Origin of the sequence: Pelagerythrobacter marinus, assembly GCF_034375205.1 — a bacterium.
In the GTDB taxonomy this organism is placed as follows: Bacteria; Pseudomonadota; Alphaproteobacteria; order Sphingomonadales; family Sphingomonadaceae; genus Pelagerythrobacter; species Pelagerythrobacter marinus.
In genome coordinates this window covers 1,960,876-2,017,171 of the sequence record NZ_CP139719.1, presented here as the reverse complement: position 1 = coordinate 2,017,171, position 56,296 = coordinate 1,960,876, and the positions used below count along the sequence as shown (strand labels likewise).

At 70.1% G+C, this 56,296-nt stretch carries 50 protein-coding genes and 1 tRNA gene (2 of these 51 running past the window's edge); 24 read left to right on the top strand and 27 right to left on the bottom strand.

All coding sequences use genetic code 11. The features are described 5' to 3' along the window. Positions 1-1,934: the 5' portion of an RNA degradosome polyphosphate kinase gene (locus T8T98_RS09920; RefSeq protein ID WP_322295660.1), read on the bottom strand. The gene continues 250 nt to the left of window position 1, outside the view; 1,934 of the gene's 2,184 nt are visible here — the first part of the coding sequence; it begins with the start codon at positions 1,932-1,934; its stop codon lies beyond the left edge, outside the window. 105 nt (positions 1,935-2,039) lie between these two features. Between T8T98_RS09920 and T8T98_RS09915 the strand changes: the two genes are divergently transcribed. Further along, positions 2,040-2,864: a LysR substrate-binding domain-containing protein gene (locus tag T8T98_RS09915; RefSeq protein ID WP_160733161.1), complete on the top strand. Its 825-nt coding sequence runs from the start codon at positions 2,040-2,042 to the stop codon at positions 2,862-2,864. On the opposite strand, the gene T8T98_RS09910 is transcribed toward T8T98_RS09915, so the two are convergent. After that, complete coding sequence (locus T8T98_RS09910) at positions 2,861-3,166, bottom strand: hypothetical protein (RefSeq protein ID WP_251105299.1); 306 nt, start codon at positions 3,164-3,166, stop codon at positions 2,861-2,863. The two genes, T8T98_RS09915 and T8T98_RS09910, sit on opposite strands and share 4 nt — an antisense overlap. Before the next feature lie 4 nt (positions 3,167-3,170). Continuing rightward, complete coding sequence (locus tag T8T98_RS09905) at positions 3,171-3,332, bottom strand: peptide ABC transporter permease (RefSeq protein WP_160733159.1); 162 nt, start codon at positions 3,330-3,332, stop codon at positions 3,171-3,173. Between the two features lie 109 nt (positions 3,333-3,441). Here T8T98_RS09905 and smpB point away from each other — a divergent pair, with 109 nt between their 5' ends. The 8 genes from smpB (at position 3,442) to alaS (ending at position 15,525) form a co-directional block, all read left to right on the top strand. Further along, positions 3,442-3,924 (top strand): SsrA-binding protein SmpB, encoded by a 483-nt coding sequence (gene smpB / locus T8T98_RS09900; protein WP_160733158.1) that lies wholly within the window; start codon positions 3,442-3,444, stop codon positions 3,922-3,924. Between the two features lie 133 nt (positions 3,925-4,057). Next, the gene (locus T8T98_RS09895) at positions 4,058-4,648 is read left to right on the top strand and encodes a DUF2062 domain-containing protein (protein WP_160733157.1); all 591 of its coding nucleotides are present in this window, start codon (positions 4,058-4,060) and stop codon (positions 4,646-4,648) included. A 32-nt stretch (positions 4,649-4,680) separates the two neighbouring features. After that, positions 4,681-7,110, top strand: a complete 2,430-nt coding sequence (locus T8T98_RS09890; RefSeq protein WP_251105966.1) for a hybrid sensor histidine kinase/response regulator — start codon at positions 4,681-4,683, stop codon at positions 7,108-7,110. Positions 7,111-7,192: 82 nt separating this feature from the next. Next, the gene (locus tag T8T98_RS09885) at positions 7,193-8,674 is read left to right on the top strand and encodes a DUF4139 domain-containing protein (protein ID WP_251105300.1); all 1,482 of its coding nucleotides are present in this window, start codon (positions 7,193-7,195) and stop codon (positions 8,672-8,674) included. A gap of 14 nt (positions 8,675-8,688) precedes the next feature. After that, positions 8,689-10,272 carry a DUF4139 domain-containing protein gene (locus T8T98_RS09880; RefSeq protein WP_251105301.1) on the top strand — a complete coding sequence of 528 codons (1,584 nt, stop codon included), beginning with the start codon at positions 8,689-8,691 and terminating at the stop codon, positions 10,270-10,272. Between the two features lie 146 nt (positions 10,273-10,418). Further along, complete coding sequence (gene recA, locus T8T98_RS09875) at positions 10,419-11,477, top strand: recombinase RecA (protein ID WP_160733154.1); 1,059 nt, start codon at positions 10,419-10,421, stop codon at positions 11,475-11,477. Positions 11,478-11,856: 379 nt separating this feature from the next. Next, positions 11,857-12,696, top strand: a complete 840-nt coding sequence (locus tag T8T98_RS09870; protein WP_251105302.1) for a class I SAM-dependent methyltransferase — start codon at positions 11,857-11,859, stop codon at positions 12,694-12,696. Between the two features lie 141 nt (positions 12,697-12,837). Then, entirely contained in the window at positions 12,838-15,525 is a 2,688-nt protein-coding gene (alaS, locus tag T8T98_RS09865) for an alanine--tRNA ligase (RefSeq protein ID WP_251105303.1), read from the top strand. A gap of 27 nt (positions 15,526-15,552) precedes the next feature. Here alaS and T8T98_RS09860 read toward each other — a convergent pair whose 3' ends face one another. From T8T98_RS09860 to cpdR, 6 genes are all read right to left on the bottom strand, one after another. After that, positions 15,553-15,735, bottom strand: coding sequence for a hypothetical protein (locus tag T8T98_RS09860; RefSeq protein WP_160733151.1), 183 nt, complete (start codon positions 15,733-15,735; stop codon positions 15,553-15,555). A gap of 66 nt (positions 15,736-15,801) precedes the next feature. Then, a complete protein-coding gene (locus T8T98_RS09855) occupies positions 15,802-17,565 on the bottom strand; it encodes a cation:proton antiporter domain-containing protein (RefSeq protein ID WP_251105304.1) in 1,764 nt (587 codons plus the stop codon). A gap of 77 nt (positions 17,566-17,642) precedes the next feature. Next, positions 17,643-19,298 carry a GNAT family N-acetyltransferase gene (locus T8T98_RS09850; protein ID WP_160733149.1) on the bottom strand — a complete coding sequence of 552 codons (1,656 nt, stop codon included), beginning with the start codon at positions 19,296-19,298 and terminating at the stop codon, positions 17,643-17,645. Positions 19,299-19,355: 57 nt separating this feature from the next. After that, a complete protein-coding gene (locus tag T8T98_RS09845; RefSeq protein ID WP_160733148.1) occupies positions 19,356-20,576 on the bottom strand; it encodes an NADP-dependent isocitrate dehydrogenase in 1,221 nt (406 codons plus the stop codon). Positions 20,577-20,792: 216 nt separating this feature from the next. Then, positions 20,793-20,867, bottom strand: a tRNA-Val gene (locus T8T98_RS09840). Positions 20,868-20,949: 82 nt separating this feature from the next. Continuing rightward, on the bottom strand, positions 20,950-21,339 hold the full coding sequence (cpdR, locus tag T8T98_RS09835) for a cell cycle two-component system response regulator CpdR (protein WP_160733147.1): 390 nt from the start codon (positions 21,337-21,339) through the stop codon (positions 20,950-20,952). 95 nt (positions 21,340-21,434) lie between these two features. On the opposite strand from cpdR, the gene T8T98_RS09830 reads away from it, so the two are divergent. Then, the gene (locus T8T98_RS09830) at positions 21,435-22,382 is read left to right on the top strand and encodes an N-formylglutamate amidohydrolase (RefSeq protein ID WP_251105306.1); all 948 of its coding nucleotides are present in this window, start codon (positions 21,435-21,437) and stop codon (positions 22,380-22,382) included. 252 nt (positions 22,383-22,634) lie between these two features. Here T8T98_RS09830 and T8T98_RS09825 read toward each other — a convergent pair whose 3' ends face one another. Continuing rightward, the gene (locus tag T8T98_RS09825; protein ID WP_251105307.1) at positions 22,635-23,420 is read right to left on the bottom strand and encodes a SapC family protein; all 786 of its coding nucleotides are present in this window, start codon (positions 23,418-23,420) and stop codon (positions 22,635-22,637) included. A gap of 64 nt (positions 23,421-23,484) precedes the next feature. Beyond that, a complete protein-coding gene (locus T8T98_RS09820; RefSeq protein ID WP_251105308.1) occupies positions 23,485-24,933 on the bottom strand; it encodes an FAD-binding oxidoreductase in 1,449 nt (482 codons plus the stop codon). A 195-nt stretch (positions 24,934-25,128) separates the two neighbouring features. Between T8T98_RS09820 and T8T98_RS09815 the strand changes: the two genes are divergently transcribed. The 3 genes from T8T98_RS09815 to T8T98_RS09805 all read left to right on the top strand — a co-directional run bounded on the left by T8T98_RS09815 (position 25,129) and on the right by T8T98_RS09805 (position 28,733). Beyond that, positions 25,129-25,692 (top strand): hypothetical protein, encoded by a 564-nt coding sequence (locus tag T8T98_RS09815; protein WP_251105309.1) that lies wholly within the window; start codon positions 25,129-25,131, stop codon positions 25,690-25,692. Positions 25,693-25,864: 172 nt separating this feature from the next. After that, positions 25,865-27,319, top strand: a complete 1,455-nt coding sequence (locus tag T8T98_RS09810) for a DEAD/DEAH box helicase (RefSeq protein ID WP_251105310.1) — start codon at positions 25,865-25,867, stop codon at positions 27,317-27,319. A gap of 169 nt (positions 27,320-27,488) precedes the next feature. Further along, positions 27,489-28,733, top strand: coding sequence for an aspartyl protease family protein (locus tag T8T98_RS09805; RefSeq protein ID WP_251105311.1), 1,245 nt, complete (start codon positions 27,489-27,491; stop codon positions 28,731-28,733). A gap of 3 nt (positions 28,734-28,736) precedes the next feature. Here the strand turns inward: T8T98_RS09805 and T8T98_RS09800 are convergent, their stop codons facing one another. Continuing rightward, the gene (locus tag T8T98_RS09800; protein WP_251105312.1) at positions 28,737-30,599 is read right to left on the bottom strand and encodes a DUF885 domain-containing protein; all 1,863 of its coding nucleotides are present in this window, start codon (positions 30,597-30,599) and stop codon (positions 28,737-28,739) included. Positions 30,600-30,682: 83 nt separating this feature from the next. Between T8T98_RS09800 and T8T98_RS09795 the strand changes: the two genes are divergently transcribed. Then, the gene (locus tag T8T98_RS09795; protein ID WP_237486829.1) at positions 30,683-30,910 is read left to right on the top strand and encodes a hypothetical protein; all 228 of its coding nucleotides are present in this window, start codon (positions 30,683-30,685) and stop codon (positions 30,908-30,910) included. Positions 30,911-30,917: 7 nt separating this feature from the next. On the opposite strand, the gene T8T98_RS09790 is transcribed toward T8T98_RS09795, so the two are convergent. Both T8T98_RS09790 and T8T98_RS09785 read right to left on the bottom strand, forming a co-directional pair. Further along, entirely contained in the window at positions 30,918-31,595 is a 678-nt protein-coding gene (locus T8T98_RS09790; protein WP_251105313.1) for an energy transducer TonB, read from the bottom strand. A 186-nt stretch (positions 31,596-31,781) separates the two neighbouring features. Continuing rightward, entirely contained in the window at positions 31,782-32,438 is a 657-nt protein-coding gene (locus tag T8T98_RS09785; protein ID WP_160733139.1) for an alpha/beta hydrolase, read from the bottom strand. Between the two features lie 188 nt (positions 32,439-32,626). Between T8T98_RS09785 and T8T98_RS09780 the strand changes: the two genes are divergently transcribed. From T8T98_RS09780 to T8T98_RS09760, 5 genes are all read left to right on the top strand, one after another. After that, positions 32,627-33,595: a cysteine desulfurase family protein gene (locus T8T98_RS09780; protein WP_251105314.1), complete on the top strand. Its 969-nt coding sequence runs from the start codon at positions 32,627-32,629 to the stop codon at positions 33,593-33,595. A gap of 91 nt (positions 33,596-33,686) precedes the next feature. Next, entirely contained in the window at positions 33,687-34,766 is a 1,080-nt protein-coding gene (locus T8T98_RS09775; protein WP_251105315.1) for a cysteine desulfurase family protein, read from the top strand. Beyond that, a complete protein-coding gene (locus T8T98_RS09770; protein WP_160733137.1) occupies positions 34,763-35,098 on the top strand; it encodes a 2Fe-2S iron-sulfur cluster-binding protein in 336 nt (111 codons plus the stop codon). The genes T8T98_RS09775 and T8T98_RS09770 overlap by 4 nt, the downstream gene beginning before the upstream one ends. Before the next feature lie 67 nt (positions 35,099-35,165). Then, on the top strand, positions 35,166-35,963 hold the full coding sequence (locus tag T8T98_RS09765) for an alpha/beta fold hydrolase (protein WP_160733136.1): 798 nt from the start codon (positions 35,166-35,168) through the stop codon (positions 35,961-35,963). Then, positions 35,956-37,119 carry a PAS domain-containing sensor histidine kinase gene (locus T8T98_RS09760; protein ID WP_251105316.1) on the top strand — a complete coding sequence of 388 codons (1,164 nt, stop codon included), beginning with the start codon at positions 35,956-35,958 and terminating at the stop codon, positions 37,117-37,119. The genes T8T98_RS09765 and T8T98_RS09760 overlap by 8 nt, the downstream gene beginning before the upstream one ends. Positions 37,120-37,237: 118 nt before the next feature. On the opposite strand, the gene T8T98_RS09755 is transcribed toward T8T98_RS09760, so the two are convergent. Then, positions 37,238-37,777, bottom strand: a complete 540-nt coding sequence (locus T8T98_RS09755; RefSeq protein ID WP_160733134.1) for a type 1 glutamine amidotransferase domain-containing protein — start codon at positions 37,775-37,777, stop codon at positions 37,238-37,240. Positions 37,778-37,876: 99 nt separating this feature from the next. Here T8T98_RS09755 and parC point away from each other — a divergent pair, with 99 nt between their 5' ends. Further along, entirely contained in the window at positions 37,877-40,174 is a 2,298-nt protein-coding gene (gene parC / locus T8T98_RS09750) for a DNA topoisomerase IV subunit A (RefSeq protein WP_251105317.1), read from the top strand. A gap of 195 nt (positions 40,175-40,369) precedes the next feature. On the opposite strand, the gene T8T98_RS09745 is transcribed toward parC, so the two are convergent. The 6 genes from T8T98_RS09745 to T8T98_RS09720 form a co-directional block, all read right to left on the bottom strand. Further along, positions 40,370-40,903 carry a hypothetical protein gene (locus T8T98_RS09745; RefSeq protein WP_251105318.1) on the bottom strand — a complete coding sequence of 178 codons (534 nt, stop codon included), beginning with the start codon at positions 40,901-40,903 and terminating at the stop codon, positions 40,370-40,372. A gap of 245 nt (positions 40,904-41,148) precedes the next feature. Beyond that, positions 41,149-42,339 carry a CCA tRNA nucleotidyltransferase gene (locus T8T98_RS09740; RefSeq protein ID WP_322295659.1) on the bottom strand — a complete coding sequence of 397 codons (1,191 nt, stop codon included), beginning with the start codon at positions 42,337-42,339 and terminating at the stop codon, positions 41,149-41,151. Beyond that, positions 42,332-42,937, bottom strand: a complete 606-nt coding sequence (locus tag T8T98_RS09735; protein WP_251105320.1) for a CoA pyrophosphatase — start codon at positions 42,935-42,937, stop codon at positions 42,332-42,334. Before T8T98_RS09735 ends, T8T98_RS09740 begins: the two co-directional genes overlap by 8 nt. Beyond that, positions 42,934-43,482 carry a DUF1285 domain-containing protein gene (locus T8T98_RS09730; RefSeq protein WP_251105321.1) on the bottom strand — a complete coding sequence of 183 codons (549 nt, stop codon included), beginning with the start codon at positions 43,480-43,482 and terminating at the stop codon, positions 42,934-42,936. The genes T8T98_RS09735 and T8T98_RS09730 overlap by 4 nt, the downstream gene beginning before the upstream one ends. Positions 43,483-43,514: 32 nt before the next feature. Beyond that, a complete protein-coding gene (locus tag T8T98_RS09725) occupies positions 43,515-44,045 on the bottom strand; it encodes a GNAT family N-acetyltransferase (RefSeq protein ID WP_251105322.1) in 531 nt (176 codons plus the stop codon). Positions 44,046-44,214: 169 nt separating this feature from the next. Further along, complete coding sequence (locus tag T8T98_RS09720) at positions 44,215-45,363, bottom strand: PQQ-dependent sugar dehydrogenase (protein WP_237486825.1); 1,149 nt, start codon at positions 45,361-45,363, stop codon at positions 44,215-44,217. Positions 45,364-45,403: 40 nt separating this feature from the next. Between T8T98_RS09720 and T8T98_RS09715 the strand changes: the two genes are divergently transcribed. The 3 genes from T8T98_RS09715 (at position 45,404) to folP (ending at position 48,719) form a co-directional block, all read left to right on the top strand. Then, positions 45,404-46,039 (top strand): ribonuclease HII, encoded by a 636-nt coding sequence (locus T8T98_RS09715; RefSeq protein WP_251105323.1) that lies wholly within the window; start codon positions 45,404-45,406, stop codon positions 46,037-46,039. A gap of 231 nt (positions 46,040-46,270) precedes the next feature. Continuing rightward, a complete protein-coding gene (locus tag T8T98_RS09710) occupies positions 46,271-47,419 on the top strand; it encodes a site-specific DNA-methyltransferase (RefSeq protein ID WP_322295658.1) in 1,149 nt (382 codons plus the stop codon). A 178-nt stretch (positions 47,420-47,597) separates the two neighbouring features. Continuing rightward, positions 47,598-48,719 (top strand): dihydropteroate synthase, encoded by a 1,122-nt coding sequence (gene folP, locus T8T98_RS09705; protein WP_251105324.1) that lies wholly within the window; start codon positions 47,598-47,600, stop codon positions 48,717-48,719. Between the two features lie 4 nt (positions 48,720-48,723). On the opposite strand, the gene trpD is transcribed toward folP, so the two are convergent. From trpD to T8T98_RS09675, 6 genes are all read right to left on the bottom strand, one after another. Next, entirely contained in the window at positions 48,724-49,716 is a 993-nt protein-coding gene (trpD, locus tag T8T98_RS09700; RefSeq protein ID WP_251105325.1) for an anthranilate phosphoribosyltransferase, read from the bottom strand. Further along, positions 49,713-50,324: an anthranilate synthase component II gene (locus T8T98_RS09695; RefSeq protein ID WP_251105326.1), complete on the bottom strand. Its 612-nt coding sequence runs from the start codon at positions 50,322-50,324 to the stop codon at positions 49,713-49,715. The genes trpD and T8T98_RS09695 overlap by 4 nt, the downstream gene beginning before the upstream one ends. A 50-nt stretch (positions 50,325-50,374) precedes the next feature. Continuing rightward, on the bottom strand, positions 50,375-51,334 hold the full coding sequence (gene pip, locus T8T98_RS09690) for a prolyl aminopeptidase (protein WP_251105327.1): 960 nt from the start codon (positions 51,332-51,334) through the stop codon (positions 50,375-50,377). Positions 51,335-51,340: 6 nt separating this feature from the next. Next, a complete protein-coding gene (locus T8T98_RS09685; RefSeq protein ID WP_322295657.1) occupies positions 51,341-52,114 on the bottom strand; it encodes a phosphodiester glycosidase family protein in 774 nt (257 codons plus the stop codon). Between the two features lie 80 nt (positions 52,115-52,194). After that, entirely contained in the window at positions 52,195-53,730 is a 1,536-nt protein-coding gene (locus tag T8T98_RS09680) for an anthranilate synthase component I family protein (RefSeq protein ID WP_322295656.1), read from the bottom strand. A gap of 4 nt (positions 53,731-53,734) precedes the next feature. Beyond that, positions 53,735-55,669 (bottom strand): peptidylprolyl isomerase, encoded by a 1,935-nt coding sequence (locus T8T98_RS09675; protein WP_251105329.1) that lies wholly within the window; start codon positions 55,667-55,669, stop codon positions 53,735-53,737. Between the two features lie 201 nt (positions 55,670-55,870). On the opposite strand from T8T98_RS09675, the gene tpiA reads away from it, so the two are divergent. Beyond that, on the top strand, positions 55,871-56,296 hold the 5' portion of the coding sequence (gene tpiA / locus T8T98_RS09670) for a triose-phosphate isomerase (RefSeq protein WP_160733118.1). 339 nt of this gene lie beyond the right edge of the window; only the first 426 of its 765 coding nucleotides appear in the window; it begins with the start codon at positions 55,871-55,873; its stop codon lies beyond the right edge, outside the window.

Below are 56,296 nucleotides of genomic sequence, written 5' to 3'. Positions count from 1 at the left end.
TTCACCATCGGCACCATGACTTCCACCCGCCGGTCGAGGTTGCGGCTCATCGCGTCGGCCGAGGTCAGGTAGACCTGTGCGTGCTTGCTGGGCAGGCGGTGCCCGTTGGCGAAGGCCCAGATGCGGCTGTGTTCGAGGAAGCGGCCGATGATCGACTTGACCTGGATGTTCTCCGACAGGCCGGGCACGCCGGCACGCAGCGAGCAGATGCCGCGCACGACGAGCTGGATCTCGACCCCGGCGGCGCTCGCCTCGTAGAGCTTGTCGATCACCTCGCGGTGGGTGATCGCGTTCAGCTTGGCGCAGATCCCGGCCGGCTTGCCCGCGCGGGCATTGGCGATCTCGCGGTCGATCAGTTCGAACAGGCGCTGCTTCAGGCCCAGGGGCGAAATCGCGATCCGCTCGGTCCCGCGCGGCTCGACATAGCCGGTGACGAAGTTGAACAGCTTGGCCGCGTCGCGCCCCAGCGCGGGGTCGGCGGTGAAATAGCTGAGATCAGTGTAAATTCGCGCATTGGTGGGGTGATAGTTGCCCGTGCCGAAATGGCAGTAGGTGCGGTAGCCGTCCTCCTCGCGGCGGACCACGAGGCTGACCTTGGCGTGGGTCTTCCACTCCATGAAACCGTAAATCACCTGCACGCCGGCCCGTTCCAGCTCGGTCGCCCAGCGAATATTGCGTTCCTCGTCGAAGCGGGCCTTCAGTTCGACCACCGCGGTCACCGCCTTGCCCGCCTGCGCGGCGTCGATCAGCGCCGCGATCACCGGCGACTGGTCGCCCGCGCGGTAGAGCGTCTGCTTGATCGAGACGACCGCCGGGTCGGTCGCCGCCTGGTGCAGGAAATCGACCACCACCTCGAAGCTCTCGTAAGGGTGGTGGATCACGATGTCCTTCTCGCGGATCGCGGAAAAGCAGTCGCCGTCGTGCGCCAGAATCCGTTCGGGGTAGCGGGGGGAAAAGGGCGCGAACTTCAGATCCGGGCGCGGTTCGGCGCAGATCGCGTCGAGATGGCGCAGCCCCAGCATCCCTTCGGACTTGATGGTCATGGCCGCGTCGACGTCGAACTGTTCGCGCAGCAGCGTCTCGGCCGCGGGGTCGCATTCGCGGTCCAGCTCCAGCAGGACAGCGCGGCCGCGGCGGCGGCGCTGGATCGCGGTGCGGAAGAACCGGACGAGGTCCTCCGCCTCTTCCTCCACCTCGATGTCGCTGTCGCGCAGGACGCGGAACAGCCCGTCGCCCAGGATCTTGAAGCCGGGGAAAAGCTGCGCGGCATAGCGCACGATCAGCTTCTCGATCGCGACGTAGACCGCTTGCTTGCCCGGCAGCCGGACGAAGCGCGGGGCGCCGCTGGGAATCAGGACCATTTCGACCAGGTCCGCCTGCCGACGGCCGCGCTTGAGCCGGAACAGCACCCCCATCCCGAGGTTCGCGACGAAGGGGAAGGGGTGCGACGGGTCGATCGCCTGCGGGGTGATCAGCGGCAGGATGTCGGTGGTGAAATAGTCTTCCAGCCAGGCCTGCTGCCGATCGTCGAGCTGGTCGATCTCGGCAATCAGGATCCCTTCGTCGGCCAGCAGGCCGCGCAGCGTGCCCAGCGCGCGCTGCTGGCGCGCCTCGACCGCCAGGACCTGTTCGCGGATCGCGGCCAGTTGCTGGCGGGGATCGAGCCCGTCGATCGCGGTCGTTTCGATCCCGCGGTTGGCCTGGCCTTCCAGCCCGGCGACGCGAATCATCGTGAATTCGTCGAGGTTGCTGGCCGAAATCGACAGGAACCGCAGCCGCTCGAGCAGCGGATAGCGTTCGTTTTCCGACTCGGCCAGGACGCGGCGATTGAACGAGAGCCACGACAATTCGCGGTTCACGTAGCGTTCGCCCGCCGCCGCCGCGGCGCTGCCCCCTTCGGCCGGTTCGGCCGCGCCTTGCGTGAATGCGTTCATGCGACGTGCCAAGCTCCGCCGCCCCCTTGGTGGCTGCGTGTTACCGATCTGTTACACCCGGCGAGATTGCGGCGCCAGCGCCTTGGCGCTATCCGCATCGGCACGATGAAGCGTACGCACCTGCCCTTGAACGCGCTGCGCGTCTACGACGCGGCTGCCCGCCACCTGAGCTTTACCCGCGCCGCGGACGAGCTTGCCGTGACCCCGGCCGCGGTCGGCCAGCAGATTCGCGCGCTGGAAGATCACCTCGGCACCGTCCTGTTCCGCCGCACGTCCAAGGGGCTGGAACTGACCGAAGAGGGGATGGCCGGGCTCGATTCGCTGCGCGAAGGGTTCCTGAAGTTCGAGGAATCGGTCCAGTCGATGCAGGCCGGCCAGGCCAGCGACCGCTACACGATCGCGGCCCCGCGCGAGTTCTACGCCCAGTGGCTGGCCCCGCGCCTGGCCGCCTTCCGCGAGGATAACCCGGGCATCCGGTTCCGCTTCGTAGCCGACGAGAACGCCGATTTCACCGAGACGAACCTCGATTTCGCGGTTCGCCTGGTCGATGGGCCGGGCGAGCTGGAAGGGGTCGAGCTGGCGCCCGCGCGCCGCGTGGTGGTCGCGGCCAGCGGCGCCTCTGCCGAAGTGCTCGACAACTGGATCGACTGGCCGGGCGCCCCGCTGCCCGAAGGCGCGGAAGCGAGCGTGGAAGTCGGCAATGCCGGGCAGGCGCTGTCGAGCGCGGTCGCCGGGCTGGGCAAGGCGGTCCTGCCGTACCTGCTGGTCGAGGACGCGCTGGCCGACGGCCGGCTGGAGGCGCTGGAGGGCCCGGACGAGGGGCGCCGCGCGTACTGGCTCGTCGCGCCGATGCCGCAGTGGCGGCAGAAGAAAGTGAAGGCGCTGGTCGCCTTCCTCACCGCGCAGGACGACCAGGGCCGCTTCGCCTAGCCCGCTTCGCCCGCGCGCAGCCAGGCGAGCGCGCCGGGGGCGAGCCCCTTGAACTTGGGCCAGCCGTCGCGCCGGTCGGCGAGCGGCGCGAGCAGCAGCGCGGCCCCTTCGGGCAATTGCCACTTGATCCGGTGATAGAGGCCGGACCTGTCCAGCGCGCTGCGGACCAGCCACAGGCCGTCGGCCAGCGGGTGCCCGTCGCCGTTGAGGTCGATCGCCTCGCCCTGCGCCGTCGGGTCGATCCACAGCAGGTAAAGGCGCGCGGGCCCGTCCGCCGCTTCTTCCGCGCTTTCCCCCGGCATCGCCTCAGCCGAACAGGCGCAGCGCGATCGCCAGGACGGCGAAGGCGACCAGCCCGGCGATGAAGATCGTGCGGTTGCGGCGCCGGCGCAGGATCACTTCGCCGCCGCGGGCATCGCGCGCGTCGATCCGCACGCGGTCTTCCGAGTTGTGGTCGGGTTCGTGCATCTTCGGGTCTCCTTGTCCTGCCAACGGACGGGGGAGGGGGGGCGGTTCCCGCGCGCAGTGCCGATGGGGCTTTTCCATCGGCCCGCGAACCCCTACATGCCGCGGCCTTATGGCCCGTCCCAAGCCCGCCACGTTCGACAAGCAAAAGACCGTCGCCGAGAACCGGCGCGCGCGGTTCGATTATCATATCGAGGACAAGTTCGAGGCGGGGATCGCGCTCCAGGGGACCGAGGTGAAATCGCTGCGCGCGGGCGAGGCCTCGATCGCCGAAAGCTATGCCGAGGTGCGCGAGGGCGAAGTCTGGCTGGTCAACGCCAATATCCCCGAGTTCAGCCACGGCAACCGGTTCAACCACGAGCCGCGCCGCCCGCGCAAGCTGCTGCTCCACGCGCGCGAGATCGAACGCCTGTTCGGCGCGGTCGAGCGCAAGGGCATGACGCTGGTGCCGCTGTCGGTCTATTTCAACGCGACCGGGCGGGCGAAAGTGGAACTGGCCCTGGCCAAGGGCAAGCAGGCGCACGACAAGCGCCAGACGATCAAGGAGCGCGACTGGAAGCGCGACAAGGCGCGCCTCCTTCGCGAAAACCGCTGACCGCGCGCGCCGGCGTTCACGCGGTGGCCATCCGCGCGTTCGTACCCATATCGCGCGTGATGACCGGTTCGCCAGATTTCGCCGTGCCGCCCTTGCCCTCGCGCGGTGCCGCGCCCATTGCGATTGCAGGACGATGACCGGCAAGCCTTCCAAGACCTTCCTCGCCGACTGGCTGCGCAAGCACATGCCCACGCGCGAGACGATGGCGCGCAACAAGTACCTGGCGCCGATCGCCCACCGGTTCCTGACGCCCGAACTGTGGCGCTTCACCCGCCGCTCCGTCCCGCGCGGCGTCGCGCTGGGGCTGTTCGCCGCCTTCATCGTGCCGGTGGGCCAGATCTTCCTCGCCGCCTTCCTCGCCCTGCCCGCGCGGGCCAACGTGCCGGTTTCCGCGCTGGTGACATTCGTCACCAATCCCTTCACCCTGCCGTTCTGGCTGCTGGTGGCGAACAAGGTCGGGCGCTTCGTGCTGAAAGTGGACGCGGTGACGGTGGGCTTTGCCAACGACGAACTGGCCAGCGGCCGCTGGGCCTTCGCCATCGATGCCTTCCAGGTCGCGGGCGTGACGGCCTTCGGCTTCGTCGTCCTGTCGGTCGTCTCGGCGGCGCTGGGATACTTGTTGTCGAGCGTGATCTGGCGTCTGATCGTGGCGCGCAAGCGGGCGCGGCGGCTGCGCCAGATGGAGGCGCGGCTCGACCGGCGCCTGGAGGCGGGCGAGAGGTGAAGCCGGGGCAGGTGACCCGATCGCTCGGCGAAATGCCGCTGATCGCGGCGATCGCCGCCGCGCTGGTGGCCAGCGCGGGGCTGATCTGGCTGATCACGCGCGACGGTTCGCTCGCGCTCGGCTATGCCGTCGGTCTGGCCGCGCTGATGGCCGCCGGCTACGCGATCGCGCGCATCCGGCCGAACACCCGGGAAGAGGCCTTCGCCGCGCCCGACTGGTCGGTGACGGTCGCCGCGATCGAACAGCCAGGCACCGCGATCGCCGTGACCGACCGGGCCAACCGGCTGGTCTGCGCCAATTCCGCCTATACCGACTGGTTCGGCATTGCCCAGGCACCGCCGAACCTCGCGCTCGACCGCGAATCGATGGAACGCCTGGTCCGCGCCGCGCGCGAGGCCTGGCGCGACGGGCGCGGCCTGGCCGAGCCGCTGGGCCGCGAAGGCGGCCCGGCCGGCTGGCGGGGGGAGGCCGAACGGGTCGGCCGCGGCAGCGATTACCTGGTCTGGCGCTTCACCCCGCTGACGCTGGAAGACCCGGTGGCGCGCATCGGCGAGTGGATCGCCGGCCCGCTGGGCGCGTTCCTGTCGCATTCGGGAATAGAGGCGGCGGTCGTCGGCACCGACGGCGCGATCCGCGCGGTCAGCACCGGTTTCGCCGAACGCGCGACCGGCGATCCCTCGGCCACGCTGGCGGGACAGGATTTCGTCGCCCAGCTGCGGTCCGACGATCGCGAGCGGATCTATTTCGCGCGCGAGGGGCGCCGCGGCACGCCGCAGATGCTGGTCCAGGTGGCGCTGGGCGATCCCGACGATGCCCGGCCCGCGCGCGCGGACGAGGCGCCTTCGCTGATGCTGCTGGTCGATAGCGGGGTGGGCATAGGCGGCGGCTGGGAAGGCGGCGGCAGCGTGGCCGCCACCCCGCAGCTGGAGGCGCTGCTCGGCGCCCTGCCGCTGGGCCTGGCGATGACCGACCGCGACGGCCGCTTCCTGTTCGCCAACGACGCCTTCCTGCGCGCCGTCGCGCGGGAAGAGGAAGGGCTGCCCCCGTTCCCGTCCGACCTCGTCGTGCGCGAAGACAAGAGCGCGCTGATCGACGCGGTCCGCCGGTTCGCCCGCGGGCCCGCGACCAGCGGAGACATGGCCGTGCGGCTGGTCCACCAGGCGGACGAGCCGGTTTCGCTGGGCCTCGCCGGGGTGCGCGGGCTGGGCGAGGCGGCGGTCCTGCTGAGCCTGGTCGACACGACCGAGGAAACCCGGCTGAAGCGCCAGGTCGCGCAGGCCACGAAGATGCAGGCCGTGGGCCAGCTGGCAGGCGGCGTGGCGCACGATTTCAACAACGTGCTGACCGCGATCATCGGTTACTGCGATCTCATGCTGCTGCGCCATACGCCGGGCGACAGCGACTACGACGATATCCAGCAGATCCGGGCCAATTCCAACCGCGCCGCCAGCCTGACGCGCCAGTTGCTCGCCTTCAGCCGCCAGCAGACCCTGCGGCCCGAGGTCCTGCAACTGCCCGACGTGGTGAGCGAGGTCAGCCAGCTGCTGAAACGGCTGCTGGGCGAAAAGATCGTGTTCCGCGTCCACCACGACCGCGACCTGGGCCCTGTGCGCGCCGACCCGCAGCAGCTCGAACAGGTGATCGTCAACCTCGCCGTCAACGCGCGCGACGCGATCCACGCGCGCGGCGACGGGACGGGCAAGCTCACGCTCGCCACGCGCCGCGTCTCCGCAGCGGACGTGCGCAAGATGGGGTCCGACATCATCCCGGTGGCCGATTACACCGTGCTGGTGGTGCAGGATAACGGCGGCGGCATTCCGCAAAGCCTGCTGGGCAAGATCTTCGAACCGTTCTTCACCACCAAGGAACAGGGCAAGGGGACGGGCCTGGGCCTTTCGACGGTCTATGGCATCGTCAAGCAGTCGGGCGGGTTCATCTTCGCCGACAACGTCGCGGGGCCGGGCGGCGAGCCCGAAGGGGCGCGGTTCACGATCTACCTGCCGGTCCACCGCGGCGCCGAACGGCGCGAGGCGCGCGAGGATGCCGCCGCGCGCGCCAGCGGCTGGTCGTCGGGCGGGCGCGTCCTGCTGGTGGAGGACGAGGACATGGTCCGCGCCGTCGCCGAACGCGCGCTCTCGCGCGCCGGGTACGAGGTGACGACGGCCTGCGACGGCGAGGAAGGGCTGGCCGCGATCGCCAACGGCGGGGCCTTCGACCTGATCGTGTCCGACGTCGTCATGCCGGGCATGGACGGCCCGGCGATGGTCCGCGCGGTCCGCAAGGTGCGGCCCGACCTGCCGGTCCTGTTCATGTCGGGCTACGCCGAAGAGCAGCTTCGCAGCGAGATCGACGTGGACGACATGCATTTCATCGCCAAGCCGTTCAGCGTCCAGCAGATCAGCGACGAGGTGGCGCGCGTCCTGGCCGAGAGCCGGGGCCGGGCGGGCGCAGATTCCACCTGACAGGGCGGGCGGGGGGCGTTAGCTTCCCTTCCCGGAGCCCTCCGGCACGATCGCCGGGGCCGGCCAGGGAGGGACTGCACCGATGCTTCGCACTTTCGCCGCCTGCAGCGCACTGTCTTTCACGCTCCTCACGCCCGCCGCGGTGGGCCAGGATGCCGCCGGGCAGACGGCGCAGGGCGATGTCTCGGTCACCATCTACAGCGATGGCCAGGCGCTGGTGCAGGACGTGCGCCAGCTGCCGATCGCGCGCGGGCGCAGCCGGATCGAGTTTCCCGACGTCTCGGGCGACATCCGGCCCGAAACGCTGAGCTTCAACGCCCCGGGCGCGGCGATCGTCGAGCAGAACTTCGACTTCGACCTGCTGACGCCGGGCAAGCTGATGGAAAAGGCGATCGGGCAGACCATCACGCTCGTGCGCACCAACCCGGCCACCGGCGCCGAGACCCGCGAACGCGCGACCGTGCTGTCCACCGCGGGCGGCGTCGTGGTGCGGATCGGCGACCGGATAGAGATCCTGCGCGACGACGGGTTGCCGGTGCGCGCGGTGTTCGACCGGGTGCCGCCAAACTTGCGCGCGCGGCCGACGCTGTCGGTCACGGTCGACAGTTCGCAGGCGGGCACGCGGCCGGCCGCGATCCGCTATCTCACCAGCGGGCTCGACTGGTCGGCCGATTACGTCGCGCTCTACGACGAAGGGGCCGGGACGATCGACATGCAGGGCTGGGTCACCCTGACGAACGAGACCGGCACGACCTTCCACGCCGCCGACACCCTGCTGGTCGCCGGCGACCCGGGCGGCGGCAGCTATCGCCGGGCGGGCCGCGGCGGCATGGTGCGGCCGGGGACCGAGAGCGCGGGGCGCGAGCGGGTCGGCGACTTCTACCTCTACCCGATCGGCGCGCGCACGACGATCGCGAACAACCAGACCAAGCAGGTCAGCTTCCTCGACGTACAGGGCGTGCCCGCGCGCAAGGTCTATGCCCGCACGGTCGGCTGGCTGGCGAGCGACAGCGATCCGGTCAACGTGGCGAGCGAGATCGCCTTCTCCTCCTCGCGCGAAGGCGGGCTCGGCGATGCCCTGCCGGAAGGGGCGGTCCGCTTCTACCAGCGCGACAGCCGCGGGAACGCCCAGTTCATCGGCGAGAACTTCATCGATCACACGCCGATGGGCAGCGAGCTGAGCCTGCGCACCGGCGAGGCCTTCGACATCTTCGTGCAGGCCGAAGTCGAAAGCCGCGAGACGATCAGCGCCGCCGAATGGCAGCGCAGCGCGCGCTATCGCGTGATCCGCGAAGGCGAGACGGTGGAGGAAGTCGAGGTCGAACGGCCGACGAATTTCTACCGCACGACGATGCGCTACACCTTCACCAACGCCAAGGCCGCGCCGGTCGAGGTCGATCTCGTCCAGGCCGGGCTCGACCGTGGCTGGTGGGGCAACGACTATCGCATCGTCAGCGAGGACCTGCCCGGACAGCAACTGAACATCGACCGGCGCAAGTGGACGGTCCCCGTCCCGGCCGAAGGCGAGCGCGTCGTCCGCGTCACTTACGAAACCCGGTTCTGAGCGGGTCGGCTGCGATGCGGCGCGGCGCCATCCTGCTGGCCCTGGCCCTCCTGCCCGGCGCCGCGGGCGCGCGGACCGCGGTGGACGCTTCCGCGCCCGAAGGGCTGGCGGTCACCGTCTATCGCGACCCCGCGCGCGGCGCGGACGAGGCGATGGATCGCGACTGGCCGCGCGGATTCGCGATGATCAGCGAGACGCGCACCGTCACCCTGCCGCCGGGGGAAAGCACGGTGCGGTTCGACGGCGTGGCCGAAGGCATGGTCGCCGTCAGCGCGATCGTGACCGGGCTGCCGGGCGGCACGATCGAGAAGAACCGCAATGCGGAGCTGCTGTCCCCGGCCGCGCTGGTCAACGGCGCGCTGGGCAACAGGGTCACGATCACCCGCACCAACCCCGCCACCGGGCAGACGCAGAGCGAGCAAGCGGTCGTGCGGACCCGGGCCGACGGCGGGCTGGTCCTGCAAACGCGCGAGGGGTTCGAGGCGGTGCGCTGCGCCGGCCTGCCGGAGAAGCTGACGTTCGACCGCGTGCCGGAAGGGCTTTCGGCGCAGCCGGTGTTCTCGTTCGACACGCACGATCCCGGCGGCGGGACCTATCGCGTGGTGCTGACTTATCTCGCCTGGGGGTTCGACTGGCAGGCGAACTATGTCGCGACGCTGGGGGCGGGGGACGGGCTCGGGGGCGTGGACCTGGCGCTCACCTCGTGGCTCACCCTGCTCAACGACAATGCCCAGGGCTTTCCCGATGCCGAGCTGATGGCCGTGGCGGGCACGCTCAACGTCGAAAGCGATTTCCAGGCGCTGGCCGATCCCCCGCAGGCGGAGCGGCTGCGCCTGACCTGCTATCCGCTGGGCAGCACGGCCGCCGGCTCGCCGATACCCCGCCGGATGCCGCCACCGGCCCCGCCGCCTGTGATGGCGCCGCAGGCGGACATGGCGATCGAGGTAACTGCGGCGCGCCGCACCGAAGGCGCGGGCGCCGCGGTCATGGCCGGGGAGGAAGCGCTCGGCGATCTCAAGCTCTACCGCGTGCCCGAACCGGTCACCGTGGCGGCCAAGGGGCTGAAGCAGGTCGCCTTCCTGCGCAAGGACAGGGTCGAAGGGCGCTTCCTGTACGAGGTTGCCTGCCTGCCCGGCGCCGGGCGCGCCGATTTCCAGCCGGCGGCGCGGGTTCTCGAAACGGTGAACGACGCGGATCACGGCCTCGGCCTCGCCCTGCCTTCGGGCGGGGTGACGATCTTCGAGCCGTCGTCGCGCGGGCCGCTGCTCGTCGGGGAGGAACGGCTGCGCGACCACGCGGAGGGGCAGGATGTCGAGATTGCGCTCGGCACCAGCGCGCAAGTGCAGGTCGCGTGCCGCCGCACGAGCGAACACGATCCGGGGGAGGCGCCCCGCAAGTGGACGCGGATGGAGGCGGAGCTGGCCAATGCCCTGCCGATCCCGGTCACCGTGCGGGTTGCGCTCGGCCCCAGCGCGGCGTGGGAAGTGCGGGGCCGGGGCACCGGGCAGGTCCGCGACGGGATGCACGAGATCGAGACGAAAATTCCCGCCAATTCGGATCGGAAAATTCGCTGGCGCGTGCGGCGCGCGGGCGAATAATGGCGCGCAAACCCCTGTTTAAACGCAATTAACTGGCCTTCGCGAAGAATGTTTGTTCCGCTCTTGTTCTTTTAGAACAAATCGGATACAACGGGCTCCGGTCGATAACGGGATCGAGGCCCTAGGCAAGCGAAGGAGGCCATGCGATGGCGGCGGAACTGAAGCTGGTTGAGAAGGAAAGCAACGTGGACCGTCAAAAGGCACTCGATGCCGCGCTGGCGCAGATTGATCGCGCGTTCGGCAAGGGCTCGGCGATGAAACTGGGCCAGAAAGAGGCGATGCAGGTGGAGGCGATCTCCACCGGGTCGCTCGGGCTCGACATCGCGCTCGGCGTCGGCGGCCTGCCGAAAGGCCGCGTGATCGAGGTGTACGGGCCGGAAAGCTCGGGCAAGACGACGCTGGCGCTGCACGTGATCGCCGAAGCGCAGAAGAACGGCGGCACCGCCGCCTTCGTCGATGCCGAACACGCGCTGGACCCGGTCTATGCCAAGAAGCTGGGCGTCGATATCGACGAACTGGTCGTCTCGCAGCCCGATACCGGCGAACAGGCGCTGGAAATCACCGACACGCTGGTGCGTTCGAACGCGATCGACGTGCTGGTGGTCGATTCGGTTGCCGCGCTGGTCCCCCGGGCGGAGATCGAGGGCGAGATGGGCGACAGCCACGTGGGCCTCCAGGCGCGGCTGATGTCGCAGTCGCTGCGCAAGCTGACCGGGTCGATCAGCCGGTCGAAGACCATGGTGATCTTCATCAACCAGCTGCGGATGAAGATCGGCGTGATGTACGGCAACCCGGAGACGACGACCGGCGGCAACGCGCTGAAGTTCTACGCCAGCGTCCGCCTCGACATTCGCCGCACGGGCCAGATCAAGGACCGTGACGAGATCATCGGTAACTCGACCCGGGTGAAAGTGGTCAAGAACAAGGTCGCCCCGCCGTTCAAGCAGGTCGAGTTCGACATCATGTACGGCCAGGGCATTTCCAAGATCGGCGAGATCCTCGACCTGGGGGTCAAGGCCGGGCTGGTCGAGAAATCGGGCAGCTGGTTCAGCTACGATTCGATCCGCATCGGCCAGGGCCGCGAGAACGCGAAGAAGTACCTGACCGAGAACCCCGAAGTTTGCGACAGGTTGGAAGCCGCGATCCGCGGCCGGACCGACGAAGTCGCCGAGGAGATGATGACGGGTCCGGACGCGGACGACTGACATCCATCGCCTCAAGCGGGTGCGCCTCAGCACCCGGGAAAATGGAAAGCCGGCGCGCGCACCCCATGGTGCCGCGCCGGTTTTTCGTCGGGCAGGGGCGCGGGGTTCCCCTCCCGAAATGGCCGCGACGCTGGCCCGCGCGCCGGGATCGCGCCGCTGGGCGCGATGTCGCCTGCCATGCTGCCCGCCGCGCTGCCCCCCCCCCCCCGCGCTGCCCCTGCCACTCGCGCACGACGCAGCCGGGCGTTCCCGCGCTGCCCCGGCCACCGGTGCGCGCACAGCGCCCCCGCGCGGCGATATTTCGATTGGCCAGCCGCGTCGCCCGCCCTAGCAAGGGCGGACGCCCGGACAACGCGGCGGGAAAGGGCCGGCACGACGCATGACCGAGAAACTCGAATGGGAAGGGCGCGTCGGGCGCAGCTGGGCCGGCGAATGGCGCCGGACCGATCGCAGCTTCGCCGCGCTCACTCGGCGCCTGGTCGCGGCGGCCGCGGCCGAACCGTTCGCCCGCGCGCTCGATATCGGCTGCGGGGCCGGCGAGGTCTCGCTGGCGCTGGCAGAGCGCAGGCCCGATGGGCAGGTCGTCGGGGTCGATGTCAGCGAAGACCTGCTTTCCGTGGCGCGAGACCGCGCCCAGGGTCGCGCCCCGGACCGGGGCAGCGTCTGGTTCGAATGCGCCGATGCCGCCGCCTGGTCGCGGCCCGGCTTCGCGCCGGACCTGCTCGTATCACGGCACGGGGTCATGTTCTTTGCCGACCCGATGGCGGCCTTCGCCCACCTGGCCGCGATCGCCGCCCCGGGCGCCCGGCTCGCCTTCACCTGTTTCCGCGCGGCGGCCGAGAACGAATGGGCGCGCGGTCTTGCCTCGCTCCTCCCGGATGGTGCGGGCGCGCCGCCCCCGCCGGGCCAGCCGGGGCCCTTCGCCTTCGCCAATCCGGACCATGTCGGGCAGGTCCTGGGTCGTGCGGGCTGGCGCGACGCCACGTTCGAGCCGGTCGATTTCTCCTACCTCGCCGGCGAGGGGGCGGAAGCGGTCGAGGATGCCCTGTCGTACTTCCTCGTCATCGGGCCCGCCGCGCGCGCCGCCGCGCAGCTGGAGGGGCCGGCGCGGGCGGACTTCATCACCCGCCTGCGCGCCTTGCTCGCCGGGTGGGAGAATGGCGGGCGCATCGCGCCGCAGGCCGCGGCCTGGCTGGTGGAGGCCCGCGCCCCGGGATGACGTCGTGGCAATCGCGCCGCGCCCGGTGCAGCCTTCGGCCCCTGCCGTGCACCCTTGGCGACCCCGGCGCCCGTGCAGTGCCGGGGATCGCGGGGCTTAATCCGCTTGTCGCGCGGTGCGCCAGCAACTAACTGCGCTGGCATGACCTCGACCAACGACATACGCCGGTCCTTCATCGACTATTTCGCCGGCCACGGCCACGCCGCGGTGCCCAGCGCCCCGCTGGTGCCGTACAACGATCCCACGCTGATGTTCGTCAACGCCGGGATGGTGCCGTTCAAGAACGTCTTCACCGGGCTCGAAACCCCGCCCGGGCCGACCGCGGTCAGCAGCCAGAAGTGCGTCCGCGCCGGGGGCAAGCACAACGATCTCGACAATGTCGGCTATACCGCGCGGCACCACACGTTCTTCGAGATGCTCGGCAATTTCTCGTTCGGCGATTATTTCAAGGAACAGGCGATCGAACATGCCTGGACCCTGCTGACGAAGGAATGGGGCCTGCCGGCGGAGCGGCTGACGGCGACCGTCTATCACACCGACGACGAGGCTTACGACCTCTGGCGCAGGATCTCGGGCCTGCCCGAAGACCGTATCATCCGCATCGCCACCAGCGACAATTTCTGGTCGATGGGCGAAACCGGCCCGTGCGGCCCGTGCAGCGAGGTGTTCTACGACCACGGCGACCATATCCCCGGCGGCCCCCCGGGATCGCCCGACGAGGACGGCGACCGGTTCATCGAGATCTGGAACCTCGTCTTCATGCAGTTCGAGCAGTCGGCCGACGGCACGCGGGCCGACCTGCCGAAGCCCAGCATCGACACCGGCATGGGCCTGGAACGGATCGCCGCGGTCATGCAGGGCGTCCACGACAACTACGATACCGACACCTTCCGCGAACTGATCGCCGCGAGCGAGAGCCTGACCGGCGTCGCGGCCGAGGGCGATCGCCGCGCCAGCCACCGGGTGATCGCCGACCACCTGCGCTCGAGCGGCTTCCTGATGGCCGACGGCGTCCTGCCCTCGAACGAGGGGCGCGGCTATGTCCTGCGCCGGATCATGCGGCGGGCCATGCGCCACGCCCACCTGCTGGGCGCGCAGGAGCCGCTGATGCACCGGCTCGTCCCCGCGCTGGTGACCGAGATGGGCCAGGCCTATCCCGAGTTGCAGCGCGGCCAGGCCCTGATCGAGGAAGTCCTGCAGCGCGAGGAAACGCAGTTCCGCCGCACGCTGGAAAAGGGCCTGCGCCTGCTGGACGAGGAGACCGCCGGGCTGGGCGAGGGCGGCGAACTCGCGGGCGAAACCGCGTTCAAGCTCTACGACACTTACGGTTTCCCCTACGACCTGACCGAGGATGCCTTGCGCGCGCGCGGCATCGGGGTGGACCGCGAGGGCTTCGAAGCGGCGATGGAGCGCCAGAAGGCCGCCGCGCGCGCTGCCTGGAAGGGATCGGGCGAGGCCGCCGACGGCGAGCTGTGGTTCGACATTGCCGAGCGCGAGGGCAGCACCGAGTTCACCGGCTATTCGGCGACCGAGGGGGAGGGCCAGGTGGTCGCGATCGTGCGCGACGGGGCCGAAGTGTCCCGCGCCGCGGCGGGCGACGAGGTGACCATCCTCACCAACCAGACGCCGTTCTACGGCGAGAGCGGCGGCCAGTCGGGCGATGCCGGGACGATCTTCACGCCCGAGGGGCTGAAGATCGCGGTGTCCGACACCTCGAAGCCGCTTGGCCGCCTCCACGCCCACCACGCGCGGGTCGAGAGCGGTGAAGTCGCCGTGGGCGACAGCGTGCACATGGCCGTCGATGCCGAGCGGCGCGACCAGATTCGCGCCAATCACTCGGCCACCCATCTCGTCCACGCCGCCCTGCGCAACCGCCTGGGCAGCCACGTGACGCAGAAGGGTTCGCTGGTCGCCGCCGAAAGGTTCCGGTTCGATTTCTCCCACCCGCGCCCGCTGACCGCGGAAGACATCGCCGCGATCGAGGCCGAAGTGAACGCGGAAATCCGCGCCAACGAGACTGTGCAGACCCGGCTGATGAGCCCCGACGAGGCGGTCGAGGCAGGCGCGCTGGCCCTGTTCGGGGAGAAGTACGGCGAGGAAGTGCGCGTCCTGTCGATGGGCCGCAAGGGCAAGGGCGACGACGGCCGGGAACGCAATTACTCGGTCGAGCTGTGCGGCGGCACCCATGTCAGCGCCACCGGCGACATCGGGCTGTTCCGCATCGTGTCCGAAAGCGCGGTGTCGTCCGGCGTCCGCCGGATCGAGGCGCTGACTGGCGAAGCCGCGCGCCAGTGGTTGGTCAGACGCGAGGAGGCGCTGAAATCGGTCGCCGGCACGCTGAAGGCCGCGCCCGACGAAGTCGAAACGCGGGTGGCCGCGCTGGTGGACGAGCGCAAGCGGCTCGAACGCGAACTGGCCGAGGCGCGCAAGCAGCTCGCGCTCGGCGGTGGCGGCGGCGCAGGTGCGCCGGCGCAGGGTGCCGCGGAAGAAGAAGTGGCCGGGATCAAGTTCTCCGGCCAGGTCCTCGACGGGCTGGATGCCAAGGAGCTGCGCGGCCTGCTGGACGAGGCGAAGAAACGCCTCGGCTCAGGGATCGCCGCGGCGGTGGCGGTGAACGGCGGGCGCGCGGCGATCGCCGTGGGCGTGACCGACGACCTGACCGACCGGCACGATGCGATCGCGCTGGTGCGGCGCGGGGTCGAAGCGCTCGGCGGCAAGGGCGGCGGCGGCCGGCCCGACATGGCCCAGGGCGGCGGCCCCGACGGGGCGGCGGCGGGCGCGGCGATTGCCGCTGTGCGCGCCGCGATCGAGGAAACCGTGTCGGCCTGAGGCCGGGCCGGCTCGCCTGCCGGCGGCTTACCGGCGCAAGTTGCTGGAATCGCGCGTTTCGGGCTCGCTCCCGCGCGGCAGGTCGCGCCCGCCGGTATCGGCCGGACGATCGGCATCGCGGCCCTGGCCGGACTTCGCGCTGCCGGCGACGTTCTGCGGCTTGAATTTCTCGTCGTTGGGGATCGGCTTGGTCGGGTCCTGGTCGCTCATGCTTTCGTCTCCTTTTGCCCCATCAACGAACGAAGCGGGCAAAGGGTTCTCGCATCCGTCGCGGGGCTAGGTCGTCTCGACCGGGCCGGTTCGCAGCTTCGGCTTGTGCTCCAGCGCGCCTTCCTTCTGGATCCTTTCGCGCAGCTCGTCGCGCTTGGCATGGATGGATGCGATCACCGGCCCCATCGCCACGCCGATATCGGCCAGGACCGCCTCGGATAGCTGCAGCGAGCTTTCCAGCGTTTCGGGCACCGCGTGGCTCGCGCCCGCGCGGTAGAGCTCGGCGGCGTGGATCGAATCGCGCGCGCGTGCGACGATCAGCAGGTCGGGATAGTGCCGGCGCACCTTGGCCACGATCCGCTGGGCCAGGACCGGCTCGTCCATCGTCAGGACGAGCGCGGTCGCGCGATCGAGCCCGAGCCGTTCGAGCGAGTCGCGGCGCGAGGCGTCGGCAAATATCGCGTAATAGCCTTCGCGCTTGGCGCGCGCGACCAGGTCGGCATCGGAATCGATCGCGACATAGGGCTTGTCGTGCACGGTGAGCATCTGCGCCACCAGCCGCCCGACCCGGCCCGCGCCGATGATGATGACGCGCGGTTCGCCGTCGGGCTGGACGGGCATGTCCACCCCCCCGTCCACGCGCCGCGCGATCGCCCGGCCCAGCTTGGCGAGGAGGGGGGTGATCGTCAGCCCGATCGCGGTCACGATCTGCCAGAACTGCGCCGTGCCGGGCTGGATCAGCAGCGCCGAGCTGGCGGCCGCGAGCACGATCAGCGTCGTTTCCGAAGGGCTGGCCATCAGCACCCCGGTTTCCGCCGCCGTGCCGCGCCGCGCGCCCATCATCCGCAGCAGGACGCCGGTGACCAGGGCCTTGAACGCGAGGACGAGGACCACGGCGAGCGCGATCGAGCCGAGGTGCTGCCAGATCGTGCCGAGGTCGATGCTCATGCCCACGGTGATCAGGAACACGCCCAGCGCCAGGCCCTTGAACGGTTCCATGATCGCCTCGACCTCGCCGTGATACTCGGTCTCGGCGATCAGCAGGCCCGCGATCAGCGCGCCGACGATGGGCGACAGGCCGACCACCGCGGTCGCCAGGCTGGCCCCGATCACGACCAGCAGCGTCGCGGCGAGGAACAGTTCCGGGCTCTTGGTCCGCGCCGCCTGGGCGAAGAGACGGGGCAGGGCGATGCGGCCGGCGACCAGCAGCACGGCCACCACCAGCCCGCCCTGCCACAGGGTATCGACCAGCCCCTCCCACCCTTCGGCCTGGGCATTGGGGGCCATGGCGCCGAGCATGAAGATGATCGGCACGATCGCGATGTCTTCGAACAGGAGCATGGCCAGCGCCGCGCGGCCGACCGGCGTGTGGGTGCCCGAAATGGGCAGGACGATGGCGGTGGAGGAAAGCGCCAGGGCCAGTCCCAGCCCGACCGCGCCGGTCCAGTACTGCCCCATCATCGATAGCGCGATGGCAAGGCAGCTGCCGATGATCAGCAGCTCCATCGCGCCCAGGCCGAAGACGAGTTTTCGCAATTGCCACAATCGGTTGAACGAAAGTTCGAGACCGATTGAAAAGAGCAGGAGGATGATCCCGAACTCGGCGAAAGGCTCAAGCCCCTCCGGGTCGCTGATCGTTACGTGCCCCAGCCACGGGTATTCGTAGACCAGCTCGCCCAGCCCGAACGGGCCCACCGCGATACCGATCAGGATGAACCCGATCACGGGGGTGACGCGGAAGCGGGTGAAGACGGGGATGACGATGCCCGCCGCGCCCAGGATGACCAGCGCATCCGATAGCGCGGGGGTCGGTGCGATCTCGCCTGCCATTGCCTTGTCCTAGACCGGGCCGGCCGGCTTGTCACGACGAGGGGCCGGGTGGCCCGCGCGTGGCCGGCCGCGACCCGTCAGCCGCCGCCGACCGTGTGCGGGCCCAGCGGCTCGCGCCGCGGGCGGGGCTTGCCGGGATGCTTCCCGGCCTCGTCCCACTCGATCCGGTAGAGGTCGAACCGCCGGTCGGCGAGGTTGCGCACCGTCCCTTCGGCCCGGGCCCACGACAGGTCGGCCAGGTTGATGTCGCTGATCGTCAGCGTCTCCACGTTCTCGCTCGCTTCCGCCGCGATCCCGTCGCGTGCGAAGGGGAAGTCGCAGGGCGTGAGGATGCAGCTTTGCGCATACTGGATATCCATGTTAGCGACGTTGGGCAGGTTGCCGACATTGCCCGACAGCACGACGAAGCACTGGTTCTCGATCGCCCGCGCCTGCCCGCAATAGCGCACGCGCAGGTAACCCTGGCGGCTGTCGGTGCAGAAGGGGACGAAGATGATCCGCGCGCCTTCGTCGGCCAGGCGGCGGGCCAGTTCGGGAAACTCGCTGTCGTAACAGATCAGCACCCCGATCGGCCCGCAGTCGGTCGGGATCACGTCGATCGAATCGCCGCCGCGGATGTTCCACCAATACCGCTCGTTCGGGGTCGGGTGGACTTTCTCCTGCTCGTGCACCGATCCGTCGCGCAGGCAGACGTAGGCGACGTTGTGAATGTCGTCGTCCTCCATCCGCGTAGGGTGCGAACCGCCGACGATGTTGATGTTGTAGCGCATGGCCATGTCCGACAGGTCGGCCTTGATGCGCGGGGTATATTCGGAAAGCCGCTCGATCGCCTCGACCGGCGAGAGCTCGCGCTCCTCGAAGCTCAGCAGCTGGAGCGTGAAGAGCTCGGGAAAGACGATGAAGTCCGATTCGTAATCGCTTGCGACATCGACGAAATACTCGATCGCGCGCAGGAACTCGGCATAGTCGGACACGGCCCGCGCCTGCAGCTGGCAGGTCGCCACCCGCACCGCCTCCACCCCGCGCGGCAGGCGCTTCTTCACCGGCTGGTCGCGCTCGACGTAGGGGTTGCGCCAGACCATCATGACCGCGTTCGCCTCGGACTTCTTGTCCTCCGGCAGGTATCCGCGCATGATCCGTTCCGGTTCGAACCCGTTGGCGAGCTGGAAGCGCAGGACCGGGTCGTGCAGGCGCCCGGCCACGACCTGGTCGAGGTAATCCTCCGGCCCGTCCACCTTGCGCTTGTTGCGGCGATAGTGGGGCATTCGCCCGGCGAAGACGATCCCGGTCAGGTCGCGCTCTTCGGCGAGGGCGCGCCGTTCCTCGTAAAGGCGCCGCCCGATGCGCACGCCGCGCACCTTGGGATCGACGCACATCTCGTAGCCGTAGAGCCAGTCGCCGGTCGGATCGTGCCGGCTGCCGAAGCCGTTGCCGGTGATCTCGTCCCAGGTATGGTCCTGGAAGGCGAGCGCTTCGGCGATCTGCATCGTCGCGCAATAGCCGACGACTTCCTCGTCCAGCAGGGCGACGAAGCAGCCTTCGGGAAAATTGTTGATCTGCCCCCGGATTTCGCCGTGGGTATAGGCGGGCATGTCTTCGTAGACGCGGCGGACGAGCGCGGCGATCCCGCGAATGTCCTTCGCCCGCGCGTTGCGGATTTCCAGCCGGCGCCTGCCGAACCGTTCGGGCGCCTTGCGGCGTGCCGCTGGCTTCTTCCTAGGTGCCTTGGCCACTGGCGGGCATTCCCCCTTCCTTCATTGCCGGGACAATGCCGGAAGGGGGAAATCGTTTCACTTCCAGTTCGCCATCTCGGTTTCGAGGTTGTTCACGATCGCCTCGAAGAACTGCTCGGTCGTCAGCCAGTTCTGGCCCGGGCCGATCAGCAGGGCCAGGTCCTTCGTCATCTGGCCGCGCTCGACCGTGTTGATGCAGACTTTCTCCAGCGTTTCGGCGAACCGCACGACATCGGGCGTGCCATCGAACTTGCCGCGATACATCAGGCCGCGCGTCCAGGCGAAGATGCTGGCGATCGGGTTGGTGCTGGTCGCCTTGCCTTCCTGGTGCTGGCGATAGTGGCGGGTGACGGTGCCGTGCGCGGCCTCGGCCTCCACGGTCTTGCCGTCGGGCGTCATCAGAACGCTGGTCATCAGGCCGAGCGAGCCGAAGCCCTGGGCCACCGTGTCGGACTGCACGTCGCCGTCGTAGTTCTTGCAGGCCCAGACGAACTTGCCGTTCCACTTCAGCGCGGCGGCGACCATGTCGTCGATCAGGCGGTGTTCGTAGGTGATGCCGGCGGCTTCGAACTTGTCCTTGAATTCGTTGTCGAACACTTCCTGGAACAGGTCCTTGAAGCGGCCGTCGTACTTCTTGAGGATCGTGTTCTTGGTCGACAGGTAGACCGGCCAGCCGCGGTCGAGGCCGTAGTTCATGCTGGCGCGGGCGAAATCGCGGATCGAATCGTCGAGGTTGTACATCGCCATCGCGACGCCGCTGGACTGGAATTCGAACACGTCGAGATCGATCTTCTCGCCGTCATTCCCCTCGAACACCAGGCGCAGCTTGCCCGCGCCGGGGATCAGCGTGTCCTTCGCGCGGTACTGGTCGCCGAAGGCATGGCGGCCGACCACGATCGGATCGGTCCAGCCGGGGACGAGCCGCGGCACGTTGTCGATCACGATCGGTTCGCGGAAGACCACGCCGCCCAGGATGTTGCGGATCGTGCCATTGGGGCTGACCCACATCTTCTTGAGGTCGAATTCCTCGACCCGCGCCTCGTCCGGGGTGATCGTGGCGCACTTCACGCCGACGCCGTGCTGCTTGATCGCGTTGGCCGCATCGACGGTGATCTGGTCGTCGGTCTCGTCGCGCTTCTGGATCGACAGGTCGTAGTATTTCAGGTCGACGTCGAGATAGGGAAGGATCAGCCGCTCGCGGATCCACTTCCAGATGATGCGCGTCATTTCGTCGCCGTCGAGTTCGACGATGGGGTTCTTGACCTGAATTTTCTGCATGTCTGCCCTGTCTGTTGTCCTGGGAAGGTGTCGAATGGATTTGCGCGGGCTTTAGCAGAGGAGGGGGCGCGCGCAAGGGAAGGGCGGGCAGCCCGTCCCTTGCGCCCCCACGCGGCGCGCGCAGTGCCTTCCGGCCGGATACGAAAAAGGCGCCGTTTTCACGGCGCCTCTTGCGTTCGGTAACGACCGGTACGTTCGGTCGCGGCCGGGGTGCGATGGTGGGCGTAGGAAGAGTTGAACTTCCGACCCCTGCGATGTCAACACAGTGCTCTACCACTGAGCTATACGCCCGAACCATCGGCGTGCCGCGTCGTGCGGCAGGCGCGCCATCTAGCGATTGCTCCGCCCCCGCGCAAGCCCTGAATCGGGCCCTTCAGACAGTGGCGTGAAGCCGGTCTTCGAAGACCCGTTCGACCTCCAGCACGAGATCGCGCAAGTGGAACGGTTTCGACAGGACTTTCGCCTGCGGCTGCTCGCGACTCGCCTTCAGCGTCACCGCCGCGAAACCGGTGATGAACATCACCTTGGTCCGCGGGCTGACCTCGTTGCAGCGCTGGGCCAGTTCGATCCCGTCCATTTCCGGCATCACGATGTCGGACAGGAGGAGGTCGAAATGTTCCGATTCGAGCAGGGGGAGCGCGTCGGTGCCGCGGTCCACCGCGACGACGTCGAAACCGGCGTTCTGCAGTGCGCGGGAAAGGTAGTCGCGCATCGCCTCCTCGTCTTCGGCGAGCAGGATCCTGAGGCGGTTGGTGATCGTCATGCCCGGGCTGTTATCGCACCCCGCTTAAGAAATCTTTCGCCATGTCGAGACTGCCCTGCTTTGACACAGGCCCGGCGATTACCCACAAGGGCGCGATGGACGGCCAGGAACCGGCGGACAATGGGCAGGGCGTCGCCTTCGGCGGCGCGATCCCCGGCGCCGACGGGCCCGCGTTCGAGCTTCACCTGCCGCGCGGCGCGCCGATCCCCGTGCTCGTCGCCGCGCCCCATGCCGGGCGCGTCTATCCGCCGGCCCTGCGCGAGCGGATGCGCGATGCCGATTACAGCGCCCTGCGGCTGGAGGATCGCCACGTCGACCGCCTCGCGCGCGAGATCGCGGCCGCCACCGGGGCCGGGCTGCTGGTCGCCCACGCCCCGCGCGCCATGCTCGACCTCAACCGTGCCTGCGACGACGTGGACTGGTCGATGGTGCGCGGCGGGTCGCCGCGGCCGGTCCGGCACTCGCTGCTCAACCGCCGTTCGCGCAGCGGGCTGGGGCTGGTACCGCGCCGGCTGAGCGGGTTGGGCGAGATCTGGAAGGCGCCGCTCGAGCGCGGGGAGCTGGAGGCCCGGATCGAGCGGATCCACCGGCCCTATCACGCCGCGCTGGGCGACGCGCTCGGCCGGTTGCGCGATCGCTGGGGGGCGGCGCTCCTGCTCGACCTCCATTCGATGCCCCCGCTGCGGCCGCGGGTTCCGGGCGAGCGGACGGCGGAATTCGTCGTCGGCGACCGGTTCGGCGCCTCGTGCGATCCGGCACTGGCGGCGCAGGCGCTGGGCTGGCTGGCCGGGCACGAGCGGCGCGCGGCGCACAACCGGCCCTATGCCGGCGGCTATATCCTCGACCGTCACGGCGCGCCGGCGCGCGGGATCCACGCGATCCAGCTGGAGATCTGCCGCACGACCTACCTCGATGCCGCGCTGCGCGAACCCTCGGCCCGCGCGGGGGCGATCGTGCGCCTCGTCACCGGCCTCGTGCGCGAGCTGGGCCAGGCCGTGGCAGGGCTGGGGCGCGCGGGCGCGCAGCCGCTCGCCGCTGAATGACAGGCCTGAATGACGGGGGCGAATGACGGTGCGCAATAGCGCAGCGGCCGCGTGCTGCGGCCAGCCGGGCAAGAAAAAACCACCTCGTGCGAAAATGCACGAGGTGGCCAAGGTTCAGGGAGGAGGTGCATCGAAATGCACCGATCGGGACAGGCCATGAGGGGGAGCGCCGTCCCGACGGGAACAATCTAGGCGCTGGCCGGGGCGGTTTCAACCCCGGCCGGCGCCGCCTGAAACCGGCTCGTCGCCGGTTCAGCCTGCCGCCGCGGGGGCGGGGATTTCCGGGCCCTTGCCCTGCTGCTGCTGGCGCGCGAAGATCGAGCGCATCAGGTCGAGCGAGAACATGTGGGCATTGATCAGGGCCAGCAGGCCGTTCTGGTTCCAGGTCCGCAGGACGTCGCCGCGCACTTCGCGCAGCTTTTCCTGGTTCACCATCTGGAAGCCGCGATAGACGTAGGGATTGTCCGGGTTGGCCTGGAGCGAGATCGAGATCTCGCCGTCCATCAGCAGCTCGTGCTTCTTCAGTTCATCGACGAAGGCCTTGGTCCGCTGGCCGGCTTCCTCGAAGTGCTGGCAGAATTCCAGCACGCGCTGGGTCGCCTCGGTCGGCTTGCCCTCGTCGTCGAACAGCGCCTCGCCCTCGTCGAATTCGCCGACCGCCTCGGTCGTCGGGTCGAAGCACAGCGAAAGCTCGTCCGAATCCTGCTTCAGCCGCGCGAGCATGAACGGGTAGCGGCGGATATAGGCCGGCAGGTAAACCGGATCGTTCACCTTGCCCTGTTCGTCGACGAAAGTGTTCACGCCTTCGTTCAGGCCCATCAGCGCCAGCGGCAGCGGGTTGTCGCCGGAGGAGAAGACGATCGGGAAATCGCGCTGGGCCTGGACGAACTCGTCCACCGTCAGCGGGATCGCGTGCTGGTTGGTGAGCCACTTGGCCGAATCGATGGTGCGCGTGTGCCACTTGGCGTGATCGCGGCTGTTGAGCGGCATCAGGTCGTTGTAAAACAAGGGCAGGTTGGGCTGCGGCGCGCTGGCCATGAAAATCTCTCCGGATCGCTAGGAATGTCTGCTCGGCAGGGAGCGGGCCCCGCGCCCTGCGCGCTTAGTTGCTGGGCGCTGCGGGCGCAAGCGTAACGAGCTTGCCCGGATTGAGCAGGCCGTGCGGGTCGAGCGCCTGCTTCACGCTGCGCATCATGGCCAGCGCGACCGGGTCGCCGAGGCGCGCCAGTTCGTCGCGCTTCATCTGGCCGATCCCGTGTTCGGCGCTGATCGAGCCGCCCCAGTCGGTCACCAGGTCGTGGACGAAGGCGCTGATCGCCTTGCCTTCGCCGTCTTCCCACGCGCCGCGCGCGGTGCCCGGCGGGGCGAGCACGTGGAAATGGACGTTCCCGTCGCCCAGGTGGCCGAAGGCGACCGCGCGGGTGCCGGGGAAGCGCCCTTCCACCGCCGGCACGGCCTGTTCGACGAAAGCGGCCATGTGGGCCACCGGGACGGAGATGTCGTGCTGCATCGCCGGGCCCAGCGCCCGCTCCGCCGGGGAGATCGAATCGCGCAGGAGCCAGAACTGTTCGGCCTGCCCCTCGTTCGCGGCGATCGTCGCGTCTTCGACCAGGCCGGCCTCGAACGCGGCGGTCAGCAGGCTCTCGGCCAGTCCGGCCAGCCCCTCGGCCTCGCCGGGGGCGGCGACCAGTTCGATCAGCGCGTGCCAGGCGTGCTCGCCGGCCAGCGGGCTGCGCGCGTCGGGCAGGTGGTCGAGCACGGCAGCCAGGCTGTGCGCCGGGATCACCTCGAACCCTTCGAGCTCGCCGCCCGCGCGCTCCTCGCAATGAAGCAGGAGACGGCGCGCATCGGCGATCGAGCCGAGCCCGGCCCAGAGCACCGCGCGCCCGCCGGTCTCGGGCAGGAGCCGCAGCGTCGCCGCCGTCACGATGCCCAGCGTCCCTTCCGACCCGATCAGCAACTGCTTGAGGTCGAACCCGCGGTTGTCCTTCTTCAGCGGGGTCAGGGCATCGAACACGCTGCCGTCGGCCAGCACCGCCTCCAGCCCGAGGACCTGCGCGCGCATCGTGCCGTGGCGCAGGACCTGCGTGCCCCCGGCATTGGTAGCGATCAGCCCGCCCACGGTGGCAGAACCCTTGCCGCCCAGGGTGAGGGGGAAGCGCATCCGCGCGGCCGCGGCCGCCTCGTGCAGCGATTGCAGGACCACGCCCGCCTCGCACACGGCCTGCTGCGCGTCGCGCTCGATCGCGCGGATCGCGTCCATCCGGCGCAGCGAGAGCAGCAGGGCCGTGCCGCTGTCGTCGGGCGTCGCCCCGCCGGACATGCCGCTGTTGCCGCCCTGGGGCACGATCGGCACGCGATGCTGCGCGCAGAGGCGCACGAGCGCGGCGACTTGCGCGGTCGAGGCGGGCGAGGCGAGCGCCAGGGCCTTGCCGCGATAGCGGCCGCGCCAGTCGGTCAGCCAGGCGTCCATCAGTTCCGGGTCGCGGGTCAGCCCGCGTTCGCCGAGCAGGTCGGCCGCCGCGGCGAGGAAGGAATCGGGATCGTGCATGGCCCCGCCTATGGCACAGGCGCGTCGCACTGCGCCACACGTCGCGGCGCTTCGCCCCTGTTCCACCGCGCGCAGGCGGCAGGATTAAGGCTGCATTCAAGCGTTTGCGCTAGGACGCCGGGGCGAATAAGGGCATTGCCCAGGCCCTCTCGCCCCGACGCCCCGCCACGATGACGGAGACCGCGACCCGCGCCGATGACCAGTCCTGCCGTCCTGTTTGCACCGCTGATGCTGCTGTTCGCGCCGCCCCTGCCGACCGGCGGGCAGGACGCGCATCTGCTGCCGCGGGCGGAGCAGCGCGATGCGCCGGGCGCGGACCGGGCTGCCCCCGGATGGCTCGCGATCGAGGCGGCACGCAGCGTCCCGGCACAGGCCCAGGTGCGGATCGAACAGCGCGTGATCATCCGCATCGGCCCGCGCAGCGACAGCGGGCGGCAGAACATGAGTTCCTTCGTCGCCCCGCGCGCCGCGCCGAGCCGGCGGGTGGTGGAGCGCGAGGCGGGCGAGTGCCTGCCGGTCGCCGCGATCGGCGCGGTCCAGCCTTCGCGCGACAACCGCCTGATGCTCTACATGCGCGACCGGCGCGTCTATGCCGCGCGGCTGGAGCGGTCGTGCTTCGCGCGCGATTTCTATTCGGGCTTCTACGTGGAGCGCAATTCCGACGGGATGCTGTGCGTCGATCGCGACAAGCTGCAATCGCGCAACGGGGTGAAGTGCGAAGTGCAGAAGCTGCACCGCCTCGTCGCCGAGCGCGACTGACCCCCCGCATCGCCACCACATCGCCCCCACACATCCCCGGGCATTGCCGGGCCGGTGCCGGCAAAGGGCTTTCCTTGACTTTTGCGCGCGTCCCGCGCAAAGGGCGCGGCGATTGTGCAGGTGCGAAGCGCCTGCCAGGCTCTTTGCCCATGACCCGGACAGCACCTAACGCATGACCTTCGCCGATCTCGGCCTATCACCTGAATTGCTCAAGGCAGTCGAAGCCGCCGGCTATACCGAGCCGACGGCGATCCAGGCCCAGGCCATTCCGCCCGTGCTGATGATGAAGGACATCATCGGCATTGCCCAGACCGGCACGGGCAAGACGGCCAGCTTCGTGCTGCCGATGATCGACGTTCTCGCCAGCGGCCGCCGCCGGGCGCTGATGCCGCGCAGCCTGATCCTGGAGCCGACCCGCGAACTGGCCGCGCAGGTGGCGGAAAACTTCGAGAAGTACGGCACCAACCACGATCTCAAGATGGCGCTGCTGATCGGCGGCGTGCAGATGGGCGACCAGGTCAAGGCGCTGAACGAAGGCGTCGACGTGCTGATCGCCACCCCGGGCCGGCTGATGGACCTGTTCGAACGGGGCAAGATCCTGCTCAACGGGTGCGAGCTGCTGGTGATCGACGAGGCGGACCGGATGCTCGACATGGGGTTCATCCCCGATATCGAGTTCATCTGTTCCAAGCTGCCCGACACGCGCCAGACGATGCTGTTCTCGGCCACGATGCCGCCGCCGATCGAGAAGCTGGCCAAGAAGTTCCTCGACAATCCGAAGCGGATTGAGGTCAGCCGCGCGGCCAGCACGAACAAGGACATCACCGCCTTCAAGGTGCCGGTGAAGAGCCGCCAGAAGCGCGAGACGCTGCGCTGGCTGCTGCGCAACGACCTGGTCGAGACGGCGATCATCTTCGCCAACCGCAAGACCACGGTGCGCGAACTGAACAAGAGCCTGCAGAGCCATGGCTTCGCGAGCAGCGAGATCCACGGCGACATGGACCAGACCAGCCGCCTGCGCGAGCTCGACCGGTTCAAGGCGGGCGAGGTCAACATCCTCGTCGCCAGCGACGTCGCTGCGCGCGGGCTCGACATCAAGGGCGTCAGCCACGTGTTCAACTTCGACACGCCGTGGCACCCGGACGATTACGTCCACCGCATCGGCCGCACCGGCCGCGCGGGGGCCAAGGGCCGCGCCTTCACCTTCGTCGCGGAAGAAGATGCCGAGGCGATCGAAAATGTCGAGAAGCTGACCGGCTCCGAGATTCCCGTGTTCGGCAAGAAGGACGTTCGCGTCGAGCTGAAGCCGGCACCGGAAGGCCAGAACTCGGAAGGCCAGAGCTCGGAAGGCAACAGGGCCGAAAGCAGGGATTCCGAAAGCCGCGAATCCGGCTCCAGGGGCGCCCGGAACGACGACGAGAAGCCGCGCCGCGCGCGCCGTTCGCGCGCCGAAGAGCGCGCGGAAGGCGGCGACAGCCCCCGCAAGCCGCGCCGCGAGAAGTCGGCTCCGCGCGGGGAGCGCCCGGAAAAGCGCCGCGGCCGCCGCGAGGACGATACCCCGGTGCCGCCGGGCGAGTGGAACGGGCCGCAGCCCGAGTTCCTGAGCGTGAGCGCCACGATCCGCTGACATTCGCAGCGCCGGCGCGCCCTCGCGTTGCGCCGGCACCCGCGCCTTTCCGGTCGCACAACGGCCCACAGGAAAAATCGAAAGCTCGCGCGCTCAGTGCGTTAGCGGCCGCCCCGGCACCGGCGCTTGCATTTGCCCGCCGGCCGTCCATTCTCTCGCGCCGGGATAAATGGCGGGAGGCGAGACGATGCGCGCCGACAATGCGATCACGGTCATCCTGGCAGCGCTGGCCCTGCCCGGCGGGGCGGCTCTGGCCGCGCAGGACAAGCCGCTGACCGCCGTGCTGGCCGAACCGGTCGCGATCGAGCGTGCCGAGCCCGTCGCCGTGGTCCCCTTCACCCGCTCGCGCCACATGCTGGTGATCGAGGCGCGGGCCAACGGCGTCGCGCGCGAATTCGTGTTCGATACCGGTTCCCCCAGCATGATCTCGCGCGAGCTGGCCGATGAACTGGGCCTGCGAACGATCGGGAGCAATACCGGGCGCGATGCCAACGGGGCCGAGGTGACGATGGACTTCGTCGTCCTCGACCGGCTCGAAATCGGCGGGGTGACTTTCCGCGACGTGCCGGTGCTGGTGTTCGATTATGCCGCGATCGAGCTTGGCCCCTGCCTGTTCGACGGCGGCGTGATCGGGTCCGAGATCCTGCCCGGCAGCGGCTGGCGGATCGACGCGGGCGCGGGGGAACTGTCGATCTTCGCGCCCGGCGCCGTGCCCGCGGCGGAAGAGGGGGCCGTTGTCGCGCCGCTGCACCGCTTCGGCTATCCGCACGCGCCGGTGATCGATTACCGCGTGGGCGAGATGGCCGACCGGCTCCTGTTCGACACCGGCTCCCCCGACAGCGTCGTGCTCTACGACCGGGCGGCCGCCTCCCGGGCGGTGCGCGCGGCGATCCGGCCCGGCAGCCTGGCGCGGGGCGAGGGCTCGCACGGGGTTTCGGCCGGCGGGCGGGGCGCGCCGGGGCCGCTCGAACGCTTCACCCTCGACAGCTTCGTCATCGGCGGCCGGCAGCTCGCGCCGGTCCGGGCGGCCACGCGGGTCGTGCCGCCGAGCCTGGTCGGGACCGGGCTGCTCGCGAGCCATGTCGTGACGCTCGACTACCCGGGCGGGCAAGCGGTCTTTGCGCCCCGCGCCGACCCGGCGCCGCAGGCGGCCGAGGCGGGCTACGCGCTCGCGATTGCCGATGGCGCGGTGCGCGTCGTGCGCCTCTTCGCGCAATCGCCCGCCGCCCGCGCCGGCTTGCGGCTGGGTGACCGGATCGTGGCGATCGACGGCGTGCGCGTGCCGGCGATCGGCCCGGCCAGCCGCTGCGAGGCGATGGAGTGGCTGGCCGGCGCGGCGCGGCCGGGCGAGGCCGAACGGCTCACCGTCGTGCGCGGGGGCAGGGACGTTGTCCTCGCGATCCCTGCCGGCTAGCGATCAGCCGGCGCGCTCGATGTAGCGGCCGACGTTCTTGGCCATCACGTCCAGCGGGGCATTGCCGCCCAGGACGACGGCATCGTTGAACGCCCTGAAGCTGTAGGCGTCGCCCAGCGCGGCCTGCGCGCGGGCGCGCTGGCGGGCGATTTCGCTGTGGCCGATCTTGTAGGCACAGGCCTGGCCGGGCCACGAGCAGTAGCGATCGACCTCGCTCGCCACTTCGTCGGGCTTGGACCCGTTGCGCTCGACGAAGAAGCGCCGCCCTTCCTCGCGCGTCCAGCGCTTGTGGTGCAACCCGGTATCGACCACCAGGCGGCAGGCGCGGAAGGCCAGGCTCTGCAGGTAGCCGAGACGTCCGACCTTGAAATCGTCGTAGGCGCCCAGTTCGTCGGCGATCTGTTCGGCATAGAGCGCCCAGCCTTCGGAAAAGGCGCTGAACGACAGGATCGAGCGGATCAGCGGGAGGCGGTTCGAATATTCGCCTTCCCATACGTGGCCGGGGATCGTCTCGTGATAGGTCAGGTCGGCGAGGTCGTACTTGCGGTGCAGGTCGGTCGTGCGCAGGTTGATCCACATGCGGCCGGGGATCGACCCGTCCTTGCTGCCCGCGCCGCCATAGGCGCCCGGCGCGCCGGGTTCTTCGGCGAGCGGCAGGCGGCGAACCTCGAGATTGGGATCGACCAGCGTGTTGAACGCGCGCGGCATCTGCGCCTTGATCCAGTCGATCCGTTCGTGGATGAAATCCATGATTTCCTTCCGCCCCGGATCGCCTTCCGCGAACTTGTAGCGCGGGTCTTCCGACAGGGCGCGCATCCGCTCGCCCACGGTGCCCCGGGTATAGCCGATCTCCTTCAGGATCGGGTCCATCTGCCCGTGCAGCGCGGCCAGTTCGTCGAGGCCGATCTGGTGGATCTCGTCCGGCGAAAGCGTGGTCGTGGTCGCCGCGCGCAGGCCCCAGGCGTACCATTCGTCGCCCTGCGGCCGGGCCCACATGCCCGCCTCCGGCGTTGCCACCGCCCGCTGGGCGCGCAGCTCGGCCAGCTGGCGGCGCAGGGCGGCGGTCACCGGCCCGCTGACGAGGGCATGGGCCTGCCCGCGCCAGTCGCCCGCGATCCCTGCCTCGCGCGTGCGGCTGGCGAGCGATTCGACCAGCGTGCCGCCCCCGGCGGTCTCCGCAATGGTCTGTTCCATCTGCGAGATCGCCTGGTCGAGCAGGAAATCGGGCGGGACGAGGCCCATCGCGCGGGCATCGCGGATGCGTGCCAGCTCGCCGTCGAGCACCGCGGGCAGTGCCTCCAGCCGCGCGAGGTAGGCCTGTGCATCGGCGGCGTCGCGCACCGGGTGGGTCGTGTCCATGAAGCGCGGCATGTCGATGTAGGTGCCGACGTTCTGGATCACGACGTAGGGCGAATTGCGCCAGCTGCCGACCGCGACGTCGCCATAGGGCAGGGCGAACCCGTCGAGCGCGGTGGAATAGGCGCTTTCGACCACTTCGAAGCTGGTCCGCGTGTCGGCGTCGAGCGTCGCGGTGTCGAAGGCGCGCACCCGCGCAAGGTCGGCCCGCAGCGTCTCGGCATAGGCGCGCTGGCCGGCCGGCGACTGGTCTTCCAGCTGCGCGCGCAGCGCGGCGTGAACGCCGGTGTCCACGCCCAGCCCGGTCGCCCGCTCCGGCTCGTGCGCGAGGAGGTTGTAGGCCACGTCTTCCAGCAGGGCGGCACCCGTCTGGCCGCCGGTGGCGGGGCCGGCGCTTGCGGCGGTGGCGGAAAGCGCGCGCTGGCAGCCGCCCAGCGCGACCAGCGAGACGCCGGCGCCCACGCCCGCGAGGGCCTGGCGACGGGTGAGCGAAGTGGTGATCCGGGTCATGCCCGAATGTCTGGCCCGGCGGCCCGCGGGTGTCAAACGAACTGGTGCCGCGCGGCCCGCAGCGCTAGGGCCGCAGGCAGGAAATGGAGGGAGAACCCGCGATGGGCACCGTGCTTTCGATCGTCATGCTGGCCGGGATCGCGCTCCTGGTCGGGGCATTCATCCTCTGGCGCAAGGGCGGCTCCCCCCGTCAGGCCCTGCTGATGGTGGTCCTCGCGCTGGTCTGTTTCGCCAATGTCGCGATCTGGACCGTGCCGACATCGGACGGCGAGGCCCCGCTCGACCGGATCGAGCAGGGCGCCGCCGACTAGCCCGCCGTCAGTCCGGGATCTGCCAGGCCACCGCGCTGCTGTAGCTGCCCGGCGCGCGGTCGCCCCGGGGGTTGCGCGCGGGATCGAACCGGGCGCGGCGCGTCACCAGGTCGCAGGTCGCCCGGTCCAGCTCGGCATGGCCGCTGGAACCGGTGATCGTGCAGGAACGGACCCGCCCGTCGGCACCGACCTGCAGCCGGAATCGCGCCACCCCGGTCAGCTCGCGGTTGATCCACGAACTGCGATAGTCCGCCTGGGTGATCCAGCGCGCCGGGTCGTTGCGCGGGCTCGCGGCGACCGCGTCCTGCCCTGCGCCGGCGCCCGGGGCGGGCGCGGTGGACGGCAGCGGCAGCGGCGCGAGGTCGGTATCGAGCGTGACCGGCGGCAGCTCCACGTCGATCACGGCAATCTCGGTCCGCGTGCGGGGCAGGTCGATCGGCGGGGTCGGCGCGGGCAAGGGGCTGGCGGCCGAAGGCGGGTTCCCGGCCCGGGGTTCCGGCTCGGGCTCGGGCGGCGGGGCGACCGGTACGGTCACCGTGGTCCCGGTCAGGCGCGGCGGCTGCTCGATCACGCCGCTCGCCTGGAGGCCGACGAGCAGGGCATAGCCGAGAGCGCCGTGAACGGCGACGACGCCGGCGATCGACTTTGCGCGGTCCGCGCGCGACTGGTTATCGGTATAGGCCATGGGACATTCCTCTCTCCGGTCTGCCCGCGGCAAGCCGGGGCAGGTTCCTCCCGTGACAGGAATGATACAACGTGACCTGGCCGGTACCCAGCGATTTCGCGTTGCGTGCTGCAACCCGTCGCGCCGCGCGTGGTGCGGCGCCGGCCCCCCGTTACCGCCCGGTCGCGGCGGCAGCGGGGGTGGCGGTCACTTGATCGGGCAGTCGGGATCGAGCCGAAAATCGAGGTAGTTGTCGACCGAGGCCATCAGCTCGTCGATCTCGTTCTCGAAGAAGTGGTTGGCCCGGGGAATTTCCTCGTGGTGGATGGTGATGTGCTTCTGCGTGCGCAGCTTTTCCACCAGCTTGGTCACCGCGGCCGGCTGGACCACGGTGTCGGCCGCGCCCTGCACGAAGATGCCGCTGGCCGGGCACGGGGCGAGGAAGCTGAAATCGTACATGTTGGCCGGCGGCGCGATCGAGATGAAGCCGCGGATCTCGGGCCGGCGCATCAGCAGCTGCATCCCGATCAGCGCGCCGAAGCTGACCCCGGCGACCCAGGTTACCTGCGCTTCCTGGTGGATCGACTGGACCCAGTCGAGCGCGGCGGCGGCATCGGACAGTTCGCCCACGCCGTTGTCGAAGCTGCCCTGGCTGCGCCCGACGCCGCGGAAGTTGAACCGCAGCGTGGCGAAGCCGCGATCGACGAAAGTCTTGTAGAGGCGCTGCGTGATCCGCTCGTTCATCGTGCCGCCGCCCTGGGGGTGCGGGTGGAGGATCATCGCGACCGGCGCGCGCGGGCGCGGGGGCGGGGAGAAACGACCTTCGAGGCGGCCTTCGGGGCCGGGAAAGATGACTGAGGGCATCGGGGTGGCACCTGCTAGAGCTGACAACCGCGCGGCTGGCGCGCGCGAGGTGCCGGGCTATATAGTGCGCCGGAGCAAAATCGCAATCGCCGCCACGCCGGCCCGACCACGACGAGAGAGCCATTCCCGACCGCATCTACCTCGACCATGCCGCCACGACCCCGCTGCGCCCCGAAGCGCGCGCGGCGATGGAGGACGCCTTCGCCCTCTGGGCCAATCCTTCCAGCCCCCATGCCGAAGGGCGCAAGGCCAAGGCCGCGCTGGAGGACGCGCGCGAACGGGTGAAGCGCGCGCTGGACTGGGAGGGCGAAGTGATCTTCACGTCGGGCGCGAGCGAGGCGCTGGCGATCGCGCTCGGGCGGGCCAGGGCGGATCGCCGGGCCGCGAGCGCGGCAGAACACGACGCGGTGTTCCGTGCCGCCCGCGACGCCGCGATCCTGCCGGCAGACGGGGGGCGGATCGATCCCGCCGCGCTGGCGGCGGCGCTGGCGGGGCAGGGCCCCTGCGTGGTCGCGATCCAGCAGTTGAACCCGGAAACCGGCACGCTGATGCTGCCGGGCGACGGGCTTGCCGCGCAAGTCCGCGCGGGGGGCGGCCTCCTGCTCGCCGATTGCGCCCAGTCGGCGGGCAAGATCGCGTTGCCCGATTGCGACATGGCGGTCGTCTCCGCGCACAAGCTGGGCGGTCCGGTCGGGGTCGGGGCGCTGCTGTTGCGCGATTTCGCGCTGCTGGAACCGGTCGGCGGGCACGAGCGCGGCTATCGCGCGGGGACGGAAAACCTGCCCGCGATCGCCGGGTTCGCCGCCGCGCTGGAACGCGCCGGCGACTGGCGGACCGATGCGGCCGAGCGGCTTGCCTTCGCCGAAACCCTTGCCCCCGCGCGGATCGCGCCCGGTGCGGACCACGCGCCGCATATCCTCGCACTCGCCCATCCGGCGATGAGCGCGCAGGCGCTGCTGATCCGGCTCGACGCGATGGGCTTTGCCGTTTCGGCCGGCAGCGCCTGTTCTTCCGGCACGCTGAAGAAAAGCCGCGTGCTCGATGCCTTCGGCGTGGCGGACGATGTCGCGGCGCGCACGATCCGGGTCAGCCTGGGCTGGAACACGACCGCCGACGAGCTGGAACGCTTCGCCGCGGCATGGACATCGCTGACGTGAAGGATATGGGCACAACCGAAGCCAGGGGCGCAGCCGGAAGGCCGGGGCGCGGCTGAAAGGCCGGGGCGCGACGGAAAGGAATCGCAGCACGATGATCTATCTCGATTACCAGGCCACGACCCCGCTCGCGCCCGAGGCGCGCGAGGCCATGTTGCGCTGGCTCGACGGGCCCGAAGGCACGGCTTTCGCCAATCCGCACAGTCCGCACCGGATGGGGCGGCAGGCGGCGGCCGCGGTCGAGGTCGCGCGCGAACGGGTCGCGGCGCTGCTGCCGCCGGGCGGGCGGGTGATCTTCACCGGCAATGCCTGCGAGGCGGTCAACCTCGCGATGCGCGGATCGGCCCCGCAGCGCAAGGCGGGCATTGCGTTCACGGCGATCGAGCACGCGGCCGTGCGCGACACCGCGCTGGCGCTGGGCCAGGCGAGCGCGATTCCCGTTGGGCCGGACGGGGTGGCCGATCCCGATGCCCCGCTGCCCGCCGATGTCGGGCTGGTCGCGGTCATGGCGGTCAACAACGAGATCGGGACGATCCAGCCGGTCGACCAGTGGCGCGAACGCGCGCAGCGGGCCGGCGCGCTGTTCCTGTGCGACGCGGTCCAGGCCTGCGGCAAGATGGACGTGCCGGCGGCCGACATGATCGCGATCAGCGCGCACAAGATGCACGGCCCCAAGGGGATCGGCGCGCTGTGGGTGCGCGACGGGCTGGACCTCGACCCGCAAGTCACCGGCGGGCTGCAGGAGGGGCTGCGTTCGGGCACGCTCAGCCCCGCGCTCTGCGCCGGGTTCGGCGCCGCGGCGCAAGTGGCGCTGGAACGGCGGGCGGAAGATGCCGCCCATGTCGAGGCGCTGTGGAATCGCGCGTGCGAGCTGTTTTCGGGCTGGACGCTGAACGGCAGCGCCGATGCCCGCTGGCACGGCAACCTCAATATCCGGCGCGAGGGGCTGGATGTGGCCCGGCTGATGAGCGAGTGCCGCGAGGTCATGTTCTCCGCCGGCTCGGCCTGCGCCAGCGGGTCGGGCAAGACCAGCCATGTCCTGAGGGCGATCGGCCTGTCCGATGCCGAGGCGAAGACCGCGATCCGCGTCGGCTTCGGCCGCTATACCACGATCGACCAGCTCGAACGCGCGGCGGCGCTGATCGACGCCGCGGCCGAAGGGCAGCGCGCATGAGCGTGCGCGTCCGCTTCGTCTCGCCCCGCGGCGCGGTGACCGAGGCCGAGGGGGAAGAGGGCACGCCGCTGCTCGAACTTGCGCAGGCGGCGGGGATGCCGCTGGAGGGGACCTGCGAAGGGCAGATGGCCTGTTCCACCTGCCACGTGATCGTCGCCGCCGAATGGTTCGCCCGGCTGCCCGAGGCGAGCGAGGAGGAAGAGGACATGCTCGATCTCGCCGCCGGGGTCCAGCGCACGAGCCGCCTGTCCTGCCAGGTCCTGCTGACCCGCGCGCTCGACGGGCTGGAAGTGCGCATTCCCGCCGAAGCGCACGACATGAGCGTGATCTGAGCGGACGCGCGGCGGGGCGCACGCGACGGCTACCGTTATCGGCCGCGACCTGCTAGTCACCGCCGCCATGAGGGCTCAGGACATTCTCGCGCGCAACAACGTGCAGGTGCGCGGCGCTGGGGAGAGGACGATGGTCTTCGCCCACGGTTTCGGCTGCGACCAGACGATGTGGAAAGACGTCGCCAGCGCGTTCGAGGACGATTTCCGCGTCGTCCTGTTCGACTATGTCGGGGCCGGTCAGTCGGACCTCTCGGCCTACGATTCCGCGCGCTACGGCTCGCTCGACGGCTATGCCGCCGACGTGGTGGAAATCGGCCGCGCGCTGGACCTGTCGGGCGCGATCTTCGTCGGCCATTCGGTCAGCGCGATGATCGGCGCCCTCGCGCAGATAGAGGAGCCGGGCATGTTCACCGACCTGGTGATGGTCGGCCCCTCGCCGCGCTACATCGACGACGAGGGCTATACCGGCGGCTTCTCGCACGCGCAGATAGAGGAGCTGCTGGAATTCCTGGCCGAGAACCACCTCGGCTGGGCGGCCACGATGGGCCCCACGATCATGGGCAATGCCGACCGGCCCGAACTGGGCGAGCGGCTGACCAACAGCTTCTGCAGCACCGATCCGGACATCGCGCGCGAATTCGCCGGGGTGACGTTCTTCTCCGACAACCGCGACGACCTGGCCCGCGTCACCGCGCGGACCCTGGTGCTGCAATGCCGTGAAGACGTGATCGCGCCGCCTTGCGTGGGCGAATATGTTCACCGCAACCTGCCGAACAGCAGCTTCGTCATGCTCGACGCCAGCGGCCACTGCCCGAACCTGAGCGCGCCGGACGAGGTGATCAGGGCCATGCGCGCCTTTGTCTGAAGCCGGCCGTCCCCCCGACGATACCCCGGCCGAGGACCTGAAGGACCTCTACGACAACGCGCCGTGCGGTTACCTGTCGCTGTCGCCCGACGGGCGCGTGGTCAAGCTCAACCGCACGCTGTGCGACTGGATCGGCCGCGAGGAGGACGAGATCCTCGGCCGCACGGTCCACGAGATCCTGAGCTTCGGGGGCAAGATCGCGTTCGAGACCCATCTCGCCCCGCTCCTGCGTCTGCAGGGTTTCGTGCACGAGATCGCGCTCGACCTGGTCGATGCGCGGGGCAACAAGATCCCGGTGATCGCCAACGCGGCCGAGCGGCGGGGGGAGGGGGAGCGCCATCTCTTCACCCGCCTCACCGTGTTCAAGGCGGTCGATCGGCGCACGTTCGAACGCAGCCTGATCGAGGCGCGGATCAAGGCCGAGACCCAGGCCCGGGCGGAGCACGAGGCGATCGAGCTGCGCGACCAGTTCATCGCCGTCCTCGGCCACGACTTGCGCAACCCGCTGGCCGCGCTGGAGGCCGGGACCCGGCTGGTCAAGCGGTGCGAGGGGCTGGGGGAGCGCGAGCACCTGATCCTGCGCGAGATGGAAGGCAGCATCGCGCGCGCCAACCGCCTGATCGACGACGTGATGGATTTCGCCCGCGGGCGGCTGGGCGGCGGCCTGGCGGTGCAGAAGACCGCCGATGCGCCGTTGCAGCAGGCGCTGGAACAAGTGGCGGCGGAAAGCCGGGCGATCGCCCCGCGCCGCGCGTTCGACGTCTCGCTCGCGCTCGAGCGCGCGGTGGACTGCGACGCGGACCGCATCGGGCAGCTCGCCTCCAACCTGATGGGCAACGCGATTTCCCACGGCGCGCCCGACCAGCCGGTGCGGCTGGAGGCGCGGACCACGAACGATGAATTCATCCTGTCGGTCGCCAACGGCGGCGACCCGATCCCCGCGGCCGCGCGCGCGCGCCTGTTCGAACCGTTCTACCGCGCCGATTTCCGCGAAGGGCAGAAAGGCCTGGGCCTCGGGCTGTTCATCGCCAGCGAGATCGCGCGGCTGCACGGCGGCACGCTCGACGTCGCCTCGGACGAGCGTGAAACGCGCTTCACCCTGACCATGCCCCGCCGCGACCCCGACGCGGGGGACGCCGCGGCCGACCCGGCCTGAGGGCCACGCCAGACCCGGGCTGAAGGCCGCGCCCGATGCGAAAGGGCCCGCCGCGCGGTGCGACGGGCCCCGTGGGCGCGCTCCGGCAAAGCGGGCGCGCCATGTGCCGCGCGGGCAATCAGGCGGCCGCGCGATCGACGCCCTGGAGCCGCGAGATGATCGCTTCGGAGAAGGCCGGGATGTCGTCGGGGTTGCGGCTGGTGATGAAGTTGCCGTCTTCGGCCACTTCCTGGTCCACCACGTTGGCGCCGGCGTTCTTCAGGTCGGTGCGGATCGAGGGCCAGCTCGTCACCGTCTTGCCTTCGACCAGGCCCGCCTCGGCCAGAAGCCAGGGCGCGTGGCAGATCGCGGCGACGGTCTTGTCCGCCTCGGCGAAGCGGCGCACGAGGGCGACCGCGTCTTCGTCCATCCGCAGGACGTCGGGATTGATCTGGCCGCCGGGCAGGACGATCGCGTCGTAATCGCCGACCTCGACCTCGCCTACGGTGATGTCCACCTTCACGCTCTCGCCCCAGTCCTTCTGGTCCCAGCCGCGGATCTCGCCGTCTTCGAGGCTGGCGATCGTCGTGTCGATGCCCGCCTCTTCCAGGTTGTCGCGCGGGCCGGTCAGCTCGGACTGTTCGAAGCCGTCGGTGGCAAGGATGAGTGCACGTGCCATGGGGTTTCTCCTGTTGATTGCAGTTGCCCCGGCAACGCGTGGGGAAAGCGCGCCGTTCCGCTCTTCTAGCCGGCCCGTGGCGCTGCTAGGACCAGTGGCATGGCCACTCTGGAAGACGAAAAAGATCCCTTCGACGCGATCGTCGATGCACCGTTCGATTCCGCGCTGGAGGAACGGTACCTGGTCTATGCCCTGTCCACCATCACCGCGCGTTCGCTGCCCGACTTGCGCGACGGGCTGAAGCCGGTCCATCGCCGGCTGCTGTGGGCCATGCGCCAGCTGAAGCTCGACCCGGCGAGCGCGTTCAAGAAATCGGCCCGCGTCGTGGGCGACGTGATCGGCAAGTACCACCCGCACGGCGATGCCAGCGTCTATGACGCGATGGTCCGCCTCGCGCAGGATTTCGCCCTGCGCTATCCGCTGGTGGAAGGGCAGGGGAACTTCGGCAATATCGACGGCGATAACGCCGCCGCCTACCGCTATACCGAAGCGCGCCTGACGAAGACTGCGCTGCGCCTGATGGAAGGGCTGGACGAGGGGACGGTCGATTTCATCCCGACCTACAACGGCGAGGAAAGCGAGCCGGAGGTCTTTCCCGGCCTGTTTCCCAACCTGCTGGCCAACGGCGCCAGCGGGATCGCGGTGGGCATGGCGACCAACATTCCCAGCCACAACGTAGCCGAGGTGATCGATGCCACGCTGGAGCTGATCGACAACCCGCATGTCGAACATGCCCGGCTGATGGAGCTTTTCAGGGGCCCGGACTTCGCCACCGGCGGGCTGGTGGTCGATAGCCCGGCGACGATCTCGCACGCTTACGAGACGGGGCGCGGATCGTTCCGCATCCGCGCCCGGTTCCACGCGGAGGAGGCGGAGAAGGCCGAAGACCGCGAGGCGGGGATCGAGCGGCTGGGCGGCGGGCAATGGCAGCTCGTCGTCAGCGAGATCCCCTACCAGGTGCCCAAGGGCAAGCTGATCGAACAGGTCGCCCAGCTGATCGCCGACAGGAAGCTGCCGATCCTGGAGGACATCCGCGACGAGAGCGACGAGAACATCCGCCTCGTCTTCGTCCCGCGCAGCCGCAACGTCGATCCCGAGCTGCTGAAGGAATCGCTCTACAAGCTGAGCGACCTGGAAACGCGCTTCGGCCTCAACCTCAACGTGCTCGACGTCACCGAGGGCATGGGCCGCACGCCCATGGTCATGGGGCTGAAGGAACTGCTGACCCACTGGGTGCAGAGCCAGATCGACGTGCTCCAGCGCCGCAGCCGCCACCGGCTGGACCAGATCGCCCGCCGGCTGGAGCTGGTCGAAGGCTATATTGCCGCCTTCCTCAACCTCGACCGGGTGATCGAGATCATCCGCACCGAGGACGAGCCGAAGCCGGTGATGATGGCCGAGTTCGACCTGACCGAGCGGCAGGCCGAAGCGATCCTCAACATGCGCCTGCGGTCCCTGCGCAAGCTGGAAGAAATGCAGCTGCGGCAGGAAAAGGCCGACCTGCTGAAGGAACAGGACGAGCTGGAAAAACTGCTCGGGAGCCCGGCGCGCCAGCGTACCCGGCTCAAGCGCGATCTCGTGGCCCTGCGCAAGGAATATGCCGAGGATACCCCGCTGGGCCGGCGGCGGACCACCATCCGCGAGGCCGCCCCCGCGGTCGAGTTCAGCATGGACGCGATGATCGAGAAGGAACCCGTGACGGTGATCCTGTCGCAGAAAGGCTGGATCCGCGCGGCCAAGGGGCACGCCGATCTCGACAGCGAATGGAAGTTCAAGGAAGGCGACGGCCCGGCCTTCGCGCTCCACGCGCAGACGACCGACAAGCTGCTGGTCGCCGCGGACAACGGGCGAATCTTCACCCTGGGGGCGGACAAGCTGCCCGGCGCGCGCGGTTTCGGCGAGCCGATCCGCAACATGATCGACATGGACCCGGAGGCGCAAGTCGTCGGCCTGGTCGTCCACCGGCCCAAGGGGCAGCTGCTTCTGGCCGCGACGACGGGCAAGGGCTTTGCCGCCGCGACCGAGGAAATCCTGGCCGAAACGCGCAAGGGGCGCCAGGTCGTCAACCTCAAGGGCGGGGCGAAGCTGCGCGTCGTGCGCGAAATCGCCGAGGCGCACGATCACGTCGCGGTGGTGGGCGACAACCGCAAGCTGGTGGTCTTCAACCTCGAGGAACTGCCGATGCTCGCGCGCGGCCAGGGGGTGACCCTGCAGCGCTACCGCGACGGGGGGCTGAGCGATGCGACCACGTTCACCCTGGCCGACGGGCTGAGCTGGACGATGGGCGGCGAGACCGGGCGCACGCGGACCGAGAACGAGATCTGGCAGTGGAAGGTCGCCCGCGGCGCCGCCGGCCGCCTGCCGCCCCAGGGCTTCCCCAAGGACAACCGCTTCTGACAGGGCGGGACGCCGGCGCCATCGCCGCGCTGGCCCGCCAGGGAACCGCCGACGAGGAATCGGCCGGCAAGGAAATCGACCTACAGGAAACTGGCCCCCACGGAAAAAGGGCCGGTCGCGGCAATCGCGCGACCGGCCCTTTCACGTTTCTGCCCGGGCGGGGCCGGCGCGCCGGCCCCCGCATCGGGGACTGGCTCAGGCGCCGTCCTGGCCGCCCTGCGCGGCAGCGGTCTGCGCCGCGAGCGCTTCCTGGATCTGCGCCTGGGTGAACAGGACCATGAGCTGACCGCTCTGGTTCACTGCGAAGTGTTCGCGCAGCAGGTTCAGGTCGCTTTCGGAACCGGTCACGATCACCGCGTCGCCTTCGACGCTCTTGACCACGCCGAGCGGCTGGTTGTCGGCCGTGATGACGGCGGCGGTTTCGACCAGTGCCGCGTCGCGCGCCTCGTTGGCGGCGGCAAGCCGCTGGTCCAGCATCGCGTCGAGATCGCCCTTGGTGACGGTGATCGTCGGGCCCTGCTCGCCTTCGCCGAAGGCATCGGCGGGCAGCGGGGCGCGGTGCTTGCCGGTGTCGACCGTCACGACGCCGTCGGCGACGCTCTCGATCGTGCCGACCGGGTTGCCTTCGGGGCCATAGACGGTCGCGCCCACGGCCACGCCCTGGGCGTGCGCTGCAGTGGCGAGGCCGGCGGCGGCGACGGCGGCGATGGCCATTTTCGAGAACTTCATAAAATCACTCCGTAACAATTCAAATCAAGGGACTTACACGCGCGCACTGGGCCCGCAGGAAATCGACCGTTCTGGAATACGGGGGCGCCGGCGGAGGTAATGCACCTCCCGCGCCGTGCCCCGCCATGAATAGCAGGAACCCCGAAACGCCCGAAAATGGGCGAACGGCTCCATCGCAAGCGTCGCAGGCGATGGCAACCGCCTCTTTATAGGGACGGCGACATTAAACCACGATGAAGCAAGATTCAGAAAGTCTGGAGCATTTTTTCAAGAATACGCTCGACTCTTTCGCGCGGCGGGAAGCCTTCGGCCACCCATTCGCGCTCGACCGCGCGCAGCAGCCGCGCGACTTCGGGCCCGGCGGCGACCCCGCGGGCGACGATCTCCCCGCCCTTGAGCGGCAGGCGCGGCACCTCCCACCCGATCAACGGGGACGGGTCTTCGCCCGCCAGCAGCAGGCGGTCGATCGCGCATTCGCGCCCCTCGCGATAGGCAAGCGCGCGCGGATCCTCGCGGTCGGCGGCGCTGCGCGCGGCCGCGCAGGCGATCCGCTCGCGCTGGGCCTTCGACAGGCGCAGGCGCGAGGCGACCGTCTCGGCCACCGGCGGCAGGGCGGGCAGCAGCGCGGCGAGGCGGCGCACGGGATCGCGCGCGACGGCCGATGCCCGCTCCGCCGCGACCAGGCGGCGCAGCGCGGCGATCGTGGCGCGCCCGCCTTCGGGCAGGACGACCGGCAGCACGCCCAGTCCATGCATCCGCTCGAGCGTGTCGGCGGGATCGGGCAGGGACAGCAGGTTGAGCAGCTCCGCCGCGACACGCTCGCGCGACAGGCCCTTGAGCATCGGCGCCAGCTCGGCGCAGGCCTGCTCCGCCTCCTCGTCCAGCCGCGTGCCGAAGCGGGCCTGGAAGCGGAAATAGCGCAGGATGCGCAAGTGGTCCTCGCGAATGCGCTGGCGTGCCTCGCCGATGAAGCGCACGCGGCGCGCGGCGAGATCGTCCAGCCCGCCGAACCAGTCGAACACCGTGCCGCTGTCGGGCGCGGCGTAGAGCGCGTTGATCGTGAAATCGCGGCGCGCGGCATCCTCGCGCCAATCGGTCGCGAAGGCGACGGTGGCGCGTCGCCCGTCGGTGGAAACGTCGCGCCGCAGGGTCGTGACCTCGACATTGCCGTCGGGCAGGACGGCGGTGACGGTGCCGTGCTCGATCCCGGTGGGGATCGCGCGAATGCCGGCCGCGCGCAGCCGGTCGATCACCGCGTCGGGCGTCAGCGGGGTGGCCGCGTCGACATCGTTCACCGGCTGGCCCAGCAGGGTGTCGCGGACCGCGCCGCCGACCCAGCGCACCTGGTCCGCGCCCAGCGCGGCGACCAGCGCGGCGAGGCCTTCGCGCCGGGTCCAGTCGGCCGGGGGCAGGGTGGAAGGCAGCGGATCAGGCATCGAACAGCGCCCTGTACTCGATCCGGCGCGACAGGTTGGCGATGATCGCCGCCGTCACGCCCCAGATGCGGAAGCCCTGGTGGTGGTATTCGAGATAGCGCCGCGTCGCGCCGCGCCAGAAGACCTCGTGCTCGCTCCAGTTCTCGCGCGCGAGCAGGACGTCGAGCGGGGCCTCGAACCAGGCGTCGACTTCGCCCGGATTGGGTTCCAGCGGAAGGTCGGGCGGGACGACGCCCAGAACCGGCGTGATGTCGAACCCGGTGCCGGTCTGGTAACGGTCGGTCGCGCCGATCACACGGACATGCGCGGGCTGCATCGCCAGTTCCTCCTCCGCCTCGCGCAGGGCGGCTTCGATCGCGTTCTCGCCCGGGTCGATCTTGCCGCCGGGAAAGGCGACCTGGCCCGGGTGGTCGCGCATCCCGGCGGGCCGCTGGGTCAGGATCACGCCGGGTGCGGGGCGGTCGGTCACCGCGATCAGCACCGCGGCATCGGCCACCCGCTCGGCATCGGCGAAGCGTTCGTCGGACAGGAGATCGGGAATATCGGCCCGGTGCCCTTCCTCGAACAGGGCCTGCAACCGCTCGAACAGCGCGCTCATCCGGGCATCAGCGAGAACGTCTCGCCCCCGCTGGTCACGCGCGTGCCGTCGCCTTCGGCCAGCGCGATTTCGGCCAGTTGCAGCCAGGTGCTGCGGTTCAGCCGCGCCTCGCACCCGCGCCGCACGCCGAGGTAGATCGCCGGGCTGTCGGCCGGGCCGGCGGCGCGCAGGCGGTGCCCGGGGCCGGCGATCACCAGGTCGTCGGTATTGAGGCGGAAGGCCAGCCCGCCGTCGCGGCGCACGACGTCGGTGGCGATGAAGGCCGCGTCCTCGACCGCGATCGCCAGCTTCTCGAACGGGGTCACGAGCCAGTGCCGGCCCGCGGCATCGCGCGTGAGCAGCCCGGCGAAGGCGCGCACCATCGCCTGGCGCGCGATCGGGCTGCCCTCGTGGAACCAGGTGCCGTCGGCGGCAATGCGCATCGCGCTGTCGCCGGTCTTTTCCGGGCTCCACTGCTCGACCGGCGGCAACTTGCGCTGCGCGACCTGTTCGGCGACCTGGTCGAGCGTCAGGCCCGCGAGTTCGGGAGGCGGATCGTAAGGCATCGCCATCCGGTTGGCAGATTGCCGGGGGCGACTCAATCCTCGGCGCGCGGAGCCCCCTGCTGCGGCCAGGGTCCCAGCATCCCTTCGGCCGGCAGGATCGCCGGGTTGTCGCACCGCACCAGCAGGCGCGCCGGGTCGTAGGGGCCGGGGCAGCGCCAGCCCACCGTGGGGGCGGCGGAAAAGCCGAAGAAGCGGCCGTAGTACTCCGCATCGCCGATCATCACCTGCGGCAGGGCGCCCGGTTCCAGCGCGCCGAGTGCGGCGAGCATCAGCGCCTTGCCGAACCCTTCCTGCTGCCGCTCGGGCACGACCGCCACCGGGCCGACCATGATCATCGGGTGCGCGCGCCCGGCGGGATCGGTCAGCGCGACCGGCCAGAGCTGGATCGTGCCCACCAGGTATCCGGCATCGTCCGCCGCGGCGAAGCTGAGCGCGGGCAGCCACTGCGTCCCCTCGCGGATGCGATAGGCCGTGCGCGCGTGCCGGTCCGGCCCGAAAGCGCGGTCGAGCAGTTCCTCGACCAGCGCCGGGTCGATGGAGCCAAGGGGGACGATCGTTGCCATTGGCGCGCGCGGTTAGGCGCGCGGGGCGGCGGAGTCGACCAAATTCGCCTTGGGCCAGCCCCGCCCCGGCTTTGCGCGCCCCGGCTTTGCACGCCCCGGCTTTGCGCGCCCCGGCCATGCGCGTCCCGGCGGCCCGGCAGCCGGGCGGGGGCGGAAGGCGGGCGCGGGATCAGGCCGGCGCGATGCGGATCAGCCGGCCGTCGCCGTCCTCGAGGATCCACAGCGCGCCGTCGGGGCCCTCGACGATCTCGCGGATGCGGTTTTCCGACGGGATGCGGGCGACCTCGCGCGCGCTTTCGCCGTCGATCGCGACGCGCACGATCCCCGCCGGCTTCATCGCCGCGATGATCGCCTGGCCTTCCCATTCCGGCCACAGGCGGCCCGAGTAGAACAGGAAGTCGCCCGGCGCGATCACCGGGGTCCAGCCAATCGCCGGGGCGCGGAATTCGGGCCGGGTGGCGTGGGCGGGGATGGGATCGCCATTGTAGTGCTCGCCGTTCGAGACGACCGGCCAGCCGTAGTTGGCGCCGCGTTCGACCAGGTTCAGCTCGTCGCCCCCGGCCGGGCCATGCTCGAGATCCCACAGGCGCCCTTGGGCGTCGAACTGCAGGCCCAGGGCATTGCGATGGCCGTAGGACCAGATCTGGTCCGACGGGCTGCCGCGATCGGCGAAGGGATTGCCCGGCGCGGCCTCGCCGTCGAGCGTCAGCCGCAGGATCGAACCGAGCGTGTTCGACAGGTCCTGCGCCGGCTCCAGTTTCTGCCGGTCGCCCGACGACAGGAACAGGTGCTGGCCGTCGGGCGCGATCGCGATGCGGTGCGAATAGTGGCCGCGCCCGGTCACCTTGGGCTGCTGGCGCCAGATCACCTCCAGCCCTTCGACCGCGCAGGCATCGGCCTGTTCGCAGACCAGCGTGCCCCGGCCCAGGGCCGCGCCGCGGGTGTCGCCTTCCCCGGCCTCGGCCCAGGTCAGGTAGATCGTGCGCCGGCCCAGCGTGTCCGCGCTTTCGGACGGCAGGAAGGCCACGTCGCCCAGGCCGCCCTGGCCGCCGTAATCGACTTGCGGCATCCCTGCGACCGTGCCGGTGCGCCCGGTCGCGGTATCGACGAACTTCATCGTCCCGCTCTTCTCCGTCACGAACAGGGTCGCGGTGCCCGGCGCGAAGGCGGCTGCCCAGGGCTCGTCGAACCTGCCGAAAGAGCGGGTTGCGAAATCGCCGCCTTCCAGCACCGATACCGGTTCCCCGGCGGCGGGGGCGGCGGCGGTCGACCCGGTTTCCCCGGACGGTTCGGCGCTGCAGCTTGCGGAAAGCAGCATGCATGGCGATAGGATAGCGGCAAGGATCGCGGTCTTGGTCATGTTCAGTGCAACTCCCCATCAGTCGTTCGGTGCAACGCCGCTGGTCGTCGGCGTGGACGAGGCCGGGCGCGGCCCCCTGGCCGGACCGGTTGTGGCGGCAGCCGTCGCGCTGTGCAAGCCGCGACCGGCCGGGCTCGACGATTCGAAGCGGCTCTGCGCCGGCTCGCGCGCGCGGATCGACGAGGCGATCCGGCGGCGCTGCGCCTGGGGCGTCGGGGTGGTCGAAGTGGTGGAGATCGACCGGCTGAACATCTTCGGCGCGACGATGCTGGCCATGACCCTGGCGGTCGCCCGCCTGGCCGAGGCGCTGGCGCGCGATCCGGACGAAGTGCTGGTGGACGGCAACCTGACCCCGCACGGCCGCCGGGCCGAATGGCGCTGGCCCGCGCGCGCGATCGTCGGCGGCGACGGCAAGGAGCCGGCGATATCCGCCGCCTCGATCGTGGCCAAGGAATGGCGCGACCGGATGATGGTCGCTGCCGCGCGCGAACACCCGCACTACGGGTGGGAACGCAACAAGGGTTATGGCACGCGCGACCATGTCGAGGCGCTGCGGCTGCACGGGCCGACCCCGCTCCACCGCCGCAGCTTCGCCCCCGTCGCGCAGATGGACCTGTTCGCCGCCCCGGCCTGACGCGCCGCCGGCGTTCGCGAACCCCCGGCTTTCGCGATGCAATTGAGTCCTTCGGGCAACACCCGCAGCATATCGAGTCGGGCCGAATCGCGCGGACTCAATATCTTGTGGGGGACTCCTTTCGTTCTCCGGCAAGGTCGGCACCGGCCGGATGCCACGCGCGAAATCGGTGCTTGACGCCGAGTCCGCTTGGACTCACCCTGTGGATAAATCTGCCAACGGGGGAATGACATGGGGGTCGTCGAGACGACGAAGACACGGGCGCTGCGCCGCGCGAAGCCGGTTGCCGCGCCGCGCGAACTGGCGCCCGAGCTGCCGCTGGGGGAGATCCTCGACGGCGATTGCGTCGAGGCGATGCGCCGCCTGCCCGATGCCAGCATCGACCTCGTCTTCGCCGATCCGCCCTACAACCTCCAGCTCGGCGGCGACCTCAACCGCCCCGACGGCAGCCACGTCGACGCGGTGACCGACGATTGGGACCGGTTCGACAGCTTCAAGGCCTACGACGATTTCACCCGCGCCTGGCTGACCGAGGCGAAGCGCGTGCTGAAGCCCGACGGCGCGCTGTGGGTGATCGGCAGCTATCACAACATCTTCCGCGTCGGCGCGATCCTGCAGGACCTGGGGTTCTGGATCCTCAACGACGTCGTCTGGCGCAAGGCCAACCCGATGCCCAATTTCCGCGGCACGCGCTTCACCAACGCGCACGAGACGCTGATCTGGGCGAGCCAGGGCGAAAAGGCGAAGTATCACTTCAACTACCGCGCGATGAAGACGCTGAACGACGAGCTGCAGATGCGCAGCGACTGGGTCCTGCCGATCTGCGGCGGGCAGGAACGGCTGAAGGAAGGCGGGCACAAGGTCCACCCGACGCAGAAGCCCGAGGCGCTGCTCTACCGCGTCCTGCTCGCCACGACCGAGCGGGGCGACGTCGTGCTCGATCCGTTCTTCGGCACCGGCACGACCGGCGCGGTCGCGCGCCGCCTGGGGCGCGAATGGATCGGGTGCGAGCGCGAGGGCGGCTATCGCCAGGCCGCGCTGAAGCGGATCGCGAAGGAACTGCCGCTGGACGAAAGCGCGCTGACCACGATGCAGAGCCGCAAGACCGCGCCCAAGGTCGCCTTCGGCGCGCTGGTCGAGAACGGCTATATCGCGCCCGGCACGCAGGTCTTCGACAAGAAACGCCGCTGGACCGCGACCGTGCGCGCCGATGGCTCGCTGGCGTATGAAAAACAGGTCGGCAGCATCCACGGCCTGGGCAAGGACCTGCAGGGCGCGCCGAGCTGCAACGGGTGGACTTTCTGGCACTACGAAGTCGATGGCGAGGTCAAGCCGATCGACGCTGCGCGCCAGCTCTACCTCCTCGCGACCGAGGATTGATGCGCCGGGCGCGGCGCACGCTGTCCTACACGGCTCTCACCCGCTAGGCCGGATGCATGACCGTGATTCGCCCTGCATCGCGCCCGTTTTGCACCTGCTTCGTGCAGCGCGATTCTTTTGGTCCAGGACTGTGTAACATGCGGTCCATGTCTCAACATATCATCGGGCCGGCAGGGCAATGAGCGAACGGGTCTATCTCCAGCCGATCGGCCTTGCGGCGAGCCCGCAGGGGGAGGAAGGCGACTGCATCCGCCTGGGCGGGGGAATGGTCTATGCCCATCGCTTCGCCGCCGTCGTGCGGCGCGAGGGCGCGGTGGTGGAGCGCTGGCGCTTCACGCCCGAAACCGCGGCCGAGACGTTCGCCCGCCTGCCCGCCGGGCTCGACGCCGAGGCGGAGGAGCAATGGGCGAACCTGCGCCTGGCCCATCCGCCGCTGGAACTGGGCGCGCGGACCGTGCGGCTCGACCAGCCGCAAGTGGCGGGCATCCTCAACGTCACGCCCGACAGCTTCTCCGACGGGGGGCAGTTCCTCGACCGGCCCGAACACGGCCGCGACCATGCCGCCGCGATGCTGGAAGCGGGGGCCGCGATCGTCGATATCGGCGGCGAAAGCACGCGCCCGGGCGCGGCGGCGGTATGGGAAGGGGAAGAGATCGAGCGGGTGATCCCCGCGGTCGAATACTGCGCCGCGATGGGCGCGGCGATCAGCGTCGATACCCGCCGGCCGGCAGTGATGGACGCCGCGCTCCACGCAGGCGCGCACATGATCAACGACGTATCGGCCCTGCGCCACGATCCGCGCAGCCTCGAACTCGTCGCCGCGCGCGATTGCCCGGTGATCCTGATGCATGCCCCGGGCGAAGGCGACGACCTTCATGCCGGTGGCGATTACGACGCGGTCGTGTTCGACGTGTTCGACTGGCTCCGGGCGCGGCGCGACGCGGTGCTCTCGGCCGGCGTCGCGCGCGAGCGGATCGTGCTCGACCCCGGGATCGGCTTCGGCAAGTCGCTGGCGGAAAACCTCGCGCTGATCAACGCGCTGCCGCTGTTCCACGCGCTGGGCCAGCCGCTGATGCTGGGCGCCAGCCGCAAGCGGATGGTCGGCGCGCTCAGCAACGAGGCCCCTGCGCACGAGCGGCTCGGCGGCAGCCTGGCGCTCGCGATCGCGGGGATGGACGCGGGGGTGCAGCTGCTGCGCGTGCACGACGTGGCCGCGACGGTCCAGGCGCGCAACGTCTGGCGCGGCCTGCGCGACGCGGCGCTGACCGACTTCTCGCAATTGCCCGGGGGGGGTGGCTAGGGCGCTATTGCGCCAGCGCGATCCAGCGGTCGAGCAGCGCGCCCGCCTTGCCGCTGTCGAGCGATTCGGCGGCGATCGCCGCGCCCTCTTCCCAGCCGCTCGCCCGGCCGGCGACGATCAGGGTGGCGGCGGCGTTGAACAGCACGGCGTCGCGATAGGGGCCGGGCGTGCCGTCCAGCAGGGCCTTCAGCGCGCGCGCGTTGTGCCGTGCGTCGCCCCCGCGGATCGCCTCCACCGGGGCGCTCGGCAGGCCGGCTTCGGCGGCTTCGACGCGGCGCATCTCGAAGTCGTTGCCGGCGACGTCGGCCAGCTCGTTGCCGCCGGCCAGGCTCAGCTCGTCGAGCCCCTCGTCGCCGGAGGCGATGAAAGTCCGCTCGGTCCCCAGCCGCGCCTTCGCCGCGGCATAGATCGGGACATAGGCGGGCCGGGCGATCCCGATCAGCTGCCGCCGCACCCCGGCGGGGTTGGACAGCGGGCCCATCAGGTTGAAGATCGTGCGCCGGCCCAGCCGCTGGCGGATCGGCTGGATGCGGCCCATCGCGGGATGGTGGTTCTTGGCGAAGAGGAAACAGATGCCGATCTCGGCCAGCGTCTTCTCCGCCGTGCGCCCCGCGGCCTCCATGTCGAGGCCCAGCGCCTCGAGCGTGTCGGCCGCGCCGGACTTGCTGCTCGCCGCGCGGTTGCCGTGCTTGGCGACCGGCACGCCGGCCGATGCGACCACCAGGCTGACGGCGGTGGACACGTTCAGCGTGTGGTGCCCGTCGCCCCCGGTGCCGCAGCAGTCGACCGCGTCATCGGGCGCGGCGACCGGGATCAGGCGGGCGCGCAGCGCGCGGGCGGCCCCGGCGATCTCCTCCGCCGTCTCGCTGCGTTCGGTGATCGCGATCAGGAAACGGGCGATCTCCTCCTCGCTCGTCTCACCGTCGAGGATCCAGCCGAAGACTTCCTCCGCCTCGGCCTCGCTCAGGTGCGGTTCCGCCTCGGGCAGCGTCCTCATGCCGCGGCCCTTGCCGGCAGGCGGGGCTCGATCCCGCACAGGCGCAGGAAGTTGGCGAGCAGGGCATGGCCGTGATCGGTGGCGATGCTCTCCGGGTGGAACTGGACCCCGTGGATCGGCAGGTCGCGGTGGCGGAAACCCATCACGCACGTGCCGTCGAGGCCCGGGGTCTCGCTATGCGCGTTGACCGCCAGCGCGTCAGGCACGTCCTCCACCACCAGCGAGTGGTAGCGGGTCGCGGTGAAGGGGCAGGGCAGGCCGGCGAAGACGCCGCTCCCGTCGTGATCGACCGGCGAGGTCTTGCCGTGCATCAGCCCGCCGCGCACCACGCGCCCGCCGAAATGCTGGCCGATCGCCTGGTGGCCGAGGCACACGCCCAGCAGCGGCCGGGCCGCATCGGCACAGGCGGCAACGAGGTCGAGGCTGATCCCGGCCTCGTTCGGGGTGCAGGGGCCGGGGGAGATCAGCACGCCTTTCGCGCCGCTGGCCACCGCCTCGGCCGCGGACAGCGCGTCGTTGCGTTCCACCCGCACCTCGGCGCCCAGCTCCATCAGGTAATGGACCAGGTTGAAGGTGAAGCTGTCGTAGTTGTCGATCACCAGTATCATCGCGCGCCGCCTTCGGCCGTTCGCCCGGCCCGATCAAGCAAGTTTAGGTTTCAGGCCGCCTTCCCGGCGAACCGGTCGGTCGCCCGCACCAGCCCGTCGACGATGCCCGGTTCGCTGGCGGAATGGCCGCCGTCGTGGACGATCCACAGCTCGGCTTCGGGCCAGGCCTTCTTCAGCGCCCAGGCCGAAGTGGGCGGGGTGCAGATGTCGTGCCGGCCCTGGACGATGATCCCGGGGATGCCCTTCAGCCGGTCCGCATTGGCGAGCAGCTGCCCTTCCTCGAGGAAGAAATCTTCCAGGAAGAAGCGGGCGCAGATGCGCGCGAAAGGCAGGGCCTTCGCCGGGTCGGCGAAGGTTTCGAGCAGCTTTTCGTCGGGCAGGAGCGTGGCGACGCTGCCTTCCCACAGCGACCACTCGCGCGCGGCGGCGAGCCGGATGTCCTCGTCGTCGCTCGTCAGCCGCCGGTGATAGGCCGCGACCAGATCGTCGCGTTCCTCGGCGGGAACCAGGCCGGAGAAGGCGTCCCACTGCTCGGCCATGATCTCGCTCGCGCCGTAGGAGTAGAGCCAGGCTTTCTCCTTCCGGCGGCCGAGGAACACGCCGCGCAGGACCAGCTCGCTGGTCCGGTCGGGGTAGGCCTGGGCATAGGCGAGCGCGAGGGTTGCGCCCCAGCTTCCGCCGAACACCTGCCATTCCTCGTGCCCGCACATCGTCCGCAGCCGCTCGATATCCTCGACGATGCGCCAGGTGTCGTTGCGCTCGATCTCGGCGAAGGGCAGCGACTTGCCGCAGCCGCGCTGGTCGAACAGGAGGACGTCGTACAGCTCCGGGTCCCACTGGCGGCGATGGTTGGGGCTCATTCCGCCGCCCGGCCCGCCGTGCAGGAACACGGCCGGCTTGGCCCCCGGCGTCCCGATCCGCTCCCAGTAGAGCGTGTGCCCTTCGCCGACGTCCAGCATGCCGCTGTCGTAAGGCTCGATCTCGGGGTAGAGCGTGCGTTCGTAGTCCATCGGCCTTCAGTCCTTCTCTTCGACCACCAGCATGGGCCCGAACCGGCTGCCGCTGTCCATCCGCTTGCGCGCGGGGTCCCACAGGGCGCTGACATTGCCGTCGAGGAACAGCGCGTCGGGCGTTTCGAGCTCGTCGCGGAAATAGCGGGCGAGCACGCCGAACGAGATCGGCTCTTCCGAAATGACGAAATGCGCCCGCCCGGCGCGGTCGACGCCGACCCCGTTGCGCACGGCCTTGCTCGGACCGTCCTCGGCGATCTTGGGATGGAGCTTGCCGTCGATCACGAGCATCGGGCCGCTCTGGGTGCCGAACTGGGGGCGGTCGGCGACATTGGCGTAGAAATCGTCGGCCGTGCGGATCTGCCACTTGCCGCCTGTGCCATAGAACACGCCGTTGGGCTTCAGGTGGAAGTTGCCCGGCCCGTCGGCGCGGTTGAGCTCTTTCAGCCGCCGGCCATCTTCCACGTAGTATCCGATCGGCTTGCCTTCGCCGTCGTACATCCCCGCGTTCATCGCGAAGGCAACCGGCGCGGCATCGGCCGCCCGCTTGGCTGCGAGCGCGGCAAAGCCGCGATAGGGCGCGCCGTCGGCCGGGCCCAGCACGGTCACGATCCGGTGCCGCGCGGGATCGGCGATGCAGTGGATAAGAGCGGCCCCTTCGAAGGTCGTGCTGTCGCAGGCGGAAGCCATCGCCGGCGTGGGTGTCGGGCTCGGCTCGGCCGCGGGACCAGGCTCGCTGTCGCTTTCGGCGACGCCGCTGCCGATTTCGGTCCGGATCACCGGCTCGCCTTCCGGCTGCGGTCCGCAACCGGTCAGGACAGTGGCCGCGCAGGGCGCCAGAAAGAGGAGGCGCCACCGCCTCACTGGCCGAACCCCGGCTCCTGCGCAATCCGCGCGGCCTCGCGCGCGGCGGCGAGGAGGGCGCTCGCCTTGGCCTCGCACTCGCGTTGTTCGTAGGCCGGGTCGCTGTCGGCCACGATGCCCGCGCCGGCCTGGACGTGGAGCGTGCCGTCCTTCACCACGCCGGTGCGCAGGACGATGCAACTGTCGACCGAGCCGTCGGGCGCGAAATAGCCGACCCCGCCGGCATAGGCGCCGCGGGTTTCGGGCTCTATCCCGGCAATGATCTCGCAGGCCCGGATCTTGGGCGCGCCGCTGACCGTGCCGGCGGGAAAGCCCGCGAACAGCGCGTCGAGCGCGTCGCGATCGGGATCGAGCCGGCCGACCACGTTGCTGACGATATGCATGACGTGGCTGTAGCGTTCGATGGTGAAGCTGTCGGTCACCTCCACCGTGCCGCGGGCGGCCACCCGCCCGACGTCGTTGCGGCCGAGATCGAGCAGCATCAGGTGCTCGGCCCGTTCCTTCGGATCGGCCAGCAGGCTTGCCTCAGCGGCGCGGTCGGCCTCGACCGTGGCGCCGCGCGGGCGGGTGCCGGCGATCGGCCTGATCGTGACTTCCTTCGGCCCGTCGCCCCCGCCCCTGACGCGCACGAGGATTTCGGGGCTGGAGCCGACCACGGCAAAGCCGGGCAGGTCGAGGAAATAGAGGAACGGCGATGGATTGACCCGGCGCAGCGCGCGGTAGAGCGCGATCGGCGGCAGGGGGAAGGGGCAGGTGAACCGCTGCGCCAGGACGACCTGGAAGATGTCGCCGGCCGCGATGTAGTCCTTCGCGCGGGCCACGCCGGCGGCGTAGTCCTGCGCCGCGACCATCGGGGTCAGCGCCATGTCGGGCAGGTCCGCCGCGCGCGTTTCGGCGGGCGGCGGCCCGGAAAGCCGCCGCAGGGTCTCGTCGATCCGCTCGCCAGCGGTCGCGATCGCCGCGTCGGGGGCGTCCTCCCCGGCCCAGAGCGGGGCAATGCAGAACAGCTCGTCGCCGAGGCTGTCGAACACCAGCAGGACCGTGGGGCGTACGAACAGCATGTCGGGCATTTCCAGCGGGCTCGCGGGTGCGCGCGGAAGCTTCTCGACCAGGCCGATCGTCTCGTAGCCGAAATAGCCGACCAGGCAGGCGAGCGCCGGCGGCAGTTCGGCCGGCACGTCGATCCGGCACCGTTCCACCAGCGCGCGCAGTTCGTCCAGCGCGCCGCCGGGGCAGGGCGCAAAGGCCTCGCGGTCGGCCTGCCAGCGGGCGTTGATCGCCGCGCTGTCGCCCTCGGCCCGGAAGACGAGGTCGGGATCGATGCCGAGCAGGCTGTACCGCCCGCGAACCTCGCCCCCTTCGACCGATTCGAGCAGGAAGTCGCCCCGGCCCGGATCGAACAGCTTCAGCGCCGCGCCCACCGGGGTTTCGGTATCGGCGACGACCCGCCGCCAGACGAGCGCGGGCCGGCCGGCCGCCAGCGCGGCGACCGCGGCCTCGGCGTTGCGGAGACCCGGGGCGACCTGCGCCACCGGCTCAGTTCTGCCCGAGCAGTTGCTTGCGAACCGCCTCGATCGCGGTCTCGTTGCGTTCCACGCCCAGTTCCTGGCGCAGGGCGAGGCGCAACTGGTCGGCGTATTCGCTGCCGATCGCGCTGCCCAGCTCGCGCCTCACCTGGGCGAAGACCGGGTCTTCGCGGTCCACTTCGCCCGCCTCGATCTCGTCCAGGTCGACCACGTACCAGCCGTTGTCGTCGGGCGCCTCGAGCTTCTTGGTCGTGCCCTGGGCCATGCTGAAGAGCAGCGCGAGCGGGGCGGGGAACTGGCCCTGGAGCGCGGCCAGCTGCTGGCGCGTCAGGTTGACCGGTTCGACCCCGGGCAGGGCGGTTTCCTCCGCCTGCACGGCGGCGGCGAGGCTCGTCCCTTCCTTCACCCGCTCCAGCACGCGATCGGCCGCGGCGCGCGCCGCGGCGGCACCGCGGTCGCGGCGCCAGGCGGCGATCACGTCGTCGCGGATTTCGGCCAGCGGCGCCGCGGCCGATTCGACGATCTGGCCTGCCTCGAAGACAAGATAGGTCTCGCCGCGTTCGATCTCCGCCAGCTGGGGCTCGCCCTCGATCATCTGGAACGCGGTCTCGAGCGCCGGGCCGAGAACCTCGGGCGCGGTCTGTCCCGGCGCGCCATAGACATCGCCGCTGGCCAGGAGCGGGCGGGTCGTTTCGACGTCCACGCCGAGCTGGCCGGCGATGTCGCCCAGCGAGACGCCGTCGGTCAGCTGTTCCTCGATACTCGCGGCGAGGTCGGCCAGGGCGCGCTGGCGTTTCTCGGTCCGCAGCGTATCGGCGATCTCGCCGCGAACTTGCGCGAGGCTGCGCGCGGGGGTGCGCTCGACCGCGTCGACGCGCACGACGTGCCAGCCCAGCGCGCTGCGGGCCGGGGCGGCAAGCTCGCCGCGCCCGGCAGCGAAGGCGGCGCGGGCAACGTCGGCGGAAGCCTGTGCGGCATACTCGGCCTGCGACAGGGGGCCGAGCGCGGCGACGTCGAATCCGGCCTCGCGCGCGGCGGCCTCGAGCGATCCGCCGCCCGTCACGCGCGCGCGGATCGCGTTGGCGGCTTCCCGCGTCGGCACGATCAGCTGGCTCAGCCGGCGCGTTTCGCTGGCGGCATAGCGCGCGCCGTCTTCCTCGTAACGCGCGGCGATTTCCTCGTCGGTCGGCTCGATCCGGGCGTCGAGGTCCTCCGGACCGAACACGGCATAGCGAATCACGCGCCGCTCGGGGCGGATGAAATCGTCGCGATTCTCGTCGTAGAACGCCTTCAATGCCGCATCGTCGGGCGTGCCCTCGGGGGCGAACGCGCTCGACGGCAGCATGGCGATGCTGCCGCGGCGCCGTTCCTGCAGCAGCGCGGCATAGCGCGTTGCCAGCTTGTCGGGCGCCTGGGCGCCGAACACGACGGGCATCAGCAATTGCTGCGCCAGCAGGCCCTGCGAGATGTCGTTGCGGAAGGTCGCTTCCGAAATGCCGCGCGCGCCCAGCGCCTGGCGGAAGGTCGTGGTGTCGAATTCCCCGTTCGGGCCGCGGAACTGCGGGATAGTTATGATCTCGCTGTTGACCAGGTTTTCGCCCGCGCGCAGGCCGTGGCGGCGCGCATATTCGGCGATCGCCGCGCGGTCGATCATCTGGTCGAGAACGTCGTCGAGCCCGCCCTGCGCGATGAAGGCTTCCATCGACATGTTCGGGTTCTGCTGGCGCACCTGGTCGAGCGCGTCGCGCGCGCTGGCGACGAGATCGGCCGAATCGATCTTCTGCCCGCCGACCACGGCGACCCGGTCGCCCCCGGCGACCCCGCCGAACGTCCCGGTATTGGCGACATCGCTGCTGGCGAAAGCGAACGCGATCAGCGCGAGGAAGGCCAGCGTCAGCGGAATGCCGAGCTTCGACTGGAAGAATCTGCGGAAGAACTGAAGCATACTGGGGGATGTTCCGTAGGCGAGGTGCGATTAGGGGTTGCGCTGTGCGGCGAGCGCTTTATCCGCCCTGCGACCTCCCGGCAACAGGTCGGCAGCGCTTTTGGCGTTGCAAGATGAAGCATCTGGCAGGCCGGGCCCGTCGCCCCATATTAAACGGCGACCGGAATCGTTGAAATCGGGACCAAGGAAGCGGGATTCGTCATGGCCGAACGGCCCTACATCGTTGGAAACTGGAAGATGAACGGCACGCGGGCCATGCTGGCCCAGGCGCGTGCGATCGACCGTGCGGCGCAGAACATGATGAAGGTCGAGGTCGCTCTGGCGCCGCCCTTCACGCTGGTCCACGCGACCCACCGCGAGGTGGAGCAGATCGGGGTGGGCGCGCAGGATTGCCACCCGGCCGACGACGGTGCCCATACCGGCGACATCTCGGCGACGATGGCCGCCGACGCCGGGGCCAAGTTCGTCATTCTCGGCCACAGCGAACGCCGCCAGAACCACGGCGAGACCGATGCCCTCGTGCGCGCCAAGGCGCAGGCGGCGCTCGCCGCCGGGCTGCGCGTCATCATGTGCTGCGGCGAGACGGAGGACGTGCGCGACGCGGGCAAGGCGGTCGAACATGTCACC

Excerpts from the sequence above, each read along its gene's own strand:
- T8T98_RS09770 (WP_160733137.1), top strand. The coding sequence starts at position 34,763 with ATGAGCGTGCGCGTCCGCTTCGTCTCGCCCCGCGGCGCGGTGACCGAG.
- T8T98_RS09675 (WP_251105329.1), bottom strand. The coding sequence starts at position 55,669 with ATGCTTCAGTTCTTCCGCAGATTCTTCCAGTCGAAGCTCGGCATTCCG.
- T8T98_RS09800 (WP_251105312.1), bottom strand. The coding sequence starts at position 30,599 with ATGACCCGGATCACCACTTCGCTCACCCGTCGCCAGGCCCTCGCGGGC.
- recA (WP_160733154.1), top strand. The coding sequence starts at position 10,419 with ATGGCGGCGGAACTGAAGCTGGTTGAGAAGGAAAGCAACGTGGACCGT.
- T8T98_RS09915 (WP_160733161.1), top strand. The coding sequence starts at position 2,040 with ATGAAGCGTACGCACCTGCCCTTGAACGCGCTGCGCGTCTACGACGCG.
- T8T98_RS09805 (WP_251105311.1), top strand. The coding sequence starts at position 27,489 with ATGGCGGGAGGCGAGACGATGCGCGCCGACAATGCGATCACGGTCATC.
- T8T98_RS09855 (WP_251105304.1), bottom strand. The coding sequence starts at position 17,565 with ATGGCAGGCGAGATCGCACCGACCCCCGCGCTATCGGATGCGCTGGTC.
- cpdR (WP_160733147.1), bottom strand. The coding sequence starts at position 21,339 with ATGACGATCACCAACCGCCTCAGGATCCTGCTCGCCGAAGACGAGGAG.
- parC (WP_251105317.1), top strand. The coding sequence starts at position 37,877 with ATGGCCACTCTGGAAGACGAAAAAGATCCCTTCGACGCGATCGTCGAT.
- T8T98_RS09790 (WP_251105313.1), bottom strand. The coding sequence starts at position 31,595 with ATGGCCTATACCGATAACCAGTCGCGCGCGGACCGCGCAAAGTCGATC.
- T8T98_RS09780 (WP_251105314.1), top strand. The coding sequence starts at position 32,627 with ATGGAGGACGCCTTCGCCCTCTGGGCCAATCCTTCCAGCCCCCATGCC.
- T8T98_RS09910 (WP_251105299.1), bottom strand. The coding sequence starts at position 3,166 with ATGCCGGGGGAAAGCGCGGAAGAAGCGGCGGACGGGCCCGCGCGCCTT.
- T8T98_RS09885 (WP_251105300.1), top strand. The coding sequence starts at position 7,193 with ATGCTTCGCACTTTCGCCGCCTGCAGCGCACTGTCTTTCACGCTCCTC.
- smpB (WP_160733158.1), top strand. The coding sequence starts at position 3,442 with ATGGCCCGTCCCAAGCCCGCCACGTTCGACAAGCAAAAGACCGTCGCC.
- T8T98_RS09775 (WP_251105315.1), top strand. The coding sequence starts at position 33,687 with ATGATCTATCTCGATTACCAGGCCACGACCCCGCTCGCGCCCGAGGCG.
- T8T98_RS09810 (WP_251105310.1), top strand. The coding sequence starts at position 25,865 with ATGACCTTCGCCGATCTCGGCCTATCACCTGAATTGCTCAAGGCAGTC.
- T8T98_RS09695 (WP_251105326.1), bottom strand. The coding sequence starts at position 50,324 with ATGATACTGGTGATCGACAACTACGACAGCTTCACCTTCAACCTGGTC.
- T8T98_RS09860 (WP_160733151.1), bottom strand. The coding sequence starts at position 15,735 with ATGAGCGACCAGGACCCGACCAAGCCGATCCCCAACGACGAGAAATTC.
- pip (WP_251105327.1), bottom strand. The coding sequence starts at position 51,334 with ATGGACTACGAACGCACGCTCTACCCCGAGATCGAGCCTTACGACAGC.
- trpD (WP_251105325.1), bottom strand. The coding sequence starts at position 49,716 with ATGAGGACGCTGCCCGAGGCGGAACCGCACCTGAGCGAGGCCGAGGCG.
- T8T98_RS09905 (WP_160733159.1), bottom strand. The coding sequence starts at position 3,332 with ATGCACGAACCCGACCACAACTCGGAAGACCGCGTGCGGATCGACGCG.
- T8T98_RS09755 (WP_160733134.1), bottom strand. The coding sequence starts at position 37,777 with ATGGCACGTGCACTCATCCTTGCCACCGACGGCTTCGAACAGTCCGAG.
- T8T98_RS09815 (WP_251105309.1), top strand. The coding sequence starts at position 25,129 with ATGACCAGTCCTGCCGTCCTGTTTGCACCGCTGATGCTGCTGTTCGCG.
- folP (WP_251105324.1), top strand. The coding sequence starts at position 47,598 with ATGAGCGAACGGGTCTATCTCCAGCCGATCGGCCTTGCGGCGAGCCCG.
- T8T98_RS09710 (WP_322295658.1), top strand. The coding sequence starts at position 46,271 with ATGGGGGTCGTCGAGACGACGAAGACACGGGCGCTGCGCCGCGCGAAG.
- T8T98_RS09715 (WP_251105323.1), top strand. The coding sequence starts at position 45,404 with ATGTTCAGTGCAACTCCCCATCAGTCGTTCGGTGCAACGCCGCTGGTC.
- alaS (WP_251105303.1), top strand. The coding sequence starts at position 12,838 with ATGACCTCGACCAACGACATACGCCGGTCCTTCATCGACTATTTCGCC.
- T8T98_RS09730 (WP_251105321.1), bottom strand. The coding sequence starts at position 43,482 with ATGCCTTACGATCCGCCTCCCGAACTCGCGGGCCTGACGCTCGACCAG.
- T8T98_RS09765 (WP_160733136.1), top strand. The coding sequence starts at position 35,166 with ATGAGGGCTCAGGACATTCTCGCGCGCAACAACGTGCAGGTGCGCGGC.
- T8T98_RS09740 (WP_322295659.1), bottom strand. The coding sequence starts at position 42,339 with ATGCCTGATCCGCTGCCTTCCACCCTGCCCCCGGCCGACTGGACCCGG.
- T8T98_RS09830 (WP_251105306.1), top strand. The coding sequence starts at position 21,435 with ATGGACGGCCAGGAACCGGCGGACAATGGGCAGGGCGTCGCCTTCGGC.
- T8T98_RS09820 (WP_251105308.1), bottom strand. The coding sequence starts at position 24,933 with ATGCACGATCCCGATTCCTTCCTCGCCGCGGCGGCCGACCTGCTCGGC.
- T8T98_RS09890 (WP_251105966.1), top strand. The coding sequence starts at position 4,681 with ATGCCGCTGATCGCGGCGATCGCCGCCGCGCTGGTGGCCAGCGCGGGG.
- T8T98_RS09880 (WP_251105301.1), top strand. The coding sequence starts at position 8,689 with ATGCGGCGCGGCGCCATCCTGCTGGCCCTGGCCCTCCTGCCCGGCGCC.
- T8T98_RS09845 (WP_160733148.1), bottom strand. The coding sequence starts at position 20,576 with ATGCAGAAAATTCAGGTCAAGAACCCCATCGTCGAACTCGACGGCGAC.
- T8T98_RS09795 (WP_237486829.1), top strand. The coding sequence starts at position 30,683 with ATGGAGGGAGAACCCGCGATGGGCACCGTGCTTTCGATCGTCATGCTG.
- T8T98_RS09745 (WP_251105318.1), bottom strand. The coding sequence starts at position 40,903 with ATGAAGTTCTCGAAAATGGCCATCGCCGCCGTCGCCGCCGCCGGCCTC.
- T8T98_RS09735 (WP_251105320.1), bottom strand. The coding sequence starts at position 42,937 with ATGAGCGCGCTGTTCGAGCGGTTGCAGGCCCTGTTCGAGGAAGGGCAC.
- T8T98_RS09825 (WP_251105307.1), bottom strand. The coding sequence starts at position 23,420 with ATGGCCAGCGCGCCGCAGCCCAACCTGCCCTTGTTTTACAACGACCTG.
- T8T98_RS09785 (WP_160733139.1), bottom strand. The coding sequence starts at position 32,438 with ATGCCCTCAGTCATCTTTCCCGGCCCCGAAGGCCGCCTCGAAGGTCGT.
- T8T98_RS09870 (WP_251105302.1), top strand. The coding sequence starts at position 11,857 with ATGACCGAGAAACTCGAATGGGAAGGGCGCGTCGGGCGCAGCTGGGCC.
- T8T98_RS09895 (WP_160733157.1), top strand. The coding sequence starts at position 4,058 with ATGACCGGCAAGCCTTCCAAGACCTTCCTCGCCGACTGGCTGCGCAAG.
- T8T98_RS09725 (WP_251105322.1), bottom strand. The coding sequence starts at position 44,045 with ATGGCAACGATCGTCCCCCTTGGCTCCATCGACCCGGCGCTGGTCGAG.
- T8T98_RS09720 (WP_237486825.1), bottom strand. The coding sequence starts at position 45,363 with ATGCTGCTTTCCGCAAGCTGCAGCGCCGAACCGTCCGGGGAAACCGGG.